Source organism: Nocardia sp. NPDC059154, assembly GCF_042755705.1.
Taxonomy (GTDB): Bacteria; Actinomycetota; Actinomycetes; order Mycobacteriales; family Mycobacteriaceae; genus Nocardia.
Map to the genome: position 1 here is coordinate 1 of NZ_JBHZCS010000071.1, position 51,260 is coordinate 51,260.

Consider the following 51,260-nt stretch of genomic DNA (forward strand, 5'->3'; position numbering starts at 1 on the left):
ACGGGATCGCAGAAACTCGACCAGAGTGTCGTGGACCGGCCGGGCCGAATCGACCCGCACGCCCAGCGCGGCAGCGACGATGGGAGCCACCAGCGTCGGATCACGCACGTCGGCCAGATCGATCGCCCACACCCCATCGGCGAAATCGCGTCGAACAGCCGAGGCCGCCTGCAGCGCCAGCCGGGTCTTGCCCACGCCGCCCATCCCGGCCAGCGTCACCAGCCTCGACACGGTCAGCAGGTGCTTGAGCTCGGTCAGCTCGGCACGCCTGTTGACGAAGCTGGTCAACTCGGGCAGCACTTTGCCGCCGCGTCCTACGGTTTGCGACGAGGCCGGCTGACGGTTCTGCGGCTCGTGGTCGCGGGCGGCGGCGGGGTCGCTGCGCGGGGCCATCTCACCAGCCGGGTAGCCACAGCGTTGCTGTACCTGCCGGATGGCCTCGCCGAGTTCCGCTGCGGAGGGCCGCTGCTCGGGATCGCGGTGCATCGCCGATTCCACGACGGTGCACACCTCGGCGGGGAAGCCGCTATCGCGCAGGTCCGACACCGGCCCCCGGCTGATCCGCACAAACTGGGCCACCAGTTGCTCGCCGCTGCGCCGCTCGTAGGCAGCATGCCCGGTCAGCGCGCAGAACAAGGTGGCACCGAGCCCGTAGACATCGGCGGCGGGAGTCGGAGCGTGGCCCTCGAGCACCTCCGGCGCGGTGAACGCCGGCGATGCCGTCACAATGTCGGCAGCCGTTTCGAACCCGCCTGGGATGCGCGCGATTCCGAAGTCGGTCAGGGCAGGCGCACCGTAATCGGTGAACAGAATATTGCCCGGCTTCACATCGCGATGCACGATGCCCAGCCGATGCGCGCTCTCGAGCGCCCCGGCGATCCCGGCCCCGATCCGCAGCACGTCATCCACCGGAAGCGGACCGTGCCGCCGGATCCGCGCATCCAGCGGGTCCGAGGGGTAATACGGCATGACCAGATAGGGCCGCCCGCCGCTGGTGACACCGGCCTCCAGCACGGTGGCGATATTGGGATGCCCGGTCAGCCGGCCCATCGCCCGCTGCTCCCGCACGAACCGCGCCCGGTTCTCCTCGTCCAATTCCCCGGTCAGGACCTTCACCGCAACCGTGCGATTCAACCCCACCTGCCGACAGCGATAAACCGCACCGAAACCGCCGCAACCGATCTCTTCGGCGTCCTCGAAGCCGACCGCACGCAACTCCTCCGCTACCGCCATGCTCACGTCACGGCGGGTACGGTTCGCGGCGTCGTCGATCATCGGCCGCGCGCGATCCTCTCGGTACGGCTGTGAGCACCGGACATGATCAACTCACCTTTCGACGGTGCTTCAGCCTATCGCCCATGACGATACGCATATCCGTTGTTTTTTCGGCGATTACTACCGGAACCCCCAACAAGCGACAACCCCGGCGGGCTGTATCCGCCGGGGTTGTCGCTTGTTGGGGGTATGTCGTCCCGATCTCCACGGCGTTCCGGCCTCCCGTTCCTGCACTCCGCCGGGGGATCCGGGCCCGCGTCCCGGGTTCCATGTGTTCCGACCTTTTGTCCCGCAACGGGTTACGGTCGTCGGCGACTCCACTGAATGATGTTGGAATGAGTGGTCGGCCCTTGTGGGCCTGCTGAATCGAGGGGGAGCAGCAACCTTGCCGGAATCCGAGCCACTGCCGAACTCGCGGGATCGGCTGCCCGAGCCGCCGGCCCCGGAAACCGATGGCCCCGAAGCGGACTCGGGCAGCTCATGGGATTCGTGGCTTCCTGGTCGCGCTGCCACCGCCTACGACGGCACACATCAAAGAGATGCTCATCGGGATCGGCAGCATGACACCGAATCCCGACGGCAATTACCCCTGCTGAAGCACAGATCCGACCACAAGCTGTCTCGGGTCCTCCACCTGCCGCGCCGGGCACCGGACAGCACACCCCACCAGTCCGAACATGCCAGTGCCGCCACGTAAGGGACCCCGGTACAGGCCGTGAATCCGAGCTTCTATGAATATCGGGGCGGCGCGCCGGGGGCAGGCAAGCTGTGGATCAGTAATCGAAGGCCGGATCCGCGAGCAGCGTGATGACGAACGCGATGCCCTTTTCGTGGATCTGGTCCCCACACCCCTTCCCGCCCCCACTGGACGGGTCGGGAATGCGTGGCGTAGGCTGAATGAACATTCATTCGGAGGTGTGAGAGATGAGCTGGACTGCAACCGATATCCCTGACCAGCATGGCCGCACGGCCGTGGTCACCGGCGCCAACGGCGGGCTCGGGCTGGTGATTGCCCGGGAACTCGCGGCGAAGGGTGCGCATGTCGTGATGGCCGTGCGCAATCAGGACAAGGCCGCTGCCGCGGTCGAAGAGATCCGGGCAAGTGTGCCAGAGGCGTCACTGGAGCTGGTCGCGCTGGACCTGTCCTCGCAGGCCTCGGTGAAGGAGGCCGCGGGGCGGATCCTGGCCGCACACGAGCGTCTCGATCTTCTGGTCAACAATGCAGGCGTCATGGCGATCGCCGAGGCGCGGACGGTCGACGGTTTCGAGATGCAGTTCGCCGTCGACCACCTGGGCCACTGGACGCTCACCGCGCTGCTGCTGCCCGCGCTGCTGCGCACGCCCGGATCCCGGATCGTGACGGTGACCAGCACCGCGCACCACTGGGGCCGTCACGTCGACGTGGCCAACCCACATCTGGAGGGTCGTTACGGACCCTGGCGCGCCTACGGCCAGGCCAAGCTCGCGAACTTCCACTTCGGACTCGGACTGCAGCGCGAGCTGGAGAAGGCCGGCGCGCACACGGTGAGCCTGATCGCACACCCGGGCCTGTCCGACACCAACCTGCAGGCGACCAGCGTGGAGGGCTCGGGCGGCGGTGTCTCCCAGCGACTCGCCCACGCCATCACCCGGGGCACCGGCATGTCCGCCGACAATGGAGCCCTGTCGCAACTACGCGCGGCAACCGACCCGGCCGCCGAGGGCGGCGAGTTCTACGGCCCGCTGTTCGTCAACAGCGGAGCACCGGTCCGCAAACCGATCCTGCGCAGGATCGGGATGGACCGCGCGATCGCGAAGCTCTGGGAGGTCTCCGAGCGCGAAACCGGCGTCGCGATCGACGTGCGCGCTCAGGCCGGCGCGTGATGACAGCACCGATGGACCGGGCGGCAGCCGTGCGCGCCGCCCTGCGCAGCCTGGTGGCACGCAACGGTTTCCACGGTGCGTCCATGAACGCCGTCGCCCGCGAGGCAGGGGTGGCCACCGGGACCGCGTACACCCACTACTCCTCCAAGGACGAGCTGGTGCTGGCCGCCTACGCCGAGACCAAGGCCGCGCTCGGCCACGCGGCCACGGCGGGCCTGCCCCCGCACCCCACCGCCGAACAGCGCTTCCACACCCTGTGGCTGTCCTGCCACCGGTATCTCGCGGCGAACCCGGAACACGCACGGTTCCTGCTGCAGGTGGAGCACTCCCCCTACCGCACCCCTGCCCACGAGGCCACCCTCGCCGACGATGACAACCTGCTCCTGGCCCAGGCAGTCGTGCCCGATATCGCCGCACGACTGCTACCGCTGCCACTCGACGTGCTCTACGAGCTCGGCTTCGGCCCGGCCATCCGCCTGGCCGCCAGCGGCATCGAGCTGACCGAGGCGCAACTCGACGACATTGCCCGCGCCTGCTGGCGGGCTATCACCCGGCCCGAGTGACCGCCCTGATGCCCTCGAGCAGGGCAGGGGAGAACGTGCGTAGCCCGGCGGTCTGCACGAGGGCGCCGTTCTCCTCCTTGGGGTCCCGGTAGTAGTCGCGCGAGAAACAACCGCGAAAAATAACAACGATGGCTTGACCAGCAGCGATGGTTTCCGGGCAGGTGGCTTCGCTGATCCGGCGTCACAGATGGCGGTCGATATCCATGCGCTGGTGCAGAATCCGCACGCTGTCGGTGTGCTGGCGCAAGGTGGTCGCGCTCGGACCGAACCTAAGCGGTCGGCGGTGCGGCCGACGAACCGTCAGCTGGACGAGAGTCGGCTACGAGCCCAGCCGCGGCGGCCACCAGCTCGTCGAGCGCCTGGTGGGTGAGTTCGGCCAACGTCGCCTGGTGGGTGAGTTCGGCCCACTGGCCGAAGGCACGGTAGAAGGCGCCGATGCCCAGTTCGGCGGCGAGCCCCGCGGTCGGCTCGCGCACGCCGCGCTCCGCGAGGGCGGCGGTTGTGGCCTGCACGAGTATCGCGCGCTTGAAGGCAGCGCGTTCCAGCAGTTCGGCGTTGGCGGCAATGACCTGGTGCAGTTGGGCTCCCATGGCGCGGTTGGTGTCGGTGAACAGGGCCGCCAGCCTCTTCAGGCCCGTGTGGATCGCCTCCATCGGGGTCGCCCCGACCGGCGCCGCGACGATGGCCTCGGCCAGCACCCGGACATGCGTCTCCTGGCCGGCGAACAGCACCTCCCGCTTGTCCGGGAAGTGCCGGAAGAACGTCATCTTGGTCAGGCCGACCCGATCGGCGATCTGCTGGACAGTGGTGGCGTCGTAACCCTGCTCCACGAACAGGTCGAGCGCGGCACGCGCCAGCCGTTCCCTTGCATTGGGTTCCCATCGAGCCATGCAGACAGACTAAGCGATGTTACTTAGTAACGTCGCTCGAGCTATGGTGATGTTACCAAGTAACATCAATGGCCTCGCCCGACCGGGTGAGGCGTACCGAGGAGTACTGCTATGCGTGTATTTGTCACCGGTGCCAATGGCCACATCGGCTCGGCCGTGGTGCCCGAGCTCGTCCAGGCTGGACACGACGTCGTCGGGTTGGTCCGCTCCGAGGCCTCAGCCGCCGCTGTCGAGGCCATGGGCGCCCGGACACACCGCGGCGACCTCTCCGACCTGGCCGGTCTGCGCGAGGCAGCAGCCGAGGCCGACGCGGTTGTCCACCTGGCCTTCGATCACGCGGCCATGGCCGCAGGCGACTTCGCAGGAGCCGTGGCCACCGACCTCGCTGTAGCCCAAACGCTGGGCGAGGCCCTGGCCGGCACTGGCAAGGCGCTGATTGGCGTCGGCCTGACCCGCACCGGCGACCCGAAGCGGGACGCGGCCATAGATGCCAACCCGCGCTCCACTGTGGCCCGCGCCGTCGCCGGCTTCACCGAGCAGGGCGTGCGCAGCATGCTGGTCGCGATCCCGCCGGTCACCCACAGCTCACGCGACCGGATCGGCTTCGTTCCGACCCTGATCAAGATCGCCCGGTCCACCGGCGTGTCCGGCTATGTCGGCGACGGCGCCAACCACTGGCCCGCCGGGCACACCCTCGACATCGGCCGCCTGTTCCGACTCGCTCTGGACAAGGCCCCGACCGGAGCTCAGCTCTATGCCGCGACCGAAGAAGGCATCACGGTGCGCGAAATCGCGGAGGTCATCGGCCGGCACCTGAACATCCCTGCCGCGAGCATCCCCGCCGACCAGGCCGCTGTGCACTTCCAGGGCTTCCCGTTCATCGGCCTCGACATCACCATGAACAATGCCGAGACCCGCAAGCTGCTCGGCTGGGAGCCCACCCACCCCGGCCTGATCGCCGACCTCGAAGACGGCCACTACTTCACCACCCGCTGAGCAGCGAGCCGCCGCCTTCCACGCCAACCGGGGCGGTCCTCACACATCATTGGCGCAGCACCAGGGCCCAGGGCGGCGCGGTGGTCTTCCACGATGAAGCAAGCGCGTGGGTACAGCTCGTCGAAGGTGATGACTGCGACGCCCGTCACGGGGTTCCATCACCCGTCAGTCCGCTCACGAACGCTGGTCGAAGATCACCCGCTGATCGTTATTGGATATGGGTAAAGCCCCGGAGCTCGTGGGCTCTGGGGCTTTCGCCAGTACGACTAGAGCAGGTACTCACCGGTGAAGATGCTGACGCCGGCCGCGGCGGTCGGTCGGCTGCCGAGCAGGTGGAGGTCGGCGTAGCTGTTCTTGCCGATCCGGAGCATGTGCAGGAGGACAATCTGGTTGAAGACGATGTTCTCGACCTCGGACCAGGGGGTTGAGTCCGCGGCGACGGTGAGACTGCAATCGGGTCGATTCCGCCCAGCCACACCGATCTTGAGGGCGCGGCGACACTCGGGCTTGCCGCAAGTGTATGGCGAGGTCCTCGTTGGATCGGCGTGGCCAATGTAGCTGAAGCCGCCGTGGTTTCGATCCGTTCAGCCATTCGTATCCGTACTGGGTGACGTTGCTGACCAGCATCGCCGAGTCGTGGTTGGGCCAGACATCGGCGAGCCATGGGATGGGACTGGGCTCGGTCGCCGAATTTCCTTGGCGCCGAGGAAGACAGGCGTCGTGGCGGCGGGCGGCCGAAGCGGTGAGGATCCGCTATGTTGTTGATCGAACAGTGCCGGTGCAGGTAGAGGCGCTCTGGTCATACCGAGTCGATCGGAAGGGTTGCCATGGTCATCGTGGGGCTTGTACTCGCTGCTGTAGCGGCGGTTGTGCACATGTTCATTTTTTATCTCGAGTCGATCGGCTGGACGGGCGGGCTTGCTCGCAAGACCTTCGGGATGAGCCGGGAACAGGCGGAGGCGCAGCGCGAACTCGCCTTCAATCAGGGGTTCTACAACCTGTTTCTAGCTCTTGCGGTGTTCGTCGGGATCATCGTCTATGCCGCGGGGCAGCATGCAGTCGGTGCAACGCTGGTATTCACCGGGGCCGGGTCGATGGTCGCGGCGAGTTCGGTACTGGTGCTGTCGAATCCGGGTCGGGCCGCCGCGGCGGCGAAGCAGGGTGTGATTCCGGCACTGGGGGTGATCGCCCTGGCGTTCGGACTAATTGTCTGACTGACGGCCGATCGAGCAGTGCGCCGATCCAACACGGCACGCGAAAGTGGTAGAGGAAATCCCTGATTGCGCACCACAAAGAAGCGCTGGTGACCGGTGGTCAGCCTTCCGCGACGATCAGATCGGCCAGATTGGACATCGACGCTCGCATGCCCTGGCGGGTACCGGGTTGCACGACGCGATGCAACAGCCGCCCGAAGAGGGCGGGATCTATCCGATATCGGACCGCATATGTCATTTCCGTTCCGCCGTCGACCGGACGGAATTCGAAGATATTGGTCATCTCTCGGAGTGGTTCGAATCCGACGCCGGTATCGACGCGGCGTCGCAGCGGTTCGATTTCGCGGACCGTCCAGAGGGATCGGGTGGTCAGTGGGCCGAGGGTGCGGTTGCGCTCGGAGTAGGTTTTGCCGAGTTCGGCGGTGCCGTGGTGGTCGGTCACTTCCAGTACTGCGGCCACCCATTCGGCGTAGCGGCCGGTGTCGGAGACGACCTCCCACACCCGTTCGACCGGGGCGGGGATCACCGCGCGTTCGGAGATTTCGAAATGCCCTGTCATGGATGCCCTTTCATCAGATCTGTACGAGGACGGCGCGGGCTGTGTCGCGGCCGGAGCGCACTGCGCCGTCCATGAATCCGTTCCAGTGGTCGGCGTGCTCGGCGCCCGCCCAGTGCACCAGGCCGTACGGGGTGTCTCGCCAGGCGCCCAGACTCGACAGCACGCCGGTGCCGGGAACCGAGGTCGGCCCGCCACGGGTCCATTCCTCTGTGGTCCAGTCCATTTCGAAATAGTCGACCGGCCGCAGCGCGTCCTTGCCCGCGATCTTCGCGAACTGCCGCAGCACCGCGCCACGGCGTTCCCTCGGTGGCCGTTGCGCCCATTTACGCCACTGCGCGCCGCCGACAAAACCCATCAGCACACCCGGGCCGCCTTCTGGCGGGGTGTTGTCGAACATGGAACAGACGGGGGAATCGGCGCGGAACACGCCCTGGCCGTTGAGTCCGTCGGCGCGCCAGAACGGTTCCGGGTACACCGCTTCGCATTTCATCAAGGTGCCGAAGGCAGAGCGGGAGAACAGCGCGTCCTGTTGCGGCGGCAGGAGCGGACGCCACGCGATGCGCGCCGCGAGAGCGGGCGGCACGGCCACGATCACCCGTGCCGCGCGGTACACGCCGGAGTCGGCGGTCACACGCACGCCGTGCGCATCCTGCTCGATCAGCCGCACCGGGGAATCCAGCACCACCCGGCCGTCCAGTTGCTCGGCCATGAGCTCCGAAATACGTTGGGAGCCACCGATGAAACGGGATTCCTGGGCTCCGCCAGTGACCCCGATGCCGCGGTCGATGGTGCCCGGCGTGGTCTCGTTGCCGAAACCGGCTATGTACCAAAGGCTGAACAGCAACGAGGCGTCGGCGGCGGACCCGCCGTAGGCGGAACCGAGGAAGAGGTTCACCAGGTCCAGCGCGCCGTCGGTGAGCGTGGTGCCGCGCAGCCAGCTCTCGAAGGTCATGCCGTCCCACTTGTGCGCCTGTTCCGCGCGCCAGGGTGCGTCGACCGGGATGGTGCGGGCCAGAGCGTTGATCCGGTGCATGGCGACACCCAGGTCCGGCAGCGCCAGCACGTCCGGCGGGATGTCCCCGGTGAAACGACGCGCGGAATCACCGCGCACGTACACGCTGGCGCCTTCGGTGTAGGCGGGGAAGGTCTGCACGTCGAGGTCGCGGGCGAGCCCGAGGATGTGATCCTGCGTGGGGCCGACGAACTGGCCGCCCGCCTCGACCACCCGGCCGTCCCCGAGGTCGTGGTTCAGGGTACGACCGCCGACGCGCGAACGAGCCTCCAGGACAGTGACATTCAGTCCCGCGGTGACCAGTTCGCGGGCGGCGGACAGGCCCGCCAGCCCCGCGCCCACGACGATGACGTCCGTCTTCTCACTCACAGCGTGGCGGTCCCTTCCGCATAGGTGTCGGCGGCGGCCAGATCGAAGTCACCGTGATCGCTGCCCAGCCCCTGCGCCACGAGCGCGGCTGCCGCGCAACCCAATACGGCGGAGGCGCGCAGATCGCGGCCCAGGGCGATACCGCGCAGGAAACCGGCCGAGAAGGCGTCCCCGCACCCGGTGGTATCCACGACGTCGGTGGCGAAGGCCGGAACCGCGAACGTCTCAGTGGCGGTGACCACCAGCGCGCCCTGCGCGCCGCGGGTCGCGACGACGCAGCCGACGCCGCGGTCCACCAATTCGCGGCAGCCCTGCTCGAGGGTGGCGGCACCGGTGCAGCCGAGCACCTGATCGTCGTTGGGCAGCAGATAGTCCAGATGCGGCAGCGCCGGGGCGATCCAGACCAGCACGCCCGGATCGCCCGAGGCGAGCAGATCGGCCGATGTGACGACACCCGCGGCGCGGGCGGGTTCGAGGATCTGTGCCGCTGCCTCCCCGCCGATCAGTTCGGGTCCGCCCAGATGCAGGTGGGTGGCGCCGGCGATCTCCTCGTGCGGAGCGTCGGCCGGCCCGTAGGTCAGGTTGGCCCCGGGCACGTGGAAGGCGGGACGACTGCCGTCCGGCCGGATGGGCAGCACCGACGCGGAGGTCTGAACGTCCTTGCGCCGCAACAGCAGTGAGGTTTCGATGCCGCGTGCGCCGAGCATGGCGAGTAGCAGATCCCCGATCGGGTCGGTGCCGATGGCGCCCGCGCAGCGCACGGCCGCACCGAGTTTCGCCAACGTGAGCGCTGTCCCGCCGGCGGTACCCGCGGGACTGAACCGGATCTGCTCGACCAGGGTCGCGCCCTGCCCGTCGGGGATCGCCTGCACCGGCCGCACCTGCACGTCGAACACGTGCGCTCCCAGGCAAATGATCGATTGGCTCACTACGTGTCCTGTTCTTCCAAACGATGTCTGGTGCCGTAGCCGCGGCGTAGCGCGGCCTCGACGACGGCCAGCTGCTGTCCTTCGCTGAGCGTGCGCACCGGGCCCGAAACCGTTGCCTTGCGGTAGATCTCGCACAGCCACTCCAGCAGCAGCGTGTTCTCCACCGCGTCGTCCAGGCTGGAGCCGAGGGCGACCGCACCATGGTTGGCCATCAGCGCGGCGCGCTTGCCGTCCAGCGCGGCGAGCACGTGGGCAGCCAGTTCAGGGGTGCCGAAGGTGGCGAACGGAGCCACCCGGATCGCACCGCCGAGCAGCAACTGCTGATAGTGCACGCACGGGATCTCGTCCACGATCAACGACAGCGCGGTGGACTCGACCGCGTGGGTGTGCACCACCGCGTCCGTGTCGAACCGCGCGTACACGCCCAGATGCAGCTCCAGTTCCGAGGTCGGCGCGAACTCACCCGCGATCACTCGCCCGGCCGGATCCACGACGGTGACGTCCTCGGGTCCGGCGTACGCGAGCCGGACTCCGGTCGCGGTCACGGCCACGTGTCCGTCCACTTGGAGACTCACATTGCCAGCGGTGCCGATCAGCAACCCGGCCGCGGCCAACTTCCGGGCCGCTGCGGCCACCGCCGCGCGGGCTTCGTCGAATTCCCTGTGTGACATGGGATCACCGCACCTCTCTCGGTCGGCCGCCGACCGCGGTCGGGCGGCGGATCGCGTTTCTTGTCAACGCCATTCGAACACTCGACCGGAGAGCCCTTCGGGAGATCGATGGACGGTGTTCATGGCGCAGGCGCCGCAGGGCGGGTGTGGCGACGAGCAGCACGACGGCGGGGATCGCGAACGCGTAGCCGAGGGCGGGACCTGCCGCTACCAGTCCGAGTGCCACCGCACCCGCGACGGCTCCGGCATAGTTGAACAGGTTGACCCGGGCGATCACTTCGTCGCTGCGTTCGGGCCGTAGGTCGCCCGCCGCCCCGAACGCGATCGGCACCAGGATTCCGGTGCACACACCCGCGGCGGCGAACCCGGCAACCGCTCCGACGAGGGTGGGGACGGCTGCGACGACACCACATCCGGACACCCCGACCGCCGTGGCCGCGGTGGCGAGCCGCGTGCGGCCGAAGCGCCGTACCGCCGGATCCACGGCGAGCCGAGCCAGGAACACCGCCGCCTGATAGGCGGCATACCCCAGCGGCGCGGCCGCGCTCGCGACATGCAGACCGTCCGCCAGATACACGGTGCCCCAAGCGGAAACCGCCGAATCGACGGTGAACGCCGCGAGCACCAGCAACCCGATGAACCAGATTCCGCTGCGCGGCAACGGGTCTCGCCGCGTGCTGTCGTCGTGGGGCCGATGGGCGGCCCGCGCCCGATCGAACAACCGGATGCCGGCGAATGCGACGGCCAGCTGCCCGGCCGCGGTCAGCAGGAGCGGAAGCAGCGACGAGGTAGTCGCGAGACAAGCCGAGACCAGCAACGCGCCGCCCACCGCCGCCGCGGTGTACGCGGCGTACAACCGCCCCAACAGTGAAGTATTGCTGCGATTTTGCGCGAGCACACCTTGCATGTTGGATGCGGCGTCGACCATACCGAGGCCGATTCCGTACGCAGCCAAGGCAAAGACGAAGACATCGAAGTCGGTGAGCCAAGCGATCGCCACCAGCGCAACCGCTTCCAGGACCAGCCCCGAGCACAGCGCCTGCCGGCTTCCCCAACGCACCGCCACCAGGTCGGCCAGCGCCGAACCCGCCGCTGCCGCGACGCACACACCCAGCAGCAACAACGACACCGTCGTCTCACCGATGCGCAGCCTCGTCTCGAGTTGCGGAAGAACTGTGACGAGTGCCGCGTAACCGAGCCCTTGAGCAGCGTAAGCGCATGCCAGACTGATGAATTCGGCGCGGTTCTTCACGGTGACTCCCAATTTGCGCTAGCCATGTGCGGAGAGCGGCGGAGTACGTGCGGACCGCCGGTCGACGGTCCCGCACGTACTCCGGTCAGAGCTGACAGCTCCCCAGTCAGGGCAGAGCGGGCAGCGGTGCGCTGATTTCACCCGCCGCGTTCAGGGTGGCGTACGCCTGACCGAGCGCGGCCAGACCGGCGGGAACACCGACGACGACACCGCCGATGATCGGGCCGATCGCGGCACCGATCGCCAGCCCGGGGATGCATCCGCCGATCGCGCCGACAACAGCTCCGACTGCACAGCCCGCGGCCAGCCCGATCACGCCGCCTGCCATGGTGCCCGCCGTGGCGGCGAGCATGAATTCGTTTCCGGCCTGATTCAACGCATTGTTGATGTCGGCTTGGGCGTCGATGGGCGTCGCGGACTGGATGGGCGAAGCCGCATTGTCGGCGGCGTGAACGAGAGCGGCGGGCGCGGCCTGGACGGGAGCCAGATCCGAGGCCACCGCGGGCGCGGCATTGGCGGTTGCGGCTTCCGCGCCGAGCGCGACCAAGGCCGCAGTGGCGACCGCCAGAGTCATCCGGGTACTTGCACTGTTCCGCATGGTGGATCCTTCGTTGATTCTTGGTCGCGTTCGCGAAGGGATTCGACGCCGCTCGGCTGCACTGCTCGATGTCGGCAAGGTGACCAGCGGCTGGGCAGAAATCTAAGACCGGGTGAACGCCGTCGCACGCGGCGGCCGCACGCTGACCGCACACGCCCCCACAATGGCCGATATTCCCCCTTCAGCCCGCGAGCCGCCGCTCGGCACTGGGCGGTCGTCCCGTCCAGCGGATGTAGGCGCGCCGGAAGTCCCTGATATCGCTGTATCCGACCTCACGCGCGACGACCGCGACCGGCAGGCTGGATCCCCGAAGCAGAAGGATCGCGTGACGCTGTCTCACCCGGTCTCTTATGGCGCTGAAACTCTGCTCGGCCACGGCCAACTGACGGCGCAGGGTGCGTTCGGACATATGCAGATGACCGGCGACGTCGGCCGCCGATAGCGGATGACGCAGGTCCCGTTCGAGAACGGCCTCGACCGCGGCCACCACATCGGACTCCTCACGGCCGATACCCAGCAATCGGCGGCAGGCGTCGACCGCGAGCGTCCGGGTGGGTTCGTGGTGGGTCGAGAAGGCGATATCGAGTGCCCTCGCGGGAAGGAAGGCGCGATTGGCGTCGGCGCCGAATTCCACCCGGCAGCGCAGGAAACGCGCGTACTCCGAGGCATATGGCGGGGGCGGGTAGGTCAGCTCCACCCGGGACGGTGACCAGTCCCCACCAACGACCGTGCGCGCGAACACCATCAGAGTGGACAGGGCTTCTTCGACGAGGAACCGGCGCAGCTCGGGCTCGGGCCGACGTTCCCGGAACCGCAACGCGACCTCGTCATCGAAGTACTCGAGATCCACGTCGACGAGGCTGCCCGAGGCCAGATGCAGATCGAGCGCTACCGACACCGCGTCGCCGACCGTGGCACAGGAGCGCATAGCGACCCCGAGCATCCCCATCGACAGCAGCATGTCCCGGCCGCCCACCAGCATGCCGAGCGGCTTGTCGGGCATGTCCCGCACGGCCCGTCGCAGCACCGCCGCCGCCTGGCGAAACGACACCTTGACCGTATCGGCAGCCAGCAGGTGCGCGACATCGAGCCCGGTACCGACGAACCACGCGTCGACCTCGACTCCTACACGTCGGCCGATCTCCACGGCCCCGCTCAAGATGGTGGGCGGGATGATCGGCAGATCGATTCGTTCGTTCATGCGGCCCGATCCCCGGACGGCACCAACCTCAAGCTGGTCACATGCCCAAGAGTAGGCAACACCGCGGTTTACCCGCCGATTTCCCGTATGAAAATCTTGTAAATGCCACGCAACTGGACAAGTGACCATGTAGCTTCATGCCCCAAGTTCTGAAGCACTCGATATTGGAGTCCTCGTGGTGGCAGAGAATTCGAAATCCCTTCCCGCTCGGATCGGCGCGAAGATCCGCACACCACCCGCGACTTGGCTGACACGGGCGCTGATCGTACTGGTACTCGTCGTACCGACGCTGTTCTCGGCCGTCTACATGTGGATCATGTGGGACCCCGAGCTGTACTTGAAGCACGTTCCGGTGGCCATCGCCAATGACGACACTGGAGGCGTCTCCGACGGCCGGACCCAGAACATCGGTGCGGACATCCTCGACAATCTCACCGGCAGCGGCGAACTGGAATTCCATCGGGTCAGCAGCGCCGAAGCTGATCGTGGACTGCGGGAGAACCGCTACGCCTTCTCCGTCGTCATCCCCGGGGACTTCACCCGCAATGTCCTGACCGTCACCGACCCGCAGCCCAAGCAGGCACGAATCACGGTGCTGTACAACGACTTCAACGGCACACTCGGCCCCGCCGTCGCGAACAGCGTGGTGACCGAGGCGCAGCGCGAGATCACGAAGACCATCGGCCGCGAGTACGCCGGGCAGATACTCGTAGGCATCAACAGCCTCGGTTCCGGACTCGGCGACGCCGCCCAGGGTGCGACGCAGCTGGCGGAGGGTGTCGGTCAGCTCGCCGACGGTTCCGGCCAGTTGAAGGTTGGCCTGGACAGTGCCGCTACCGGCTCCGCGCAACTCGCCACGGGCGCCGGCGATCTGCGCACCGGAGCGACCCAACTCGCCACGGGAGCCGGGCAATTGGTCACTGGCACAGACCAATTGGGGTCGGGAGCCGTGCAGATCCGCGACGGGGTGAACCAGATCGTCGATCCCCTGTTGGCGCTGGTCAAGCCCGCGGGCGCTCTCGCAGACAATCTCCGGCCGCTACTGGAGCGATTGCGGGCCGATCCGGCGACCGCCGACACCGCCGCCCAGTTGACCAGCCTGCTCGACCAGCTGAGCAGCACCAATCCGGATTCGCTCGCCGGTCAGCTGAACCAACTGCATGACGGCACAGCCGAATTGGCTCGCCAGCTGACCGATCCGAAGGCCGACTACCGCGCCGGAGTCCTCGCCCTCGCCGACGGCGGCGGTCAATTGCGCGACGGCGCTGGACAACTCGCCACCGGGGCCAACGAGCTGGCCACCGGGCTGCGGCAACTCGACGAAGGCGGCCGTCAGCTCCAGGACGGCGTGACCCAGCTCGGCGACGGCGCGAACCAGCTCAACGGTGGACTTCGCGACGGCGCGGCCGCGGCTCCGCACATCGCGAACACCGACGGCTCCGCGAACATGGTCGCCGAGCCTGTCGTCATGGATATCCGCAATCAGGAACCGAGCCAGATCGTGCGCAACGGCGACCGGAGCCACAAGGAGATCGCGGGTGGCGCGGGCCCGGTCATCGTGGTGATGGGCGCTTTCCTTGCCGCCGTCGTGCTGTGGATGCTGTTGCGCCCGTTGCGAGGTCGGGAGTCCGGATCGCCGTGGCGTCGCGCTGCCGGTCCAGTGTTGCGCGGCAGCGGGATCGGCCTGGTCTGCGGTATCGCCCTCACGGCCGCGGCGGCGGTCTACGCGAGCTCGGTCGGCTGGGCACCACACCAGTGGCCGGCCATGGCGGCGGTCGTGGTCCTGGTCGGAATCGCCGCCGCCCTGACGACCCAACTGTTCGTCGTCCTGTTCGGGCAGACGCCCGGCTCGATCGCCGCATTCGCGTTCTTCATGTTCCAGACGTTCGCCTTCGGCGGCGTATTCCCCTCCGGCACAACACCTTCCGCCTTCAAACCGTTCGAGGTCATCGCGCCGATGACCTACGCGCGCCGCGCCGTCGTCCGCGCGGACATCGCCCTCTACGACCAGATGTTCTGGGTCTCGATTCTCATGCTGCTGATGATGATCGCGGGATCGGTCGCCCTCATGATCAGCGTGCGGTACGCCCGAAACCGGATGACCGACCAGCCATCCGCCCACCCGGTACAACTGGTCCCGCAACCGACTTAGGAAGCCTTGACGGGACCACGGAACCGGCGGGTTCGAGTCCCCGATAGCGCACCTCTTTCGGGGTTCGGGACCCATTGATGTGCGCTAGCGTGCGAGGGCTTCCCCGATTGGCATCCGGTGGCTGACAGGCAGAGACCGCAGACCGCCACCACTGGTTACGAAAGCTTCTCGCCCTGGCCAGCACTCAACGCAGATCCCCGTAGGCACCATATGGGTGCCTACGGGGATCTAATACTGTGGAGTACATGACAATAGAACGGTTCGAGGTCCAGAGACAGATCAGCGCTTCACCCTCGGAAATCTTCACGCTGCTGTGCTCCCCCGAAGGGCATGTAGCCATCGACAGTTCGGGCATGCTGCAATCGGCGGAGGGAAAGCCCGTCACCGGCGTCGGCGACGAGTTCATCGTGCACATGGACCGCGAGTCGCTCAATGACATCCCGATGGGCAAGTACGACGTGACAGTGATCATCACGGAATTCGAGCAGGACAGGCAGCTCGAATGGACAGTCTCGGGCATCATTCAACCCCCGATCGAGCACCTGTACGGCTATCGCCTGGAGCCCAGCGACATCGGCACACTGGTCAGCTCGTACTATGACTGGAGCAAGATCGCGCCCCGCTACCGCGAGGCGGCCGCCTTCCCGATCATCCCCGAGTCGGCACTCCGAGCCACCCTCGGCATCCTCGCCCGCACTGTACAGAGATCGTCCCTCGCGGCCAAGTGATGCTTGATCTACTTCCACGGCGATTCGGAATACGCACTGCGACTGGGCGATTCGCTACCAGTCGACGGCGATAGGTCGCACGGCCCCAACGAGCCGGTCCGGCCACCGATCCGCTTCCTGGCCATCACGGCCTGCTCCAACAATCACATCGTGAGCTGATCCGATCGAGGCACCGATCGCGCCAAATCGCACCGCGTTCACGTTGACGTCCCCGGCGTCTCGGCAGACAAGGTCACGGTCGTCTCGTTCGCTGACAAGGACAACGATCTACAGACTGGAGAAGCGAACTCAACCGCCGATGTCGAACTCGGGCTCTATTCGATCACTGCTCTCACCGGTCGGCGACCAGACTGACCGACGGCGACCGCGCATCGCACACCGCGGATCAGAAACAGACCACACCGCCATGGATTGAAATCGACTGCCACGACATAATTCTCGAATGACTTGGGCAGTTCTGATCGCACTCGTCGCGTTGGTAGCTTCCAACGCGTGGAGCCTGATCAGTCTCCGACGAGCCACCTCCGACAAAGCGGACACGAAAAGTGAACGACTGCGTGCTGCGGTCGCTGAGGTTGCCCATTACGTGAACGCATGGACAACCACGTCGACGAGGTACACCTATCTGCTTTCTCGTGAACCGATCCCTGGTGGGTCCGGTCCCAGTTCGGAGGCGGTAGCAGAGCTTCGCGAGCTAGCAACACGACAGCTCGGCGCGCTCAGCGACCTGAACCGCACCTTGCTGGCAACCCGCCTGCTGGTCGCAGAAACCGCCCCTGAGTACGGACCTGAACGACGAGGGTCGGTACTCAACTCCACAACCAGCGGCGAACAACCAATGCTACGGCCGATCAATACACCAGCTCACCTTATCGAATTGGGTCGCCATGTCGATCTCACGGTGCAACTGCTCGACGTGATCGACCGAGCGGTCGAGCAGAACGCGACACAGATGACCCGCACTGCATTTGCTGTCGAGTTCGCGGAGCATCGCGGCAAGATCCGGGCTGCAGCGGATGAACTCGTAAAAAGTCAGCTACCCACCACTCAGAGAGCGCCTCTCGGTCGCACGCGACGCTGAATCTCTCGGCGAGGGGTCCTCTCCACCAGCCTCGCGGAGACTCCTTCATGAGTCGGACCGGATCACGCACACCATTCGGCCCACCCTTCAGGGTGGGCCGAATGATATTGCCCTGTCAGGGCTGCGCGGGGTCATATGGTCAGTGCCTTGTAGGTGGTGGCGATCCCGTCGACGATGCTGGTGTTCGCCCGCCACTGCGGGTGTTCGGCGGCACTGCGGGAATCCGTTGCGCCGTAACGTCATTCACCCAGCCGTGGTGGTGCCGGCTACCGCAACGTGCAGCCACCGGCGGTCCCGACACTGACGCGGCCTGTCACGCCGCGGGCTGCCCTGCGCCGACACGCATCTGCACCGTTTGGATCACATGGGCGCACAACGCACCCGACTCGTCTGTGATCTGGACACTCACCACCACCGCGGAACGGCTGACGCGCATCGGTGTGGCGACTGCATGCGCCACTGCGTGGACTGGGCGCAGGAAATGCGTCGTCGAGTCAGTCGTCGCGGGCAGCGCCCCCGGCACGGAGTTGAGGGCGGCGCACACTGCGGCTGCGGCGTCGGCCAACCCCATCAGCGCACCGCCGTGCAGTCCGCCGCCCGTTGTCGACAATTCGGCGACGTGGGTCAGGTGGGCGGCGACTGCTGAGGGTGTGAGTTCGGTGAACTCCACTCCGAGAGTGCGGACGAATGGAGCGAGTCGGTAGACGTCTTCGGCAGTAAAAGTCATGGGTACCTCTCTTGTAGAGAGATCACTCTACAGCGAGTTCTAGAGTGTAGTCTCTACAAGGTGGTGAGATTCGTACACGACACCGCGGTGATCCTCGACACTGCTGCGCGGCTACTGGCCACGGAGGGTCCCGCCGGCGTCACGATGTCCGCAGTGATCCGGGAATCCGGTGCACCGAGCGGGTCGGTCTACCATCGGTTCGCCGATCGGCCGTCGTTGCTGGCCGCTCTGTGGAACAGAGCCGTCGGACATCTACATCGGAACGCGTACGCCCTATTCGACAGGGACGATCCGGTCGAGGCGGCCACCGCGATCGCGGGCCACGTCGTGCGGTGGTGCCGCAACAACCCACTCGACGCACAGGTCCTGCTCGCGGGTATCCACCAGTTCGCGCCTCAGAGCTGGCCTGCCATCGCACGCGAGGAGCGCGCTGCTGAAACAGCGCGGTGGGATGCCGCTGTCCGCGGATTGGTCCACTCATTACGCACTGAAACCGGATTGTCCACGGCGACAATCATTCTCGCCGTAATCGACCTACCTTATGCGGCGGTGCGGCGATATCTCACGGCCGACCGGCCGATACCTACCGAACTCGACACCCAAGTACCCGCTATGGTCCGCACTCTCCTGAACAGCAGCCATAGCGAGCAGCCCGAATTTCACGGGACCAGCGCAGGTTGACGACGTCTTCGCGACGCACAGCCTCCTCGGCCCCGTTGATCTCGTGTCGATCACCATCGCGGCCGCCGGCGAAACCTATTCGGATATCAGCAGTCTCGCCTCGCGACTGATGACCCCCCAGCAGCCCGGCAACGCGCTGGGCCTCGGCGTGCTCGATACCGTCGCGATGCACCGGCAGACGGTCCCGCTCGTCGCCGGTGTATCGCGAGGTTTCGCGCTTCAGCTTGCCTACCTGATAAGTACCGGAATCCTCACCGTTGCAGCGCTTCTCGCCGTTACGGTCTCCGCAGCAGCACGGGCACAGCGGAACTGAGTGGACCGCGGTCAGGAGATTGCCTGACGGGCCTCCTGACCGAACGATCCGAAAGGCAGGGAACCGGCCGGGAGTTCGAGCTCGCCGGATTCCAGCCGTCTGCGCAGGTATCCGAAGATCTGGGCGGTCTGCGCGAACAGATGCTCACCGGCACGCAGCGGGGCACGCTGCGGGCGGTCTGGTGAAATGAACTGCGGCAGTGGCTGCACCACCGTGTCGTAGTCGACGTTGAAGAACAGCGGGAAGGAGTAGCGCTCCTCCTTCACCTTGCGGACGCGATGTGTGGTGGCGACGAATTCGCCGGCGGTCCACAGTTCGAGCATGTCGCCGATGTTGATGACGAAGGTGTCGGGAAGCGGCGGGACGTCGATCCACTGTCCCGCGCCGTTGAGCACCTCGAGGCCGGGCGCGGTGGGTTTGAGCAGGGTGAAGCATTCGAAGTCGCTGTGCGCGCCGATGCCGACCGCGTCATCGGCGGATGGATCGTACGGGTAGTGGATCAGGCGCAGCTGGCTCGGAGTCTTGGTGGCGTAGCGCAGGAAGGTGTCGGGGTCCTCGTCGAGCGCGATGGCGAAGGCCCACAGCAACTGCCGCCCGATATCGATGACGGCCTGGTAGTAGGCAGTCACCGTGGTGTCGAAGCCCGGGAGCTCGGGCCAGACGTTGGGGCCGAGCATGGGGTTGCCCGCCAAGTAGTCAGGATCGTCGGCCGGCAGGTCCAACGCGGTGTCGAAGGCTTCCTTGAGGTCGGGTTTCACCTTGGCGGCACCCTCCTCGCCGGTCGGCACGTAGCCACGGTGGCAGCGGGAGAGCCCGATGTAGGACCGCATCTTCTCCTCGAGCGGGAGCTCGAAGAACGCCTCGGTGGCGGCGAGCAGTTCGTCGAAGAGTTTCGGGTCGATGCCCGTTCCGCTGATGTAGAAGAATCCGACTTCCCGTGCGGCCTTGCCGATTTCGGCGGCGACGGCGTGGCGATCGGACAGCTCATCGGAACGAAGTCCTGAGATGTCGATCACCGGGACCGAGGTGAACGAAGTCACTTTGCTCATGCGGTCACGTTTCCTTCCGTGTAGCTGATCCGCCAGTCATGTTCGGGTGCGGCCCAGAGGGATTGCAGGAATTGCCCTTCCCGATAGGGCAGGGATGAATCGGTGATCAGCCATTCCCCGTCGGCGATGGTGCCGAGCGAAAGCTCCACGGCCCCGGCGGGATCGCGGTGTGCCCAGCCGAACAGGTCGCCTACCCGGAGCACGAGGGCGCTGCCTCCGGCTGGAGATTCGAGATCCATGGCCCAGCAGGGTCCGGGGGCGGCGGCCCGTATCCAGTGCTCGAAATAGTCGGCGTGCACCCCGGCTTCGACGAGCACGCCGTCGGCGTAGCTCATCGCACCCTCGTCGGGATGCGGTCCCGGCGGCTGTAATTCGACTCGCCGCTGCCAGTGGAAGATGTCCGCGCGTTGGGTGAGCGTGCCCGCGAATCCGTCCTGAGTGTCCAGCCACGCCCAGTGGCCGGCGGTCAGATCGGCGGCGCTGCGGACGCCGGAGAAGTCCGGTCGCGGCGTCGCCCGGCGCAGGTCCACGAACCGGGTGATCCCTTGCAGCCAGCGCACATCCGTCGTGGTGTCATACACGCCGCAGGGATCCACGAGCAGAGTGCGCTGCCACAGTCCCGCGCAATCGGTCATCGACACCCTCGACTGCGACTCCCCCGCCGTCATCCGCCGAACCGTTCGTGGAAGTGCGTGGTCCAGCGCGGCCAGGCGTGCGGATCATGGCCGGGGATCAGCGGATAGCCCAGGTCGGCGGCGAGCTTCTTCAGCTTGCGGATCGGCTCGATGGTGTCCTGGGCCTCGACCCCGACGAAACCGCCGATAGCCAGTTCGTGCTCGATGTTCTCGGTGAGATCAGCGGCGTCGAAGGCGAATACGAACCCGCCGCCGCCCACCGACCGATCCAGCTCCACCACGAAACTCTGGTGACCGGGGGTATGACCGTAGGTCGGCACGGCGGTGATGCCGGGTGCGATTTCGGCCTCGCCGTCGGCGAGCCGCCAGTCGATACGTGGATCGTCATAGTCGATGCGGGCCATCGCATGGTGTTCGGGCTCGGGGTGATTGGACATGCCGTATTCGAGTTCGCGGCGCTGCGCGTGCACCGGCACCTTGCCGGCGAACAGTTTCAGCCCGCCCGCGTGATCGTGGTGCAGGTGGCTGACCGCGACCGCGTGGATGTCGTCGATGTCGATGCCGATGTCGTGCAGCGACTCCTCGATCGGCTCCCCCGGTCCGGGCAGCACCGGAATGTATTCGACGCTGGGATAGAAGCGTCGATATAGCGCGGGGTCCCGGATCAGGGCGGTGTTGAATCCGGTGTCGAGCAGCACCCAGCCGCCGTCGGTCTGCAGCAGCACGCCCGGGGTGGGTTCGCGCAGTCGCTCGTGCGCCGGGGTTCCGTGCACCGAAATGGCTTTGGGCAGATCCTCCCAGCCGAGGGTCAGCAGGACGATGCGGCGTACCGATCCACTCATGGCTCAGCCCACCGACAGTGCGGCCAGCCGCAGCGAGTACGGCTCGGTCACCATGTGCGCCTCGGTGACGCCCTTCAGCCATGGCTGCGCGGCCACGAAGTCGTCGACGTCGGCGATATTGAGCCAGCACCCGGTCCCGGACGCCTGGGCGGCGGCCTGCGAGAAGACGTCGTCGGAGCCGCTACCGCGGCCCGCCGAGAGCGAGGAGTTGAGCGCGGGATCCGAGCAGTTGAGGAAGTTCAGCCCGCCGTCGCGGTCGAAGTTGATGTGCCCCCACGTGTACGGCGAGGGCGCGTCCGGCCAGCCCACCATCAGCAGCATTTCAGGCGCGTCGTCCGCGCTGGTCCCCGGCCAGCCGAAGATCTGGGAGGTGGGGTAGCCCTGAACCTTCGCCGTGATGCCCACGGTGGCCAGTTGGGTCTGCACCAGGTTGCCGACCAGCTGGTTGTCGGGACTGCTGGAGTCGTAGCCGATGGTGACCGTCTTCTGGTCGGCGGGCAGGCCCGAGACGATCTTCGCCAGCGCCGAAGTGTCGTGCGTGATCGTCTGTTTCGCGTATTGGGCCGCCATCATATTCGGCGGGTACACCTGCGCGCCGACCTTGCCGCGACCGGAGTACGCCTGCTGCACGATCTGATTCACGTCGATCGCCTGCAGCAGTGCCGAACGGGCGGCCTGATTGGTGAACATGCCCTTGTGCGGGTTCACGTAGAAGTAGTTCGACATCATCGTGGGCAGTGAGTAGGTCGCGAACTTGCTGTTGCCGATGTAGGACGACACCGCCGACGAGGGCAGGTCGTGCAGCACGGCGGCCAGCTGGCCGTTGTTGAATTGCAGCTGCTGGGAGGAGGTGTCGGTGACGACCGGAAGATCCACCGTGGTGAAGTACGGCTTCGCGCCCCAGTAATCGTCGAAAGCGCCCAGGCCGTAATGGGATCCGACCTTGGCGTCGGTGAGCATGTACGGTCCGGTGCCCAGATCGTGGGTGGTCAGATAGGTCTGGTCGGCGTCGGATCCGGCGTTGCTCGCCAGCCCGGTCGGGCTGAGCATGCGCGGCCCGTATGGCGACGCGAGGTAGTCCAGGAACACCGAGTTCGGGGCCTTGAGGGTAATGGTGGCGGCGTAATCGCCCTGGGTAGTGACGGATTCGATGTCGGAGACCATGTAGGCCGGACCCTGATTCACCGCGAGCCGCCGATCGAACGATGCCTTGATCGCCGCCGAGGTGAAGGGCGTGCCGTCATGGAATTTCACGCCCTGGCGCAGCGTGAAGGTAAAGACTTTGTTGTCTGGCGAGGCGGTCCACGAGGTTGCCAGCAGCGGTTGCAGCTGCGCCTTCTCGGTGCCGGGCGCAAATTGCAGCAGGCCCTCGTAGATGTTGGTGGTCAGCAGCAGCCCCTGCCCGGCGTAGTAAACGTCCGGGTCCGGCGGCTGGCCCGGATCCTGCAGGAACGATAGGTGCAACACCTTGTCCGTCGGTGCGGCATTGGGGGTCTGGCTGCCCGAGCTCCCGCAGGCGGTGAGGGTGAGAAGCGCGGTGGCGGCGAAAGCTGTTGCGGTGAGCAGGCATCGGGCGGGGCGGATCATGGAGGTTCCTTCGGTGAAGATATGAGGGCAGGTCAGGGTCAGACGGCGGCGACGCGCGGATCGGCGGCCGCCTGCAGCAGGTCAACGACGGTGTTGATGACGACGTAAGTGGCACCCAGCAGCAGGGTGACCCCCGCGATGGCAGGGAAGTCGGCGACCGGAATGCTCTGCGCGATGTACTGCCCGATGCCCGGCCAGCCGAACACCTGCTCGACCACCAGCACACCCGAGAACATCAGTCCCACTTGCAATCCCGTCATCGACAGCGCCGCACCGACACAGTTGCGCAGCACGTGCCGCAACAGGATGCGGGCTGGGCCGAGCCCCTTCGACTTGGCGGTGCGGGCATAGTCGCTGTCCACGTCGGTGAGCAGGCTCGAGCGCAGCACTCGGCCGATGGCCACCGCCGGGCCGAGCGCGATCACCACTGCGGGCAGCAGCAGATGGTTCAGTGCGTCGCCCACGACGTCGAACCGTCCGGCCAGCAGCCCGTCCACGGTGAGCAATCCCGTTGGGCCCGTGGGCGCTCCACCGATCGCGGAACGGCCGTTGGCGGGCACCCAACCGAGCCGCTGGTAGAACACGATCAGACCGAGGATGCTGAGCAGGAACATCGGGGTCGAGGCCCCGGCGAACAGCACCGCGCGCAGGATGCCGGAGCCCGGCCAGCGCAGGGTGGTGGCGAAAGCCAGCAGGGTCGCCAGCAGCAGCGCGATCACCAGGCCGAACAGCGCCAACTCCAGTGTAGCGGGCACGAAACTCGACAGATCGGTGCTGACCGGCCGGCGGGTGCGATAGGAGGTGCCGAAGTCGCCGTGCGCGGCCGCGGTCAGATAGTGCCAGAACTGCACCGGCAGTGGACGATCCAGGCCGAGCTCGTGCCGCCGCGCAGCGATCGCTGTCTGCGAGGCCGAGCCGCCCAGCTGGGCGTGCACCGGATCCAGCGGCGAAATGCGTTGCAGGACGAACAGGACCGCGGTCAAGGCGATGAGGATGGCGACCATCGAGGCCAGCCGGGAGATCACGAAACCGCGCACGCTACCGCTCCTTCTTCATCAGGTTGCGCAAGCAGTCACCGGCGACGGTGCCGACCAGCGCCAGCACCGTGACCCCCAGCCCCGGCATCACCGGAACCCACCACTGCTGCAAGAAATAGCTGAGGTTGCGGGCGGCGTCCGCGCCGAGTTCGGGTGCAGGCGCGGGCTGTCCGAGACCGAGGAACGACAGGGAACTCAGCGTGAGAATCAGCGTGCCGAGGTCCAGGCTGGCCGCTACCAGCGCACCGGGCACCGCGCCCGGCAGCAGGTGCCGGACCGCCAACCGGATCGGCCCCACCCCCGACAGCTTGGCCGCCTCGACGTGTGGTCGCACGGCCAGCGCTGCGACCTCACCACGCACCAGCCGCGCGTAGAACGGCCACCAGACGATGGCCACCGCCAACAGGGTGTGGGTGAAGCCCGGCCCGAGCGCGGCCACTACGGCAATGGCCAGCACTGGTCCGGGCAGCGCCAGGAACCCGTCGGTGATCCGCATGAGGACCGCATCGATCCAGCGCCCGGCAGCGCCCGCGATCACCCCGACCAGGCCGCCCACCAGCAGTCCGCTCGCCACCACCGCGAGGGCGGCGAACCAGCTGGCCCGCATGCCGAAGAGCACTCGGCTGAGCAGGTCGCGGCCGATATTGTCGGTGCCGAGCAGGAATCCTCCCTGCCCCGGCGGGCGCAGCGGCATGCCCACCGGCACCAGCGGATCATGCGGCGCGAGCAGCGGCACCGCGAGCGCGACCAGGGTCACCACCGCGAGCAGCGACACCCCGAGCCAGTTCAGCGCATTCGGAAACGTCCTCGGTACCACCGTGATTCGGGCGGCGCGCAGCCGGGTGAGCGCGGGTAGTGCGACGGTCATCTCAGCTCACCTTCATTTCGATACAGGCCACCTGGTGGGTGCCGCCGGGCATGCCCTCGAGCCTCAGGTCGAGCTGGTCGTCGCGGCAGGTAGGCACGGCGATCGGGCAGCGCGGATGGAAGGCGCAGCCCGGTGGCGGCGAGAGCGGGCTGGCGGGTTCGCCGCGCGGTGCCACCGGGTCCTGGCCAGGCTCCGGGGCCGAGGCGATGAGAGCCCGCGTGTAGGGATGCACCGGATTGCCGAGAATCTCTTCGGCAGTGCCGATTTCGACGATGCGCCCCAGGTACATGACGGCGATCCGGTCGGCCACCACCCGGGCGACCGCGAGATCGTGGGTGACGAAGACGACGGCCATGTCCAGGCTGCGCCGCAGCTCACCGATCAGGTTGATCACCGAGGCGGCGAGGGAGACGTCGAGCGCGCTGGTCGGTTCGTCGCACAGCAGGATGGACGGTGGCATCACGGTGGCACGGGCCAGCGAAACCCGTTGCCGCTGACCGCCCGACAGCTGTTCGGCCCGGGCCCGCGCCACCTCCGGCATCAGCCCGACGCGTTGCAGCGACGCGGTGACGGTCCGCTCCCGTTCGGCCCGGGAGAGTCCCGAGTGCAGCAGTCGTTCGGATATCAACTCGCCCACCGACATCCACGGGGTCAGTGACGCGCCCGCGTCCTGGAACACCATCTGCGGCCGCTGACCGTCGGACAGCGCGACCGTGCCGCGCGAGGCGCGCTCGAGTCCCGCGATCACCCGGAGCAGCGTGGACTTACCGCATCCGCTCTCACCGACCAGCGCCACGGATTCACCCCGCTCGACGCTCAGCGATACCCGGCGCAACGCGTGCAAGGTGGTGCGGCGTCGAATCCCGCCGACCGCAAAGGTTTTCGTGACATCGCGCACGGCGACGACCGGGGCGGGGCGCACCTCGTCAGGCACAGACTTCGCATCGATGAGGCTGTCGTGCGCACGACCGGGGTCCGGCTCGAGCTCGACCGTGGCGGCCGGCTCGGACGATTCCACCACATCGCCGTTTGTGCGTGTCGAAACGTCCTCCACCACAACGTCTATCGGCACGATGCAAGCGGACATGCGATTGTCCGAAACGGACACCGGGTCCGGCGGCCGCGTGTCGCAGGCCGCGGTGGTGTGCGCGCACCGGGGAGCGAAGGCACACCCCGCAAGCGGAGCGGCGGGGCTGGGCACTTCACCCGGCAGCGAGGCCAGCCGTTGCGTGAGTGGCGTTTTCAGCGTCAGACGAGAACGCAGCAGCCCGCGGGTGTACGGGTGGGCGGGTGTCTCGAGCACGTCGGCGGTCGGCCCGGTCTCCGCGATCCGGCCCGCGTAGAGCACCGCCAGCCGATCCGAGATCTGGGCCGCGACACCCAGATCATGGGTGATCAACAGGATTCCGCAGCCCAGCTCATCGCGAATCCCCCGCAGCAGCGCCAGCACCTGCGCCTGCACGGTGACATCCAGCGCGGTGGTCGGCTCGTCGGCCACGATCAGTTCCGGCCGCCCCGCGATCGCCATGGCGATCATGACCCGCTGACGCAAGCCGCCGGACAGCTCGTGCGGATAGCTGCGCATCCGCCGCTTCGGCTCGGGAATCCCCACCGCCGCCAGCAATCGCTCGGCTTCGCCAGCCGACCCGGCGGCCTCGATCACCTGCCTGCCGATCCGCATAGTCGGATTCAGGGACGTCATCGGATCCTGGAACACCGCACCGAGATCCAGCCGCCGCACCCGGGCCCGATCCCGCTCGGCACCGTGGGCCATATCGGTCCCGGCGACGGTCACCGTGCCGTTCAGCCGCGCGCTGGCGGGCAACAGCCCCAGCATGGAGAAGCCGAGAACACTCTTCCCGGAACCGGATTCACCGACCAGTCCGAGAATCTCGCCCCGCTGTATCGCGAGGGACACTCCGCGCAGCGCGTACAGGTCGCGACCGTCGCGCCGGAAGGTCACCCGGAGGTCGCGTACGGTAGCCACGTCGGTCACCGTCGTATCCAGCAATGCAGTGCTCATGAACGCTCCTACCGAATTAACCTGTCGCCCGATAGTTTTTCGGGCTCATCAGGCTTTTCGATGACGCGTGCGTATCACTTGTGCTGCCGCCGGTAACTTCTGGATTGCCGCCTGTTTCTGTCGAGTGACAGAAAACCCTGGCCGTCAGCCGTCAGTGCAGGTAGGGCATGGTTGGAACCAGGCGCATTGTTCTCACCCACCGTGACGTGTACGTAGCTGGATTCTCAACGTCTCCGCGAGTTTCGAGGATGGGACGTAGATCCGGATCTCATGCGCCGCAACGGTTTTCCAGGAGAATTGCCACCGGGGGCGCATCGCCGCCGAGGATGTCCGGCATGCCTCCACCGCCTTGGATCGAGACAACCTCGAATCGGACTGAAGCCGACCGATTCCAGGTGCCGGATCTAACTCCGACATCCGGAATCGGTTCGTGCCGGGGTCAGTTCAGTCGTTCGGCCAGCAGCGGCGCGAGGGTGCGCAGCACCTCGAGGTAGTCCCCGCTGACGACCTGCGGCGCGACATGGTTCGCGCCGGCGTGCACGTGTTCGGCGAGCCGGTCGGCGATCTGGGCGGCGTTGCCGTGCGCGACGACCGCGTCCACGAACCGGTCGCTGCCGGGCTGGGTCAGGTCGGTCTCGTCGAAACCGAAGCGGCGCAGGTTGTTCACGTAGTTGACCAGGCCCAGATAGAACCCGGCCTTCTCGCGGCCGGCGACCCGGGCCCGCGCGGTGTCCTCGTCGAGGACCACCTTGTGCTCGGTGACCAGCAGCTTGTCGGGGCCGAGGATGCCGCGCAGCTCGGCGGTGTGTTCGGGCACGGTCAGATACGGCAGGGCGCCGGCGGTGCGGTCGCGCGCGAGTTTCGCCACTCGCGGGCCCAGTGCGGCCAGTGCGCGGCCCTGCTGCGGGACGCCGCGGGCGTCGAGGATGTCGAGGTAGTTCACCAGGGCGTCATAGGGTTTGGTCCAGGTGCCGGTGTGCTCGGGGTGGCCGACGCCGATGCCGAGCAGGAACCGGCCGGGGAATTTCTCCTCGAGCCGCAGATAGGTGTCCGCGGCCGCCTCGGGGGCGGAGCCCCACACGTTGACGATGCTGGTGCCCACGACGATCGATTCCGATCCCGCGAGCAGTTCCTCGTAACCGTCCCAGTCGGCCGGCGGCGATCCGCCCAGCCAGACCGCGCCGTAGCCGAGATGTTCGAGTTCACGCACCCCTTCGGGGGTGAACTGCATGTAGCGCTGCCACACACCAAACTTGCCAAGGTGGTCGAATGCCATATTCATGAGCAAGAGAATCCTTTCGGGGGCTGCAGGGGCGGGTTGTGCTGGTCGGCCGGGTTGCAGTCGGTTGCACACGCTCGCGGGTTGCCAAGGGAGACTGGATCAGCACCGGCAAGTGTCTGCATCGGGCACCGGTGGCACGCGCTACTCAACCCAGATTGTCGCTAGCGCAAACCCGCTGAACCCACCGGTACCCTCACACTCTGCTGAAAGCTCGCCCTAGCGAGTCACAAGAATCTCATGGGATCAGCACAGGTTTGACGACGTCTCCGCGACGCATAGCCTCCTCAGCGTCGTTGATCTCGGCCAGCGGGAATGTGCGGATGAGCTCATCGAACGGGAACTCTCCGGCCTGCCAAAGCTCTATCAGCCGTGGAATGAGCTGCTGTGGAACAGCGTCGCCCTCGACGATGCCCTTGAGGGTCCGGCCGACGGCCAGCAGCGTCGGATCGATTATCAGGTCGCCCCGCAAGGCTCCGATCAAGCCGCAGACACCGCCCGGATGCAGCGCATCGATCGCGATCCGAATCACAGTCGGCACGCCAGTCGTGTCGACGGCGTAATCCGCGCCCTGGGTGGCCTGCCGCAGCAGGTCTCCGAGATCAACAGCGCCGCCGTCGAAAGTATGGGTCGCACCGTATTTCGCGGCAAGTTCAAGTCGACCCGGATTGAGATCAACCGCGACGATGGTTTCGGCCCGGGCAGCCTTGGCTGCCAGAATCGCCGCCAGACCTACCGCGCCGGCACCGAAGACAATAATGCTGGAACCCGGCTCGACCCTCAACGACTCGAGCACTGCGCCCGCGCCGGTCTGGAACCCACAGCCCAGCGGCCCGAGCAGGTGCAGCGGCAAACCCTTGTCCACCTTGACTGCGTTGCGAGCCGTGACCACAGTAACCGCCGCAAATGTGGACTGGCCGAACCACCGGGCCGAGACATCTTCGCCCGCAGCATCTTTCGCATTGGTCCCACCATCTACACGGCGGCCCGACAGATTGCGCGGAAAGAAAGTAGCGCAGTAAGCCGGACGCCCCGATTCACAACTCCTGCAACTGCCACACGAATCGAACGAAATCACGACATGGTCACCAACCTCGAGTTCGGTTACCCCGTCCCCGACCGCTACGACTGCGCCCGAACCCTCGTGTCCGCACACGAGCGGCAGCGGGAGTCCCTCCGCCACTCGTGGCAACAGGTCGGTATGGCACAGTCCGACCCCCGCGATACGAACGACTACTTCGCCCGGCCCCGGTTCGTCGAGAGTAATCGCCTCGATCGTGAACGGCCCCTTGGGCTCTCGGAGCACAGCAGCGGTGGTCTGGATCATTACGTCTCCACGTTGGTTAGGAATTCGACATTGTGCTCACCGAGTTCGGGCGGCGCCCCGACCTCGGCATTGGTGAAGCTCGAACAGCGCGCCGGGGTACGGATCAGTCTCAGTTCGCCCTCGCCCACGGTCATAGTGAGCTCGTTCTCCGCAAACAGCGGGCTGGTGACCACCTGTTTCCAGCTATAGGCCAGGGTGGCCATCAGCCCGGCGGCGTGTAGCAGTCCGACCCATTCGGCAGCGGTCCGCGGCGACAGCAAGTTCTCGATCTCGGTCTTCAAGTCCTCGAAGTTCATCGACCGCAGCCGCTGATCGGCGAAACGCACGAGTTGAGCTCCAGCTGTGAAAACCCTTACCCCCGAAGGGATCACAGCTCGACCACCGACCACACAACCCAGCCGCCAACTCCACCGGACAGCGCAGGGCAGAAATCAAGGTGACAGATCCTCGACCCGGCCGCCGCACCGACGGACCCGGAATGCCGTTCGGCGGTCCGATGCCCGCCCGGGAAGGTAGCCTCGAAAATTCATTCACCGAACCATGTGACAGTTCGGGATTGAAAGGACGAAAAGCGCTCTGAACTACAAGAATTCGACTTGCCAGGGAGAATTGACCGCGGGTCCGGTGCACGGTAGGCCTCGCACATGCGACCGATCGATTTCACCCTCGTTTGAAGGCACTACCCTGGTGTGAGCATCAGTACAGCTCAGTACTCGACCCGGCGGAAATGACCTACCAGCGCGGTTCCAGCAAGTTCGGCCAGTCTCGACCAGGTGGGGTTGATGGTGTAGCGGGTGGCGCGCATCGACAGGTCGAGCCAACCCTTCTTGCTGGTAGCAATGAGATGGGCTGCGGACGTGAAGTTGCTGATGACAATGGACTTTTCGACGTTTTCGTAGCCCAGGAGGTTTCCGAAGTTGCCGCGGCCGGAGACGAACTCGCGTCCTTCCTCGTTGCCGCCCCAGGTGAGATAGGGGCTCAACCAGATCACGGGGGGCATGGTGTTCACCCCGATCGCGCCGTAGTTCATCTGTGTCACGGCGTCGTCGATGATCGAGGCATGAGCTTTCTTGGTGTCCTCGTCGACGAGGATGGTGGCGGCGAGAGTTCCGAGCAGGCGATCATTGCAGAACTGGACCGCCGCGGGCGTGAAGACGTCAGCGCGCGCCTCGACGTCAAGGGCGACTTCGGAAATCACCTGGCAGAAGGCTTCGTTGCGGATTCCGAACTCATCGGTGCCGGCGTCCTCGACCAGTAGCGTCCGTGAGGCCGGGGCCTCGTCCACAGGCTGAATGAGCGTGGCGTCCGGATATTTCGCGCGGAACCTGTCGAACGTCTCGTTGACTCCGGGGTAGTAGGTGGTGGCTGCGGGCGTGCCTTCGCGCAGCGCATGCGCGACCGCGTCCAGAAATTCCTGCCGCTGCGGCCAGTGCCTGCTTGTCACCAAGGTCTGGACTCGCCCGCAGATAGCACCACCATTGATCTTGGCTATCGTGGCGATTTGGAGGGCCTGATGCCTGATCTCCTTCTCAGTCCACGGACGATCGCCGGGAATGACGATGCAGGGATTGTTACCGCCGGCCTCGGAGACAAGTTCGGTGCCGGTCGCTTCGATGATCGCCTTCGCCGTCTTCGTCCCGCCGGTGAAGTAGATCTTCGTCAGACGCGGGTCCTCCGTGAGCGCACGGCCGTCTTCGGACTCGCAGAAGGAGAGTGCCCGGATCGCGACAAGAGGCTCCAGGACCTTCTCCCAGACGCGATCGGCACCAACGTTGAGGGGATGGGGCTTGTGGACCACGGCATAGCCATCGAAGAAGAGAGCACGGATCACCTCAAAGGCGGAGGCGTAGTTTCCCGCACCGAGCACAGCGATAATACCCGCCGGCTTGTCGTAGGGACCTGACCTGCGCGGCTGCCCCTTGACTCGCAGAATATCCGTGCGGTCGCCGTTGAGGAGACGGTCCTTGCCACGGGGCGAGACGTCGATGTCGAACCGGTCGTCTCCGACCGGTGAAATGCCGAGGGGCTCAAGGGACTCGCCGCGGACCAATCCCTCGTACAGCTCGATAGCGCCCGTAACACTGGATGCGACCGGCACAATCGTGCTCTGCACACTGGTGCCCTCGTGGAATGCGTTGGCGGCCTCGCCCCGAACGATGCCCTTCGCTTCGCAGTCTGCGTCCACCAGCTCCTCGAAGTAACGTTCGATGTTGGCCTGAATCTCCTTGAGCAACTTCAACCGTTCCTCAGGAGGTGTCGCGCTCCAGCGTCCCGCGTCAACCCAGCCCACGGCTTCAACAGCCTTCATACTCGTTCTCCTCTACTGGATGTGTCATGGCCGGCGCATCAAGGCGCCCTGGGCCGGACCAGCGATAGCAGACCGCCGGTTCCTTAACTATAACGGACTGCCGGTCCGCACGCAAGAGACTGACGGTCTGTATCATGTGTTCATGGCGACCTTCCAACGCGCAAGGAGCGAGGAGCAACGTTCGGAGAGGAAGCTCAGCATCCTGCTGACTGCCGCTGCGATGCTGCGCGAGATGCCGGTGTCCGAACTGAGCCTCAATGAGCTGAGCCGCCGTGTCGGGCTCGCGAAATCGAACGTTTTGCGGTACTTCGAGTCACGCGAGGCTGTCCTGCTCGAACTGCTCCAACAAGCCGCTCGGGACTTCCTGGTGGGGGTCGGTGATCAGCTTGCTTCGCTGGTCGACGCCGAGGATCCCCTCGATACCAGAGTCGAAGCTGCGGCCTCTGCAATTTCCGCATCCTTCGGTGCCCAACCGATGCTGTGCGAGCTACTCAGCGCGGAGGCCGGGGTGCTGGACCACAACATCTCCATCGAGGTCGCCACCCGATCCAAAGAGGGTGCTCGCGACGCTTTGCTCGATTTCGCCGAAATGCTGCGGCAACTCTTCCCTGAACTGAGCCGACAACGCTCCGAACAGGCTGCCATGCTGATCATCGTGCTGATCGGCGGTCTGTGGACCCACACGAATCCTGCTGCCCCAGTACGCGCGGTATACGACTCCGATCCCAGCTTCGCGTTCATGAACTCGGACTTCACCGATGCCCTGTCCCAATCACTCCTTGTCCTTCTCACTGGCATGCTCGCCCTCAGTTGACATGCGGCTTCGTGGGCCCCGCAGCCAGCCTCCCCACCTGCGGTGGCGCCAGGCGCCGCCAACCTGTTGATCGTCGAATTCGATTCCGCGCTGGTCAATGCACATTCGAACGAACGCGTACCAGAGGCGCAGGCAATCCCGTTGCGACCAATGGCCTTATCAGCTTCTACTACGAACTACGTTGGCGTGGAGCGTGATTCAAACGTCGTTTCGAACCCACGCTCACGCCCCCGCCTGCTCGGGTCTCGCGATCCACTGAAGCAGGTTGGCGCACACTGGATGCCACTCGGGGACCGGATGATCAACCTCAACGCATGAGGCCCGGCGCTGAACTCAAACGAGAAGGCTCTACCGACCTGATTGCTGATGCGCTGCAACGAGTTCAGTGATGCCGAACAGGTCGAACATCGCTGCGATTTGCGGTGCCACCTCTTGGCGGCCGCCGGTAGCGAAATGGATGAGATTGAGGCTGAGGAAGGTGGAAAACGCTGCGACAGTGAGCTCCTGGCGCGGCGACCACGGCGCGTAGAACTCCTGAAGCGAGTCGACGAGGACCTGGACGTGCCCCTGCAGGGCCGGCGTACGGATCGCGTTGACGAGAAGATCGTAGGTGACGATGGCGACGTCGGCGACGCTGCCGTCCTCGGCGCGAGTCGAGGCGACGCATGCGTCGACCAGGCTTATGCGACCTGCGACTGCCGCTTCGCGTTGATCTTGCAGGCGCTGAAGGTAGATTTCGAGGGCCCGCTCGAGCGCCGCGTCGATCAGATCCGCGGCGGCCGGGAAGTGGTATGTGATTGCCGCCAAGGAGACCTCGGCCTCCACGGCAACCTTCCGTTGCGTCGCCGTAGTGAGACCGCCCCGGGCAATCAACCGTATGGCGGCATCGAGGATTTCCTGGCGGGTTTGCGCTCCGTCCGAACGGGGCTTGCGACGTGGCATGGGCACAGTCTCCTCTCTCCGCGACTCGATCAAAACTGTTGCGCTGCACGATCGTACAGTCTGTACTATCGTACAGACTAAGCCGATGGAGCGCGGCGCAATGGAGCGAAGCGGTCCCGGCCGACACCATGAATAGAGAGACAGACATGACTGAGAATGCGGGCCTCCTACTCGACGACGACGCAAGCTTCGCTTCGTTGGGCATCGAGCGCGATAAGCCGGGCACCTGGGAGAATGGGCGCCGATCTCGCGAGCAGCTGACACCAGGCGAATGGGAGTGGTGGTACATGGACGCCCACTTCACCAACGGTTACATGGCCGTGAGCAGCCTGCACATCGCGGCGGACGAGCACGGCGTGAACCGACCGTTCATCACACTCAACATCGCCAACGGCGGCCAGAAGGTCGTGGACCAGATCATCCAGTTCCCGGCCGAGGCCATGTCCGCCGCGGTCGACCACGCCGACATGACGCTGTCGAACAGCTACTTCCGGAGCCTGGACGGACTCGACCGTTTCCGGGTGTTCGTCGACCCGGCCGAGAACGGCGGCAACGGCCTCGATATCGAGCTCGTGCGCACGGTGCCGTCGTATCGACCCGGTACCGGACGGTGGGACTTCAACGGCACCCACTTCTCTTGGCTGTGCGCCGTACCCGGCGCGACCGCTCGGGGCACACTCACTGTCGACGGCACGCAGATTCCGGTTGAAGGCAACGGCTACCACGACCACAACTGGGGCGACGTCCCGATGGACCACCTGCTCGGCGACTGGCTGTGGGGCCGGGCGGAGATCGACGGCACCACCGTGGTCTCCGCCTCGGTCCGGTTCCGCGAGATCGCCGGCGGTCGGGAAACACCGCTGCTGTACATCGCCAGGGGCGAAGAGGTACTCGTCGATGCCATCAACAACCAGCTCACCTGCCTCGAAGGCGCGAAGATCGCGCACCCGGACACGGGCAAGCGGATTTCCAGCGACTGCGTTTACATCGTTGACGAGGGCCCGCAAGCCGGCGGCACGGTGCGATTCAACGGGAACAAGACCGTCGTCGCCTCCTATCCCTTCACGAACTCCTCCATCGACTGGCAGACCTGGTACACCCGATACGCGGCCACGGTGACTGTAGACGTCAACGACACCGACGGTGCCCGGCTCCAGGCTTCCGACCGCGGCACCCTCGAAGTCATGGACTTCTTCGGCCGCCCCACCGAACGCCACTGAACCTCGCCAGCGTGGGGCGGGAGCCCGGAAAGCTCCCGTCCGGCGCTCGGCGCCGATGAAGCCCGAGCATCAACTCCCCGTATACCTCGAACCGCATCTCTCGTACCCGAAACCGTCGTGTCGGTACTACTGCAGGGTAGCCGCAGGATGAAAGTGGTACAGCCGGGCGAACTTTCGACCGAAATGTCACCGCCATGCGCCTTGACGACTGCGGCGACGATCGACAGCCCCAGCCAGTGCTTTCCATCATCGATCACCCGATACGAACGACGACCTAGCATGTCCGGCGCCCGGAGCAATCCATGCCAATGGCTCCCTGTTGTGGATAGCGACTGTGCCGCAACGGATTTGATGGTCAACATCTTGTCCGGATCGAAGATCTCGGACCAGGGCGCCGACCTCAGGTCGAAATGCGCATACCGCCCATCTTCACAGCGCGCACTTAACTTACGCCAAGGTCCGCCCCATGATGCGACGCAACGATTCTCGCGTTGACCCGGAAACGTAGCACGACATGCGGATTCGCATACCGAAAACAGGTGGACTGCAGATGACTCTTTCGAGGTTCGCGTGGATCGCAGCAGCAGGCGCGGTCACCATCGCTGTGCTCGGTATCGGCGCTGGCGCGGCGAGCGCGAATCCCGGCCCGGCCCCGTCGGGCAGCTCGGCTCCCACCCAGCAGCTTCCGCCGCCGCCCGGCAACCAGCCTGGGCAGCCGGGGTCGGGTGGCTCGGGACAACCGCCGCAGACACCTCAGCCGAACGGTCAGCCGCCGCAGGGCCCGCCTGCCAACTGAGACCTGCCGGCACGACACCCGTAATCCGGTGTCGTGTCGGCGGTTTCGAACACAGAGGCGCGAGTGTGAATCCGGCCGGAGCTTGGACGGTATGGCAAATTTCAGCTTAAATCGAACGGACGGCACACTTGAAGTTACCTATTCAAGTTGACTCTTCCCGCATATTCAAGTTCAACCCAGGTATTCGTGTGCGAATATTGGCGATCGCCCTGATCCCCAGTATCGCGCTGCTGGCAGGAGGCACCGCCGCTGTCGGATATCCCGTGGCACATGCGCTGCGCGACAAAGGCTGGGCGGACGAGGTCGTCCGATCGGTCCCGGTCGTCGTAGATGTGAGTGCAGCGCTCGGGCAAGAGTTCGGTCTCACGTTGCTACGTGTGGGCGGTAAGTCAGTATCGCCGACTGATCTGACAAGAACGCGCGGCCTGGTGGACAAGCAGATGCCGGCGGTCATAGACAGCCTCAAAAGCCTGAGCCGAATACATTCCAGTGTGCTCGATGAAGCGGCACCGGCACTCAGCGACGGAGTACAGCGGCTCACCGTTCTGCGCGCCGAGGTCGATGCCGGGAAGTCATCGATCGACGAAGTCTACAGTCTGTACGCCAGAATGGACGGTTTGAGTGCGGCGCTGATCGAACAGCTGGCCCGAGCCGCGCCCGGCGTCGACGATGCAATCGCCGAGTTGAACTCCGCAGGGCTCTATCGTGCGCGTGGCGCTCTTAGCATGGTGCATTCACTCGCGGCTGCAGCAATAGATAACAATGGTCTCGCTCCTGGTTATTGGCGCGAGTTCGCTCGCCAAACAGATCGATACCACGGCACAGTCGCAAACCTCGGCCCGACGCTGCCACCCGAGGGACAGCGGATGCTGGCGGATATGATCTCCAGCCAGAGCTGGCAACAACTCACCGGGATCGAAGAGGCCATCATCGCCCATGGCCCGAGCCCGTCCGACGACGAAGCCGTCAGCAGTCAGACTGCAGGTCACCGAACTTCGGCATCCCTTGCAGTAGACCCAGCGGTCTGGGCTGCTGCCAGCGCGGACGTCAAAGCCCGGCTGTTGCAGCTATGGCGCACCAGCTTCGCTGCGATTCATCAGTTGGCCAGTGCCACCGCCAGCCACACCCTGCGAAACTCGATCTGGGAAGGCGCGGTCGGACTACTGATAGCCGCCCTCGTTGCGCTGACGTCAATCGCGTTGTCAAACCAGGTCAGTCGGCGTCTGAAGCGACTGCGTCACGAAACACTCGCGATGTCGGACGTGCAACTCCCGAGGATCATGACGATGATCCGCGCGAACGCGGCCGCGGATGTGCAGTCCGAGGTCACACCACTCGATTTCGGAAGCGACGAGATTGGGCAGGTGGCAGACGCGTTCAACCGCTCGCAAGGCGCAGCGGTGTCAGCCGCTATCACGGAGGCGAAGACCAGGGAGGCCGTCAATGCCGTCTTCCTGAACATCGCCCATCGCAGCCAGCTCATCATGCATCGGCAGTTGGAGATCCTCGACACCGCGGAGTCACGCCAAGAGGATCCCGCCTTGTTGGACGTGTTCTTCCAGCTGGATCATCTCGCGACCCGGGAACGCCGAAACGCCGAGAATCTCATTATTCTCGGTGGAGAGCGGCCCGGGCGGCGCTGGAGGAATCCGGTGCCACTGGAGGAAATTGTCCGCAGCGCGATCGCCGAGACACAGGACTACCGCCGCGTTCGAGCCACTCGGATGCCGGAAGTGCGAGTGATCGGAACCGTCGTCGCCGACCTGATTCACCTCCTCGCCGAGCTTATCGACAATGCCACGGCCTTCTCCCCAGCAGAGTCTCGCGTGGAGACCTCCGCCAGCGCCGTTGGTAAGGGAGCAGTGGTCGAGATCGTCGACCAGGGTCTGGGAATGACGTCCGCGGATCTGGAGCGGGCCAACGACATGTTGAGCGATCCTCCGGACTTCGGCGTACTCCAGCTGTCCAGCGACTCGCGAGTAGGGCTTCTGGTGGTGGCCCTATTGGCCGCACGCAACGAGATCAAGGTCCGCCTTGCGGAATCGGATTACGGTGGCGTGCGCGTAGTCGTGCTTATCCCGCAGTCGCTTCTCGATACCGAGGACAGCGAACCGGATAGCGCCAACGTCACCACCGCGCCTCAAATCCCTCGGCACCGGGCCGTCGAGCCACCCGTCCCGGCAGCGCTGACGTCGCCGCCGCCGACGGCGGCCGAGCTGTCACCAGCCCGCTCTGCCCTGCCACAGATCGACTGGAAGGCTCCGGACCTACCGGAAAACGACCGGAACGCCGGAGGCTATGCGACCGCTCCCGACTTCAACAGCAGTCCACCGATAGCCGATGGTCGTCCGGCCCTGCCGAAGCGCCGAAAGCAGGAAAATTTGGCGCCAGAACTAGCACGCGCCGCGGTACCGGATCCATCGCCCGAGCCTGCGCCCCAGTTCGACCGCTCACCGGAAAGAGCGCGAGACCTTATGCGTGCCATCGAAAACGGCACTCGGCAGGGTCGGCGCGCCCATAGCGTGGTCGACCTACACAGCACCGACGAACTATAAGGAAGAACAGCGTGACATCGTCCTCCCCCACCGAACTCGATTGGCTGCTCGACGATTTGGTGCAGCGTCTCCCGGGGGTTCGGCATGCAGTAGTGCTATCGACCGACGGGTTGCTGATTGGGCGCTCCACACAGATACCGAGAAACGATGCGGAACACTTCTGTGCGATGTCATCGACGCTGTTCGGGCTGGCGCGCAGTTCGGGCGCTCGTTTCGGTGGCGGCGGCGTGCGCCAGGCGGTAGTGGAGCTGGACGAGGCCATTATCTTCGTAACCGCCGGAGGCCCCAACGCTTGCATGGCGCTGATGGCGGACGACTCGGCCAATATGGGAATGGTCGCCTACGAAATGAACCATACGATCAAACGTGTCGGCACCTATCTGTCCGCGATGCCCCGACCGGGCAGCCTATTCAGCGTCGACACTCAATCATGACGCCGCGACATGAGCACTGGTTCGAGGACGTGGACGGCCCCCTGGTTAGGCCGTACGCGGTAACCCAGGGGCGAACCGGCGGCCTGCGCGGCGACCTCGACATGATCACGCAGATCGCTACGGCACGCTTCGATCGCGCCGTTGAACTGCTGGATCCGGACAGTCGACGAATATTGCGACTGTGTGCGAGCCCGATATCGATCGCCGAAGTCGCCGCCCAACTGAACCGCCCTTTAATGGTGACAAAGATCCTCGTCAGCGATCTGATCACCAACGAGTTCCTAATCCATAGGTCCCCGGATACATCTACCTCCGGTGCGGCCGACACCCACCTACTCCAGACGGTGCTCAATGGCATTCGAAGACTCTAAAGTCCCTAGCTCTGTTGAGCTCACTACACGGTCGGTAAAGATTTTGATTGCGGGCGGTTTCGGAGTCGGAAAATCTACGATGGTGGCCGCGATCAGTGAGGTCACACCTCTACGAACAGAAGAGCTGATTACTGAGCTCAGTAGACCTGTCGATGACTTGACGGGTCTGGACACCAAGACGACCACCACCGTGGCACTCGACTTCGGTCGCATCACTCTCGACAACGACCTGGTTCTCTATCTGTTCGGCACGCCGGGTCAGGACCGCTTCTGGTTTCTGTGGGACGAACTGTCCCGTGGCGCACTCGGCACCGTGGTACTAGCAGACCCGCGGCGACTTCAGGCATCGTTTCCGTCCATCGACTACTTCGAGCGACTGGGGATTCCCTTTGTCGTCGGTGTCAACTGTTTCGACGGCGCTCCAACGTACACGACGGAGGAAGTCCGTGAGGCTCTCGACCTTCCCCACTCAGTTCCGGTCCTACTATGCGACGCACGCAGTCGCCATTCGACCAAGAACGTCCTGTTGATACTCGTGCAATACCTTCTCACCATCGCGGGCACCCCGCCGATCCATCACGCCGACATCTGATTGAACGCGATGGTTGGTTGATGTCCGAACGCGGCCGGTCTGGGAGGAATGAAAACTCCCCGAGGCCGCGTTCGGCCAGAACATGCGCGGAGCAGTCCTGCCTCTGAGTTCTCGAAGCCAATGCCGCAACGAACGTTTAGACCCAACACCCTACGGCTGCCGGCGCGGCTCCGGATCGCTTCTCGAATCCTCGCCAGACCCCACGCCGAGTATTTCGGGTCACTGCCGCTGTTCGACGGGTTGGTGTTAACCGGGCTGCATCGGCGCCGAGCGGGTCGCGGTGAGCGGTTGCCCTTGTCGACTATTCCTGAGTCGCGTACCGAGTCCAGGCAGGCGTCTGTCATCCGTCGATGGCTGGGATCGTCCCATACTGTCCGACCGGTGCTGGCGGCGGACATCGCCTGCTGGTTGCGGCCGGCCGATACTGGTGGCGAGCGACCTAGGATCGGGGCATGTGATGGATGACGAGTTCTACGACCGGGTCGATCAGATCACGATGGCCGAATCCATTGCCGTCGGACATATTCCAGCCATCGCGGTACTGGAGTTCGCGCTTGGAGTCGTGCTCGACGACGGTGATCCAGACGATTCCGAACGACCTCTACCGTGCGTGTCGATAGCGCTGCAGCTCGGCGCAGAAACCGTGGAGCGCGCGATCGTCGATGCCGCGACCACGCTGCTGCCAGCCGTCACCAGCGAAGGTTTGCGACCGTGTGCGCTCGCGGTGGACGTCGCAGGGCCGATCATCAATGGCGAGCAAATCGCGTGCGTGCTGATCATGAATATGCGAGGACTCATCGAAGGGTTGCCTTCGGCCTCGAAACGGGCTACAGGCGCCTCCCGAACGAACGCGAAGCCATTCCCACAGAATTCGTCGAAGGCCTACGCGCCGCGCTCCCGATGTTGCAAGAGTATGGGCAGGGTCGGTTCTGATCTGTCCATCGCGGCAACCTCTGAGGCGTAAGGCTTCGCATCGTCACGCCGATGGCTACTGTGCCCGATCGTGGCCGACTGCCGATGAGGTCTTTATCGGCCCCCCGTTCCATCCGCCGCCCGTATCGCTGGCCGTGTTCGGAAAACGACCAGGAACGCCTGGGGTGGCATAGGTCGGCCGGGCGTGGCCTAACCTGCGGGAAAAGTCAGTTGTGCCTGGGGGCCGCGATGGCGGCTGGTGAGCGGTCGAATCGCAGTCCGCGCCAGGACGGGTGGCGCGGGCCGGTGGCGGTGCGTTCGCGGTATGCGACATCGCCGACCAGATGCGGCCGGATGGCGCACCATACGCCGAACGCTACCCGCAAAAGATACCGAACGGTCGCATCATCGTGGTGCTCCGGAATCCCGTACCGCTGGTGGAATTGGTCGTACTGTCCGTGCCGGGAACTACCGTCTGCCGATCGAGCCGATTCTGGTCATGTGGGTGTGGGTGGCTCGGCGGCGGGGTGCATGACGGCGTGCCACCATGATTCGAGCCGACTCGGCTCCGGCCAGCGCACCACCGGCTCATCGTCATCGGAACCTCTGGTGATGGCGGGTGCGGTCGTATGCCGCTTTCCCGGCCGGTGAGCGGGCCTGTCACCGCGTGGTTCGCGTGGGGTTGCTGTCATGGCGCACCTCCGAATCCCTGGCCCGGCGCCCGGTCTCACCGGGCGGGCTGGATTCACAACTCGCGGCGGCGGTGTACGCCGAGGTCGACCGCGCGCGAGGAATGCCACGAAGGCCCAGGGGCAATGCCGAGGGGTCTGCGCCACCACGGAGGGGGCCGACCTGCGCCATAGTAGGCATTCAAGGTCAACAGCAGGCCACGTTCGAGCCGATTCCCGGGGGTCTACACCGAGATCGAACCCAGCGGGCGCAGCCTGGCGCACCCGGTGTGGACCACGTACCGATCGGGCGGGTCTCGCCCCAGCGTCGCGGTAGTGCACGTGGGGCGCGACCCTGGTGTCGGCTCAGCGGTCGGGGCTTGTGTGCACTGCGCCGACACACAGCGCATACCAACAGGCCGGCCTTCTCAACCGGTCGCTGCCCAATCGTGGCCGACTGATGATGAGGTCGTTACGGCCCGTGGGGTCCAGAGTCGCGCTGGTGGTGCAGGGTCAGCAGCAGGTGATCAAATTGCGAGCGCGTCGCCGGTGATATCTGGATGGTGGCGATTTCGCCGATCAGTTGAGCCGCCAGATCACGCACGCGGATGTTGGTTTCCTGTGACCGCCAGACCAGTACCCGGAACGCTTGCTCGGCGCTGATGCCGTAGACGAGCATCAGCGCTCCTTTGGCCTGCTCGATCGCCACCCGATGTTCGAGTATCTGCGGCAGCAGGTCGTCGAGGATTGCGTGGGTCTGTGCGGCGTCGCGGTCGGTCAGGTCGATGTAGTAGCCCTCGGTGCCGACCACGGCGCCGGTGTCGTCGGTGATCGAGTCCGACACCACCACGACGTAGTGCTCGGTGCCGTGGGTGTCGATGATGCGGTGGCGGCTGGAGAACGGGGCGTGGTCGCGCACCGAGGTGACCAGTGCCGCTTCCACTCGGTCGCGGTCATCGGGATGTTTGTGCGACAGAAGCAGTTCCGTGGTCGGGGTCACTTCGCCGGGAGCATAGCCGTGCATGCGGGCCACCTCGTCGGACCACTCCCAGTGTTGGTCGGCGAACTGGAACCGGAACCAGCCCGCTTGCAGTGCGTTGCCGGCGCCGACCACCTTCTCCACCGAGGCCACCGCCTCATCGGCACCGTCGTCGTCCTCGGTCATGTCCTCAGTGTCGCACCCGCCGGCCTGGCGGGAGCCATGGCGGCACCCCGTCGCGGTCCGGGGCCACCAGTTCACCGTCGAGGGTCATCTCCCGCCCCGCCGCCAGCGACAGCAGGGCGTGAGAGATCTCAGGGAAGGCCGCGCTGAGGGAGTTGCCGTTACGGCCGACCATGTGGCACGCAGAGTTGGAAATCCATGCCAGACAACGGATTCCGTCGTACTTCCATTCGTAGGCGTACCGGGTGTCGTCGTCGGCGGGAGCCGGGCCGTTCTCTTGACTAACGCCTGTGGACCAACAAGGGCGATGTCTATGGGTCCACGGAAGTCCGCGGCCGTCGAAGCGATTTTGGATGGTGTGCCGTCGATGGCGGTTCGGTTCACCCCTGGGACAGGGCGAAGGCCAGCATCGCGGTAGAGGTGAAGTCGGTCGAGGGTTCCACGGTCTGCCAGGCGCCCACGTCGTCGAGGAAGCGGGCCTTACCCCCGTCGAAGTCGGTCCAGGCCGTACCAGGATTCGAGGAACAGCGCTTCATCGTCGGGAAGGTATTGAGTTCGTCGAGCTTTTCTGCGGCATTCGGCCCGTTGACCACAGCGCCTCGCAGGATCTCGCCCGTGCCGTCGAGGCTGCCACCCAGGTTGGCCACTTGGTGTTCCGGGCAGTGCGGGTAGACCTCGCCTGCGCCGATCATGAAGGTGCTGCCCCAAGAGTTGGCGCCCATTGCCCAGCCACGCTGTTGCGCGCCGAACTCGTCGTAGCGGTGGTCGCCGGTGACCTTCCCATACAGCTGTGCGGTGGCGACCAGGCCGAAAGCGTGTGGTACCGAGTCGAAGTCGGTGTAAACCGCACCTGCCGCGAACGGGTCCTCGGTGGCCCGGCTCACCCCGTCGTCCAACTGCCGGCGCAGGTCACCTTGCAGCTCTGCGGCGTTCTCGCTGTCCGCCTTCACGACAGTAAGCAGGTCCGCGTGGGCGAGTGCGCTGACGTCGGCGACGCCGAGAGTGCCCTTGGTGTCGGAGTCGATGTACTGCTTCGCCCAGCGGGTGCCCTGTTGCTGCCAGTCGCCGGCTCGTGCGTCGCCTAATGCCTTGGCGGCCAGGCTCATTTCGGTGGCCCCGAACTCCATGTCGTCTTGCCAGGAGTCCTCGGGGTAGAAGTTGTGGGGGAACGCAGTGATCAGTTCGCCCTCGGGTGAGGTGTCGGCCCGGGTGTAGATGGCAGCGGCCTTGTCCAGCCAGGACTTGGCAGCGGAGGGATCGCTGTTGGCGCTGTTCTGCGCGGCGAGCGCGAAGACCGCTGCCATACGGCCGGCCAGGTTAGGACTGATCGGCGCGCCGGGCTCGTTGGCCCGGAAGACCGGCCGGTTCTTGATCAGGTAGTCAGGGTCACCTGGTTGCACGTCCAGTTCGTCATCGGTCTCGGGCAGCCGCCACACGTCGTGGTCGGTACGGATCCGGTCGTTGCCGGCACCGATACCGACTTGGGCGTAGAGAGTGCCACCCTTGCCGTCCCACATCTTGTCCAGCCAGGCCAAGCCTTGCTCGACCTCCTCGGCCAGGCCCGCGGTGTGCGGAGCAGCACGTAGGGCCAGCAGCAGATCGGCGGTGCTGTAGGCGGTGGTGTGGGTGAACTTGAGGAAGTCACCAGCGTCGGACCAGCCGCCCGAGACATCGACTGGACCACCCACCGGGGTCAGCTTCTCGTCGAGCAGTTCGGTGCCGTCCTCGTTGTACCGAGGGGTGGCGTAGACCGTTGCGTGGCGGTCGGTCAGATGTGAGGGCTTGCGGTGCAGGACATTGGGCAGGACATCCGCACCGTCGCGCTGAGTTTGGAAGAAGCGCACGTTGTTCTCCACGAGCGGGGTGAGCAAATCCTTGGCGGGCGCAATGCGGAACTGTGGGGAGCGCCCGGAGACCGTGCCAGTGAGCTCGAGTCGGTAGCTGCCCGGGGTATCGACAGCCGACAGGTCCACGGTGTGGACGGCCGGATACTTGCTGTTCCAGGTGCCGGTACGCCCGCCGACCTGGCCGGTGGCCACGATGGTGCCCCGGTCGTCCACCAACCGGTAGCCGGCTTGGCTCAGTTCCGTTTCCGAACCCATGACGAACGCCTGTTTTGCCTGCCCGACGATGTAGCCGACCTGATCGACCCGGATCGCGGGTGGGCCGGCGTGGGCGGCCGCATCGGTGGGCAGGGCGCATGCTGCCACTGCGAGGGTGACAACGAGTGCGGTGGAATGCAGGCTCCACGCGAGGCGAAGTGAAACGGCGGACATGGGCTCCACCCTGCCTGGTACTACATGAGATTAAGGTGAGGGGCCCTGGACGAGGGCGGCCGATCCTACCCAGACGCGGCTCGTGCGCTCTGGCAGCAACAGCTCCACCAATGCCCCGCCTCCGGGAGCCAGGGAAAGCCGGGCGGTGCCACCGTGCAGCTCGGCCACCCAGCACACGATGGCAAGACCGGTACCGGTGCTCGCACTGCCGGTGACATGCCGCTCGAGCCAGTAGCCCAGAATCCCCGGCCACAACCTCGGCGGTAGTCGTCAAGCAGATGTACTTGGCGCTCCTGATTCGGAACTGAACAAACAGGCCGAGGATCGCACCGTTGAGTTCGCACGGTTGCGTCGCAGTAGTGTCGCACCGCTTCGTGCACGCCATGGCTGTTTAGAGTCGTTCGCTATGAAATGGAATCGGCGTAAGCGGGTGGCCATGGACGGTGCTGCGGTGGTCCGGATCAGCGAGGCCGCGCAGCGGGACCCGGAGGGTTCGACCACGTGCAGCGGATTCGCCGAACGGGCCCTGGCAATGCCGGCGGTCCCGGCGTGGATCCACTGGGTCTATGACCGCAACCCCGAGATCGCGCGCTTCTACTTTCAGCTGCACTATCCCCTCGACGACGGTTACGGCGATGAGGAGCGGATCCTGAAGCGGGCCCATCAGGCCGAACAAGCCGCACGGTGCGTGGAACGGGCCCGCCGCTTCCACACCGACAGGCCCGTGGTGAGCGCGTATTTTCCCGAGCTGCCCGACGACGAGGACTTCCACGCCGCCTGCGACGCAGGGCGCGAATGGGACGGGCACTGGTATTCCCGCGACCCGCTGCAAGCCTGGCCCGAGGTCCACGGCCTCCGATAAACCCGTCCCGGGTCTCGGTGTCGGTGCTCGAGGTCCTCGCCATATCTGGGCATCGACCTGATACCGGAGCCCCGAGCCTCCCGAGCGCGCTGGCCGATGATTGGCATGGTTTCGGCGAAGACGACGAACGTCAGGTCTGTATCAACCTGTTGCAGTGGTACTTACGTGCGGCAAAACAAGCACGAATAGAGCGGCAGAATGCGTCACACAGGGCCAGCATTTGCCGCCCCGAACGAGGGCGCCGGTGGCCGGTCAGAATTCACATCGATGGGACCGCTGACCGACCCGGTCCTCTGGTGGGGTCAGAGGAGCTTCAGCAGGTGCAGGTCGTCGACGTACTTGTGGACGAGGGCGGGGGAAAGGTGGGGGATGTCGGCGTCGGGGCCGAGATCGGCCTGCTGCACGGCGATGCGGAAGAGGTCGGCGGGGAGGACGGAGCCTCGGGTGGGTTCGGCGGGGGTGCGGTAGGCGTCCAGCAGCGGGAGGACGGATTGCTGGCGTTGCTGCTGGGGTAGGGCCAGCAGGGCGCTCTCGAAGCGGGACAGCCATTCGCCGTAGTCGTCGAAGCGCTGGATGGGGTGGCCCTCGTCGATGAGCCAGTCGACGAACTGGTCCAGGGATATGCCGTCGTCGTAGGGGTTCAGGACGTCGAAGCTCTGATAGCCGCTGGTGGCGCGGCCGCCGAGGGTGACGATCGCTTCGGCGGTGAAGTCTGCGGGCAGGCCGTCGTAGTGCGCCCGCTGCCGATGGCCGCCGGAGTCGGTGCGGTAGAACGACTTCGGCGCCATGCCGGTCACCAGGATGCTGAGGAGCAGCCGGGTGAACATGTCGGTCACGTTGAGCTGCCCGGCGTAATAGCTGTGCGCGAGGATCATGTCGGAGCGGAACACCGCCACCGGCAGCCCGAACCGCTCCTGCGCGTCCCGTAGCAACACCTCGCCGGCCCACTTGCTGTTGCCGTAGCCGTTGGCGTAGCTGTTGTCGAGTACCCGCTCCGGGCTCATCTCGCGGATGTCGCCGTCCTCGGCGAACCTTCCGGGCGGCACCTGGCCGGCCACCGCCACCGAGGACAGGTACGTAACCGGCTTGCGCCTGCCGGTCAGGGCCAGCCGGATCACCTCCGCGGTGCCGACGACGTTGGGGCCGAACAGCTGGTCGTAGGGCAGCACGTGGTTCACCAGCGCGGCCGGATGCACGACCATGTCGGCGGTGTCCGCCAGCCGCTGCCAATCCTTTTCCGTCAGACCGAGATTCGGGTAACCGATATCGCCGGGTAGCACCTGCAGCCGGCGTTCGGCCAGCTCCTGGTAGTGCCGCAACAGCGCCTGATCGCCCGAGTCGAACACCGCGTCCAGCCGCCCGCGCGCCGCGTCCGCGTCCTTGCCGCGGATGATGCAGATCAGGGCGCCGTCGACGGCGTCCAGCCGCTCCAGCCAGCGCAGGCACAGGAACCGGCCCAGGTATCCGTTGGCGCCGGTGAGCAGCACGGTCCGCGGCGTCGTGGCCGCCGCCGGCAGCGCGGGCACGGCCTCGAGAGTGCCGGCGTCGATGAACTTCTCCAGTGTGAGGTCGGCGGCGCGGATCCGATCGCCGGTGCCGTGCACCGAGACCGCGGTCGCGCGCCGCCCCGCGGTAACCCGCTCCTCCTCGATGTATCCGGCCAGCTGTTGCAGATCGACCGCGGGACTGACGATCACGCCGACGGGCACCTGTATCCCGAAGATCTCCTGCAGCAGGTTGGACAGCGACAGTGCCGACAGCGAATCGCCGCCGAGATCGCCGAAGTGCGAGTCGGGCCGGATATCGGCGTCGGCGCAGCCCAGTAGCGCCCGCACCGCCCGGTGCACGATCTCCGGCACCGGTCGGTCACCGATCCCGCTTCGCAACGCGGTCAATTCGTCGGTCTGCTGCCGCTCCAGCTCCCGGTAGAGCTCCTCCAGCCGCTCCCCGTAGCGTTGCTTCAGCTTGGGCCGCAACAGTTTTCCGACGCCGGACAGTAGCCCTTCGGCGCGGGTGAACGGGTGCGTCTCGATGATGATGTCGCGCGGTATCTCGTAGGAGGCCAGCCCGGCATTCTGCGCGATCTTCTGCAGCGACTGCAGGACGGCGGCCTTCAGATCGTCCGGATGCGCATGCAGCGCCTCGTCGGTGGGCACCACCACCGCGAGCACGTAGGCGCGCTCGCTGGAGCCGTACACGTAGATCTGCCGGACCAGCGCGCTGATCGCGTATACGGCCTCCAGCTGGGACACGGCGACGAATTCGCCCTGCGAGAGCTTCAGCACGTTGTTCCGCCGGTCCACATACACCAGTTCGTCGGGGCTGATCTCGGCCATGATGTCGCCGGTGCGGTAGAAGCCATCGGCGTCGAACATCTCCGCGCTGAGCTCGGGCCGCTTGTAGTACCCGGGGAACATCGTCTTCGTCTTCACCAGCAACTCGCCGCGCGGATGCGGCCGGTCGTCGTGGTGGTAGCCGAGTTCGGGCACGTCGGCGAGCTTGTAGTCCAGCACCTGGGGTCGGTGAATGTGGTTGTCCCGCATGATGCCTCCGGCCTCGGTGGAACCGTACCCGTCGTGCAGCGGCAGTTCGAACACGGACTCGATGAAGGCCCGCGTCTCCGCGGACAGCGGCGCGGTCCCGCAACTCATCGCCAGCACGCGGCCACCGAACTGCCGCTCCCGCAGGTCGATTCGCACCTCACGCTCGGCGGTGGTGCGGTCGGCGCCGTCCGCGACGCGCTGTTCCACCTCGCTGACGAACTCCTGGAACACCAGATCGCACACCCGCGGCACGAAGGACACCTCGGTGGGCCGCACCAGCGCGAAATCGTCGAACAGGGTGGACATGTGGCTGCCGGCGGTGAAATACGCGGTGCCACCACGCATCAGCGTGCTGACCACCTGCATCCGCCCCGCCAGGTGGCTCTGTGGCATGTAGTTGAGCTCGATCGCGGGCAGCGAAATGCCATCGGCTCCGTAGCGGGTACGCCACATCGCGGCCAGCATCTCCTCGGTATACATCGCGCCCTTCGGGGTGCCGGTGCTGCCGGAGGTATAGATGAGCATGGACAGCGGATTGTCGCCGGCGGCGGGCACGAACAACGGAGCGGGAGACAGGCTGCTGCCTCGGTCGAGCACGGTGTTCAGCTCGGCCACCACGATGGAACTGTCGGCCTGCGCCAGGCGGTGACGGGCGCCCTCCATGGCGGCACGGTCGCTGTCGTCCTCGGGGTGGTAGTCGAAGACCAGCAGTTGCTGCGGGGCGGCGGTCCCGGCGAGCACCGCGTCCACGGCCCCGTCGAGCATCTCCAGGCTGCTGGCGAGCACCCGCGGGGAGGTCTCGGCGAGGATCGCCGCCCACTGCGCGGGCGTCGCGCTCACCTGCAGTGGCACCGATACCGCGCCCTGCCGGGTGCAGGCGAAGTCGACCGTGATGTAGTCGGGGCTGGTGAACCCGAGGATCGCGACGAAGTCACCGGCACGCACCGGATGCTGCGGGTCTCGGTGCCATGCGGCGGCCAGCGCGCCCACCCGCGACCACAATTCTCGGTAGGTCATGGTGTCGAAGCGCGGCAACAGCCGACGGACCCGGCGCCCGGCGGCGTCGGTGCCGAGTTCGGTACCGCGCATGCCCAAGGCCGGCCTGTCGGCATACCCGGCCGCGACGGTGTCGATCATCTGGGCCAGTCGCAGGCCGGGCCGCGCGGCGGCGGCGATGACCTCCTCCGACGGCATGGCATCGCGCACCTGCTGGTCGGTGAAGACCTGGTCGATGCGGTGCTGCTGTTCGGTTTCCCACGTATGCGTCGCCATGGCCGGTCTCCCTGGGTCGTTCGACGGACTACAACTAGAAAACCTCTGGCAAATTTGAAGTGTAGTTCCGTGTCTCCGGCGCGCGCCACGATCACGGTGGACTGGGTGAATACGCGGCGACATCGCGGGCTCGTGGTAACCGACGCAATCGCGGGTACGTGGCGACGCCGCACTCGGTCGTCACCGCCCGCCACCTGGGCATCGCGAGCATCAAGGCGCGGTTCGCCGACGTACTCTGCGGGTCAGTTACGCAAGGCTCCGTGCTTACGAGGGCACCCCGGACCGGACGAGACCCAACGATCTCCCACTGAATCCGCCGCCCGCCAGCGTCTTTCGAAATTGCGTTCAGCTGCGAATAGTTGACCGTTGGCGGCCAAATCTATAGGCGTACAAGTCTTTTCGATGGCTCTTGACAGCAGTCCGCGATGTCGAGTCGTGGCACTTTGTTCCAATCCCTGGGCCGTTTCCCGTGGGTTCAGCCGGACTGAAGCTACTTCGTCGGGAACCCGCCGCTTTCGGTCATAAAAGCCTGTTTGCCGCGGCGGGTCTTTAGCTTGCAGTCCGTTCAATGGTGGTCAATCCGGTCGGGTAGGTGTTTCGCGAATGCGATCCGCAGCAGCTACTCCGTATGCTTCGCCCGAGGAGGTCGACATGTCCGAAGACACACCGGCAATTCCGTCCTGGGTGCCCCGAGACACATACCCCTTCGAGCACCGCTATCTCGACCTGGCCGGCGCTCGCGTCCATTACGTCGACGAAGGCATCGGTCCACCCCTGCTACTTCTGCACGGTAACCCCACCTGGTCGTTTCTCTACCGTGAGTTGATCACCAATCTCAGCGGCCAATTTCGCTGCATCGCTTTGGATTACCCCGGGTTCGGCCTCTCACGTCCGGGCCCTGAATACGGTTTCACGCCCGCCGAGCACGCGAGGGTCGTCGAGCGATTCGTCACCGAGCTCGACCTGTCGGGCGTGACGCTCATGGTGCAGGATTGGGGCGGACCGATCGGGTTCGCGGTCGCGACGCGGCATCCGGATCGGTTCGCCGCGTTCGTGATCGGCAATACCTGGGCCTGGCCGAAATCGGATCTGGGAACGCAGGTGTTCTCCCGGACGCTGGGCGGTCCGATCGGCAGCTACCTGATTCTGCGTCGAAACTTCTTCGTCGAGAGGCTCATACCGCTCGGTGTCCGGCGCCGGAAGCTATCGGAGTCGGTGATGGACGCCTACCGCGGGCCGTTCCCGACGTCCGAGTCGAGGCGTCCGATGCACGTCTTCCCTCGCGAAATCCTCGGCAGCCGACCGTTTCTCGCCGAGATCGAGCGAGGGCTGCCCGCCCTGGGTGACAAGCCCGCGTTGCTGGTGTGGCCGACAAAGGATGTGGCGTTCCGCGAACCGGAGCGTCGCCGCTGGGAGCGGGTCTTTCCCCAGCATCGCACCGTCATCCTGGAGGGCGCGGGCCACTACATCCAGGAAGACGCGCCCGAGCAGATCATCGCCGCGATCCGGGAATGGGCGCCGCAACGCGACGGCGAAGGTTGAACTAGAACCGGATGGTCGGCGGCGTTGCGGGTGGCGCCGTCCACCAATCCGGCTGACGCGACCGCCAGCACGAACCCGGCCAGCCCACGCCTCCTCGCAAGGACTCCCGAACATCGGGGTCCCGGACTCGCGCGAAAAACAACGACAGTGGCTTGACCAGCACCGATGCGGACGTGCAGGCTGAGTGCATGCGGGCCCGCGACGTCGTGGTCGGGCAAACCTATGCGGTGCTGATTCCACACCGGATTTCGCCGGGGCGCCGTCTCGACC

At 65.8% G+C, this 51,260-nt stretch carries 47 protein-coding genes and 1 pseudogene; 19 read left to right on the top strand and 29 right to left on the bottom strand.

What is annotated here, in order from left to right; all coding sequences use genetic code 11:
* Window positions 1-1,275: protein kinase (locus ACFXN1_RS41140; RefSeq protein WP_379463873.1), on the bottom strand; the 1,275-nt coding region annotated here is incomplete at its 3' end.
* Between the two features lie 773 nt (window positions 1,276-2,048).
* Window positions 2,049-2,180, bottom strand: a complete 132-nt coding sequence (locus ACFXN1_RS41145; RefSeq protein ID WP_379444434.1) for a hypothetical protein — start codon at window positions 2,178-2,180, stop codon at window positions 2,049-2,051.
* Window positions 2,181-2,199: 19 nt separating this feature from the next.
* Between ACFXN1_RS41145 and ACFXN1_RS41150 the strand changes: the two genes are divergently transcribed.
* Both ACFXN1_RS41150 and ACFXN1_RS41155 read left to right on the top strand, forming a co-directional pair.
* Window positions 2,200-3,138 carry an oxidoreductase gene (locus ACFXN1_RS41150; protein ID WP_379444432.1) on the top strand — a complete coding sequence of 313 codons (939 nt, stop codon included), beginning with the start codon at window positions 2,200-2,202 and terminating at the stop codon, window positions 3,136-3,138.
* On the top strand, window positions 3,138-3,701 hold the full coding sequence (locus ACFXN1_RS41155) for a TetR/AcrR family transcriptional regulator (RefSeq protein WP_379444431.1): 564 nt from the start codon (window positions 3,138-3,140) through the stop codon (window positions 3,699-3,701). The genes ACFXN1_RS41150 and ACFXN1_RS41155 overlap by 1 nt, the downstream gene beginning before the upstream one ends.
* Window positions 3,702-3,970: 269 nt before the next feature.
* Here the strand turns inward: ACFXN1_RS41155 and ACFXN1_RS41160 are convergent, their stop codons facing one another.
* A complete protein-coding gene (locus ACFXN1_RS41160) occupies window positions 3,971-4,591 on the bottom strand; it encodes a TetR/AcrR family transcriptional regulator (protein ID WP_379444430.1) in 621 nt (206 codons plus the stop codon).
* Between the two features lie 111 nt (window positions 4,592-4,702).
* On the opposite strand from ACFXN1_RS41160, the gene ACFXN1_RS41165 reads away from it, so the two are divergent.
* Window positions 4,703-5,587 carry an NAD-dependent epimerase/dehydratase family protein gene (locus tag ACFXN1_RS41165; RefSeq protein ID WP_379444428.1) on the top strand — a complete coding sequence of 295 codons (885 nt, stop codon included), beginning with the start codon at window positions 4,703-4,705 and terminating at the stop codon, window positions 5,585-5,587.
* 266 nt (window positions 5,588-5,853) lie between these two features.
* Here the strand turns inward: ACFXN1_RS41165 and ACFXN1_RS41170 are convergent, their stop codons facing one another.
* Window positions 5,854-6,063 carry a hypothetical protein gene (locus tag ACFXN1_RS41170; protein WP_379444427.1) on the bottom strand — a complete coding sequence of 70 codons (210 nt, stop codon included), beginning with the start codon at window positions 6,061-6,063 and terminating at the stop codon, window positions 5,854-5,856.
* 351 nt (window positions 6,064-6,414) lie between these two features.
* On the opposite strand from ACFXN1_RS41170, the gene ACFXN1_RS41175 reads away from it, so the two are divergent.
* Window positions 6,415-6,801 carry a DUF1304 domain-containing protein gene (locus ACFXN1_RS41175; RefSeq protein WP_379444426.1) on the top strand — a complete coding sequence of 129 codons (387 nt, stop codon included), beginning with the start codon at window positions 6,415-6,417 and terminating at the stop codon, window positions 6,799-6,801.
* Window positions 6,802-6,901: 100 nt separating this feature from the next.
* Here the strand turns inward: ACFXN1_RS41175 and ACFXN1_RS41180 are convergent, their stop codons facing one another.
* The 7 genes from ACFXN1_RS41180 to ACFXN1_RS41210 all read right to left on the bottom strand — a co-directional run bounded on the left by ACFXN1_RS41180 (window position 6,902) and on the right by ACFXN1_RS41210 (window position 13,392).
* Window positions 6,902-7,360 (bottom strand): SRPBCC family protein, encoded by a 459-nt coding sequence (locus tag ACFXN1_RS41180; protein WP_379444425.1) that lies wholly within the window; start codon window positions 7,358-7,360, stop codon window positions 6,902-6,904.
* A 13-nt stretch (window positions 7,361-7,373) separates the two neighbouring features.
* On the bottom strand, window positions 7,374-8,741 hold the full coding sequence (locus tag ACFXN1_RS41185) for a flavin monoamine oxidase family protein (protein ID WP_379444423.1): 1,368 nt from the start codon (window positions 8,739-8,741) through the stop codon (window positions 7,374-7,376).
* Complete coding sequence (locus ACFXN1_RS41190; RefSeq protein ID WP_379444422.1) at window positions 8,738-9,670, bottom strand: carbohydrate kinase family protein; 933 nt, start codon at window positions 9,668-9,670, stop codon at window positions 8,738-8,740. Before ACFXN1_RS41190 ends, ACFXN1_RS41185 begins: the two co-directional genes overlap by 4 nt.
* Complete coding sequence (locus ACFXN1_RS41195; protein WP_379444421.1) at window positions 9,670-10,341, bottom strand: class II aldolase/adducin family protein; 672 nt, start codon at window positions 10,339-10,341, stop codon at window positions 9,670-9,672. The genes ACFXN1_RS41190 and ACFXN1_RS41195 overlap by 1 nt, the downstream gene beginning before the upstream one ends.
* Before the next feature lie 4 nt (window positions 10,342-10,345).
* The gene (locus tag ACFXN1_RS41200; RefSeq protein WP_379444419.1) at window positions 10,346-11,593 is read right to left on the bottom strand and encodes an MFS transporter; all 1,248 of its coding nucleotides are present in this window, start codon (window positions 11,591-11,593) and stop codon (window positions 10,346-10,348) included.
* A gap of 106 nt (window positions 11,594-11,699) precedes the next feature.
* Window positions 11,700-12,191, bottom strand: a complete 492-nt coding sequence (locus ACFXN1_RS41205; RefSeq protein WP_379444418.1) for a hypothetical protein — start codon at window positions 12,189-12,191, stop codon at window positions 11,700-11,702.
* Between the two features lie 181 nt (window positions 12,192-12,372).
* A complete protein-coding gene (locus ACFXN1_RS41210) occupies window positions 12,373-13,392 on the bottom strand; it encodes an AraC family transcriptional regulator (RefSeq protein WP_379444417.1) in 1,020 nt (339 codons plus the stop codon).
* 178 nt (window positions 13,393-13,570) lie between these two features.
* On the opposite strand from ACFXN1_RS41210, the gene ACFXN1_RS41215 reads away from it, so the two are divergent.
* The 3 genes from ACFXN1_RS41215 (at window position 13,571) to ACFXN1_RS41225 (ending at window position 17,353) form a co-directional block, all read left to right on the top strand.
* The gene (locus tag ACFXN1_RS41215; protein ID WP_379444416.1) at window positions 13,571-15,544 is read left to right on the top strand and encodes a YhgE/Pip family protein; all 1,974 of its coding nucleotides are present in this window, start codon (window positions 13,571-13,573) and stop codon (window positions 15,542-15,544) included.
* Window positions 15,545-15,789: 245 nt separating this feature from the next.
* Window positions 15,790-16,272: a polyketide cyclase gene (locus tag ACFXN1_RS41220; RefSeq protein WP_379444414.1), complete on the top strand. Its 483-nt coding sequence runs from the start codon at window positions 15,790-15,792 to the stop codon at window positions 16,270-16,272.
* A gap of 442 nt (window positions 16,273-16,714) precedes the next feature.
* The gene (locus tag ACFXN1_RS41225) at window positions 16,715-17,353 is read left to right on the top strand and encodes a hypothetical protein (protein ID WP_379444413.1); all 639 of its coding nucleotides are present in this window, start codon (window positions 16,715-16,717) and stop codon (window positions 17,351-17,353) included.
* A 313-nt stretch (window positions 17,354-17,666) separates the two neighbouring features.
* Here the strand turns inward: ACFXN1_RS41225 and ACFXN1_RS41230 are convergent, their stop codons facing one another.
* The gene (locus ACFXN1_RS41230) at window positions 17,667-18,080 is read right to left on the bottom strand and encodes a PaaI family thioesterase (RefSeq protein ID WP_379444412.1); all 414 of its coding nucleotides are present in this window, start codon (window positions 18,078-18,080) and stop codon (window positions 17,667-17,669) included.
* A gap of 60 nt (window positions 18,081-18,140) precedes the next feature.
* On the opposite strand from ACFXN1_RS41230, the gene ACFXN1_RS41235 reads away from it, so the two are divergent.
* Together ACFXN1_RS41235 and ACFXN1_RS41240 are read left to right on the top strand one after the other, a co-directional pair.
* Window positions 18,141-18,761 carry a TetR/AcrR family transcriptional regulator gene (locus tag ACFXN1_RS41235; RefSeq protein WP_379444411.1) on the top strand — a complete coding sequence of 207 codons (621 nt, stop codon included), beginning with the start codon at window positions 18,141-18,143 and terminating at the stop codon, window positions 18,759-18,761.
* A 43-nt stretch (window positions 18,762-18,804) separates the two neighbouring features.
* Complete coding sequence (locus ACFXN1_RS41240) at window positions 18,805-19,074, top strand: hypothetical protein (protein WP_379444409.1); 270 nt, start codon at window positions 18,805-18,807, stop codon at window positions 19,072-19,074.
* A gap of 11 nt (window positions 19,075-19,085) precedes the next feature.
* On the opposite strand, the gene ACFXN1_RS41245 is transcribed toward ACFXN1_RS41240, so the two are convergent.
* The 11 genes from ACFXN1_RS41245 to ACFXN1_RS41295 form a co-directional block, all read right to left on the bottom strand.
* Window positions 19,086-20,123 carry an isopenicillin N synthase family dioxygenase gene (locus ACFXN1_RS41245; RefSeq protein WP_379444408.1) on the bottom strand — a complete coding sequence of 346 codons (1,038 nt, stop codon included), beginning with the start codon at window positions 20,121-20,123 and terminating at the stop codon, window positions 19,086-19,088.
* A complete protein-coding gene (locus ACFXN1_RS41250) occupies window positions 20,120-20,758 on the bottom strand; it encodes a hypothetical protein (protein WP_379444407.1) in 639 nt (212 codons plus the stop codon). The genes ACFXN1_RS41245 and ACFXN1_RS41250 overlap by 4 nt, the downstream gene beginning before the upstream one ends.
* A 29-nt stretch (window positions 20,759-20,787) precedes the next feature.
* The gene (locus ACFXN1_RS41255; RefSeq protein WP_379444405.1) at window positions 20,788-21,600 is read right to left on the bottom strand and encodes an N-acyl homoserine lactonase family protein; all 813 of its coding nucleotides are present in this window, start codon (window positions 21,598-21,600) and stop codon (window positions 20,788-20,790) included.
* 3 nt (window positions 21,601-21,603) lie between these two features.
* Window positions 21,604-23,187: an ABC transporter substrate-binding protein gene (locus ACFXN1_RS41260; RefSeq protein ID WP_379444404.1), complete on the bottom strand. Its 1,584-nt coding sequence runs from the start codon at window positions 23,185-23,187 to the stop codon at window positions 21,604-21,606.
* A gap of 38 nt (window positions 23,188-23,225) precedes the next feature.
* Window positions 23,226-24,224 (bottom strand): ABC transporter permease, encoded by a 999-nt coding sequence (locus ACFXN1_RS41265; RefSeq protein WP_379444403.1) that lies wholly within the window; start codon window positions 24,222-24,224, stop codon window positions 23,226-23,228.
* Window position 24,225: 1 nt separating this feature from the next.
* Entirely contained in the window at window positions 24,226-25,092 is an 867-nt protein-coding gene (locus ACFXN1_RS41270; protein ID WP_379444401.1) for an ABC transporter permease, read from the bottom strand.
* Window position 25,093: 1 nt separating this feature from the next.
* Window positions 25,094-27,115, bottom strand: coding sequence for a dipeptide ABC transporter ATP-binding protein (locus tag ACFXN1_RS41275; RefSeq protein ID WP_379444400.1), 2,022 nt, complete (start codon window positions 27,113-27,115; stop codon window positions 25,094-25,096).
* Window positions 27,116-27,554: 439 nt separating this feature from the next.
* Complete coding sequence (locus ACFXN1_RS41280) at window positions 27,555-28,391, bottom strand: LLM class F420-dependent oxidoreductase (RefSeq protein WP_379444435.1); 837 nt, start codon at window positions 28,389-28,391, stop codon at window positions 27,555-27,557.
* Between the two features lie 241 nt (window positions 28,392-28,632).
* Complete coding sequence (locus ACFXN1_RS41285) at window positions 28,633-29,721, bottom strand: NAD(P)-dependent alcohol dehydrogenase (protein WP_379463875.1); 1,089 nt, start codon at window positions 29,719-29,721, stop codon at window positions 28,633-28,635.
* The gene (locus tag ACFXN1_RS41290; RefSeq protein WP_379440813.1) at window positions 29,721-30,047 is read right to left on the bottom strand and encodes a CoA transferase; all 327 of its coding nucleotides are present in this window, start codon (window positions 30,045-30,047) and stop codon (window positions 29,721-29,723) included. The genes ACFXN1_RS41285 and ACFXN1_RS41290 overlap by 1 nt, the downstream gene beginning before the upstream one ends.
* 380 nt (window positions 30,048-30,427) lie before the next feature.
* Window positions 30,428-32,029 carry an aldehyde dehydrogenase family protein gene (locus tag ACFXN1_RS41295; RefSeq protein WP_379440814.1) on the bottom strand — a complete coding sequence of 534 codons (1,602 nt, stop codon included), beginning with the start codon at window positions 32,027-32,029 and terminating at the stop codon, window positions 30,428-30,430.
* 142 nt (window positions 32,030-32,171) lie between these two features.
* Here ACFXN1_RS41295 and ACFXN1_RS41300 point away from each other — a divergent pair, with 142 nt between their 5' ends.
* On the top strand, window positions 32,172-32,843 hold the full coding sequence (locus ACFXN1_RS41300) for a TetR family transcriptional regulator (RefSeq protein WP_379440815.1): 672 nt from the start codon (window positions 32,172-32,174) through the stop codon (window positions 32,841-32,843).
* A gap of 348 nt (window positions 32,844-33,191) precedes the next feature.
* Here the strand turns inward: ACFXN1_RS41300 and ACFXN1_RS41305 are convergent, their stop codons facing one another.
* On the bottom strand, window positions 33,192-33,785 hold the full coding sequence (locus ACFXN1_RS41305; RefSeq protein ID WP_379440817.1) for a TetR/AcrR family transcriptional regulator: 594 nt from the start codon (window positions 33,783-33,785) through the stop codon (window positions 33,192-33,194).
* 146 nt (window positions 33,786-33,931) lie between these two features.
* Here ACFXN1_RS41305 and ACFXN1_RS41310 point away from each other — a divergent pair, with 146 nt between their 5' ends.
* Complete coding sequence (locus ACFXN1_RS41310; protein ID WP_379440819.1) at window positions 33,932-35,005, top strand: hypothetical protein; 1,074 nt, start codon at window positions 33,932-33,934, stop codon at window positions 35,003-35,005.
* Window positions 35,006-35,148: 143 nt separating this feature from the next.
* On the opposite strand, the pseudogene ACFXN1_RS41315 reads toward ACFXN1_RS41310, so the two are convergent.
* Window positions 35,149-35,367 (bottom strand): annotated as a pseudogene (locus ACFXN1_RS41315) (hypothetical protein); the annotation flags it as partial.
* Between the two features lie 188 nt (window positions 35,368-35,555).
* Between ACFXN1_RS41315 and ACFXN1_RS41320 the strand changes: the two are divergent.
* From ACFXN1_RS41320 to ACFXN1_RS41345, 6 genes are all read left to right on the top strand, one after another.
* Window positions 35,556-35,801 carry a hypothetical protein gene (locus tag ACFXN1_RS41320; protein WP_379440820.1) on the top strand — a complete coding sequence of 82 codons (246 nt, stop codon included), beginning with the start codon at window positions 35,556-35,558 and terminating at the stop codon, window positions 35,799-35,801.
* A 188-nt stretch (window positions 35,802-35,989) separates the two neighbouring features.
* Window positions 35,990-38,356 (top strand): nitrate- and nitrite sensing domain-containing protein, encoded by a 2,367-nt coding sequence (locus tag ACFXN1_RS41325; protein WP_379463877.1) that lies wholly within the window; start codon window positions 35,990-35,992, stop codon window positions 38,354-38,356.
* A gap of 11 nt (window positions 38,357-38,367) precedes the next feature.
* Window positions 38,368-38,790 carry a roadblock/LC7 domain-containing protein gene (locus tag ACFXN1_RS41330; RefSeq protein ID WP_379440823.1) on the top strand — a complete coding sequence of 141 codons (423 nt, stop codon included), beginning with the start codon at window positions 38,368-38,370 and terminating at the stop codon, window positions 38,788-38,790.
* Window positions 38,787-39,161, top strand: coding sequence for a DUF742 domain-containing protein (locus tag ACFXN1_RS41335; protein ID WP_379440825.1), 375 nt, complete (start codon window positions 38,787-38,789; stop codon window positions 39,159-39,161). Before ACFXN1_RS41330 ends, ACFXN1_RS41335 begins: the two co-directional genes overlap by 4 nt.
* Entirely contained in the window at window positions 39,142-39,753 is a 612-nt protein-coding gene (locus ACFXN1_RS41340) for an ATP/GTP-binding protein (protein ID WP_379440826.1), read from the top strand. Before ACFXN1_RS41335 ends, ACFXN1_RS41340 begins: the two co-directional genes overlap by 20 nt.
* A gap of 457 nt (window positions 39,754-40,210) precedes the next feature.
* On the top strand, window positions 40,211-40,717 hold the full coding sequence (locus ACFXN1_RS41345; protein ID WP_379440827.1) for a hypothetical protein: 507 nt from the start codon (window positions 40,211-40,213) through the stop codon (window positions 40,715-40,717).
* 1,088 nt (window positions 40,718-41,805) lie between these two features.
* On the opposite strand, the gene ACFXN1_RS41350 is transcribed toward ACFXN1_RS41345, so the two are convergent.
* Genes ACFXN1_RS41350 through ACFXN1_RS41360 form a run of 3 tightly spaced genes read right to left on the bottom strand, consistent with a single transcriptional unit; the run spans window position 41,806 to window position 44,771 of the window.
* Window positions 41,806-42,498 carry a PAS and ANTAR domain-containing protein gene (locus tag ACFXN1_RS41350; protein WP_379440829.1) on the bottom strand — a complete coding sequence of 231 codons (693 nt, stop codon included), beginning with the start codon at window positions 42,496-42,498 and terminating at the stop codon, window positions 41,806-41,808.
* 4 nt (window positions 42,499-42,502) lie between these two features.
* Window positions 42,503-42,850, bottom strand: coding sequence for a hypothetical protein (locus ACFXN1_RS41355; RefSeq protein ID WP_379440853.1), 348 nt, complete (start codon window positions 42,848-42,850; stop codon window positions 42,503-42,505).
* A 25-nt stretch (window positions 42,851-42,875) separates the two neighbouring features.
* Complete coding sequence (locus ACFXN1_RS41360; RefSeq protein ID WP_379440830.1) at window positions 42,876-44,771, bottom strand: glycoside hydrolase family 9 protein; 1,896 nt, start codon at window positions 44,769-44,771, stop codon at window positions 42,876-42,878.
* Window positions 44,772-45,177: 406 nt separating this feature from the next.
* Between ACFXN1_RS41360 and ACFXN1_RS41365 the strand changes: the two genes are divergently transcribed.
* On the top strand, window positions 45,178-45,633 hold the full coding sequence (locus ACFXN1_RS41365; RefSeq protein WP_379440832.1) for a hypothetical protein: 456 nt from the start codon (window positions 45,178-45,180) through the stop codon (window positions 45,631-45,633).
* A gap of 302 nt (window positions 45,634-45,935) precedes the next feature.
* Here the strand turns inward: ACFXN1_RS41365 and car are convergent, their stop codons facing one another.
* Window positions 45,936-49,448 carry a carboxylic acid reductase gene (car, locus tag ACFXN1_RS41370; RefSeq protein WP_379440833.1) on the bottom strand — a complete coding sequence of 1,171 codons (3,513 nt, stop codon included), beginning with the start codon at window positions 49,446-49,448 and terminating at the stop codon, window positions 45,936-45,938.
* A gap of 651 nt (window positions 49,449-50,099) precedes the next feature.
* Between car and ACFXN1_RS41375 the strand changes: the two genes are divergently transcribed.
* The gene (locus ACFXN1_RS41375) at window positions 50,100-50,990 is read left to right on the top strand and encodes an alpha/beta fold hydrolase (protein WP_379440835.1); all 891 of its coding nucleotides are present in this window, start codon (window positions 50,100-50,102) and stop codon (window positions 50,988-50,990) included.
* Window positions 50,991-51,260 lie beyond the last annotated feature (270 nt).

What these genes read in the sequence shown, in the direction of transcription:
- ACFXN1_RS41145 (WP_379444434.1), bottom strand. Translation starts at nt 2,180, where the DNA reads ATGTTCATTCAGCCTACGCCACGCATTCCCGACCCGTCCAGTGGGGGC.
- ACFXN1_RS41150 (WP_379444432.1), top strand. Translation starts at nt 2,200, where the DNA reads ATGAGCTGGACTGCAACCGATATCCCTGACCAGCATGGCCGCACGGCC.
- ACFXN1_RS41155 (WP_379444431.1), top strand. Translation starts at nt 3,138, where the DNA reads ATGACAGCACCGATGGACCGGGCGGCAGCCGTGCGCGCCGCCCTGCGC.
- ACFXN1_RS41160 (WP_379444430.1), bottom strand. Translation starts at nt 4,591, where the DNA reads ATGGCTCGATGGGAACCCAATGCAAGGGAACGGCTGGCGCGTGCCGCG.
- ACFXN1_RS41165 (WP_379444428.1), top strand. Translation starts at nt 4,703, where the DNA reads ATGCGTGTATTTGTCACCGGTGCCAATGGCCACATCGGCTCGGCCGTG.
- ACFXN1_RS41175 (WP_379444426.1), top strand. Translation starts at nt 6,415, where the DNA reads ATGGTCATCGTGGGGCTTGTACTCGCTGCTGTAGCGGCGGTTGTGCAC.
- ACFXN1_RS41180 (WP_379444425.1), bottom strand. Translation starts at nt 7,360, where the DNA reads ATGACAGGGCATTTCGAAATCTCCGAACGCGCGGTGATCCCCGCCCCG.
- ACFXN1_RS41195 (WP_379444421.1), bottom strand. Translation starts at nt 10,341, where the DNA reads ATGTCACACAGGGAATTCGACGAAGCCCGCGCGGCGGTGGCCGCAGCG.
- ACFXN1_RS41205 (WP_379444418.1), bottom strand. Translation starts at nt 12,191, where the DNA reads ATGCGGAACAGTGCAAGTACCCGGATGACTCTGGCGGTCGCCACTGCG.
- ACFXN1_RS41210 (WP_379444417.1), bottom strand. Translation starts at nt 13,392, where the DNA reads ATGAACGAACGAATCGATCTGCCGATCATCCCGCCCACCATCTTGAGC.
- ACFXN1_RS41220 (WP_379444414.1), top strand. Translation starts at nt 15,790, where the DNA reads ATGACAATAGAACGGTTCGAGGTCCAGAGACAGATCAGCGCTTCACCC.
- ACFXN1_RS41225 (WP_379444413.1), top strand. Translation starts at nt 16,715, where the DNA reads ATGACTTGGGCAGTTCTGATCGCACTCGTCGCGTTGGTAGCTTCCAAC.
- ACFXN1_RS41230 (WP_379444412.1), bottom strand. Translation starts at nt 18,080, where the DNA reads ATGACTTTTACTGCCGAAGACGTCTACCGACTCGCTCCATTCGTCCGC.
- ACFXN1_RS41245 (WP_379444408.1), bottom strand. Translation starts at nt 20,123, where the DNA reads ATGAGCAAAGTGACTTCGTTCACCTCGGTCCCGGTGATCGACATCTCA.
- ACFXN1_RS41250 (WP_379444407.1), bottom strand. Translation starts at nt 20,758, where the DNA reads ATGACCGATTGCGCGGGACTGTGGCAGCGCACTCTGCTCGTGGATCCC.
- ACFXN1_RS41255 (WP_379444405.1), bottom strand. Translation starts at nt 21,600, where the DNA reads ATGAGTGGATCGGTACGCCGCATCGTCCTGCTGACCCTCGGCTGGGAG.
- ACFXN1_RS41260 (WP_379444404.1), bottom strand. Translation starts at nt 23,187, where the DNA reads ATGATCCGCCCCGCCCGATGCCTGCTCACCGCAACAGCTTTCGCCGCC.
- ACFXN1_RS41270 (WP_379444401.1), bottom strand. Translation starts at nt 25,092, where the DNA reads ATGACCGTCGCACTACCCGCGCTCACCCGGCTGCGCGCCGCCCGAATC.
- ACFXN1_RS41275 (WP_379444400.1), bottom strand. Translation starts at nt 27,115, where the DNA reads ATGAGCACTGCATTGCTGGATACGACGGTGACCGACGTGGCTACCGTA.
- ACFXN1_RS41280 (WP_379444435.1), bottom strand. Translation starts at nt 28,391, where the DNA reads ATGGCATTCGACCACCTTGGCAAGTTTGGTGTGTGGCAGCGCTACATG.
- ACFXN1_RS41285 (WP_379463875.1), bottom strand. Translation starts at nt 29,721, where the DNA reads ATGATCCAGACCACCGCTGCTGTGCTCCGAGAGCCCAAGGGGCCGTTC.
- ACFXN1_RS41295 (WP_379440814.1), bottom strand. Translation starts at nt 32,029, where the DNA reads ATGAAGGCTGTTGAAGCCGTGGGCTGGGTTGACGCGGGACGCTGGAGC.
- ACFXN1_RS41300 (WP_379440815.1), top strand. Translation starts at nt 32,172, where the DNA reads ATGGCGACCTTCCAACGCGCAAGGAGCGAGGAGCAACGTTCGGAGAGG.
- ACFXN1_RS41305 (WP_379440817.1), bottom strand. Translation starts at nt 33,785, where the DNA reads ATGCCACGTCGCAAGCCCCGTTCGGACGGAGCGCAAACCCGCCAGGAA.
- ACFXN1_RS41310 (WP_379440819.1), top strand. Translation starts at nt 33,932, where the DNA reads ATGACTGAGAATGCGGGCCTCCTACTCGACGACGACGCAAGCTTCGCT.
- ACFXN1_RS41320 (WP_379440820.1), top strand. Translation starts at nt 35,556, where the DNA reads ATGACTCTTTCGAGGTTCGCGTGGATCGCAGCAGCAGGCGCGGTCACC.
- ACFXN1_RS41335 (WP_379440825.1), top strand. Translation starts at nt 38,787, where the DNA reads ATGACGCCGCGACATGAGCACTGGTTCGAGGACGTGGACGGCCCCCTG.
- ACFXN1_RS41340 (WP_379440826.1), top strand. Translation starts at nt 39,142, where the DNA reads ATGGCATTCGAAGACTCTAAAGTCCCTAGCTCTGTTGAGCTCACTACA.
- ACFXN1_RS41345 (WP_379440827.1), top strand. Translation starts at nt 40,211, where the DNA reads ATGGATGACGAGTTCTACGACCGGGTCGATCAGATCACGATGGCCGAA.
- ACFXN1_RS41350 (WP_379440829.1), bottom strand. Translation starts at nt 42,498, where the DNA reads ATGACCGAGGACGACGACGGTGCCGATGAGGCGGTGGCCTCGGTGGAG.
- ACFXN1_RS41360 (WP_379440830.1), bottom strand. Translation starts at nt 44,771, where the DNA reads ATGTCCGCCGTTTCACTTCGCCTCGCGTGGAGCCTGCATTCCACCGCA.
- ACFXN1_RS41365 (WP_379440832.1), top strand. Translation starts at nt 45,178, where the DNA reads ATGAAATGGAATCGGCGTAAGCGGGTGGCCATGGACGGTGCTGCGGTG.
- car (WP_379440833.1), bottom strand. Translation starts at nt 49,448, where the DNA reads ATGGCGACGCATACGTGGGAAACCGAACAGCAGCACCGCATCGACCAG.
- ACFXN1_RS41375 (WP_379440835.1), top strand. Translation starts at nt 50,100, where the DNA reads ATGTCCGAAGACACACCGGCAATTCCGTCCTGGGTGCCCCGAGACACA.